Source organism: Streptomyces sp. NPDC006365, from assembly GCF_042870755.1.
Taxonomy (GTDB): domain Bacteria; phylum Actinomycetota; class Actinomycetes; order Streptomycetales; family Streptomycetaceae; genus Streptomyces; species Streptomyces xiangluensis.
On the sequence record NZ_JBIAHS010000007.1, the window covers coordinates 1 to 57,671 of the forward strand.

Annotated in this window: 43 protein-coding genes and 1 pseudogene (1 of these 44 running past the window's edge); 16 read left to right on the plus strand and 28 right to left on the minus strand. The window is 69.7% G+C overall.

What is annotated here, in order from left to right:
• Positions 1-160 precede the first annotated feature (160 nt).
• Complete coding sequence (locus ACFYO0_RS20330; RefSeq protein WP_388677638.1) at positions 161-715, plus strand: methylated-DNA--[protein]-cysteine S-methyltransferase; 555 nt, start codon at positions 161-163, stop codon at positions 713-715.
• A gap of 102 nt (positions 716-817) precedes the next feature.
• A complete protein-coding gene (locus ACFYO0_RS20335; protein ID WP_388677642.1) occupies positions 818-2,143 on the plus strand; it encodes an MFS transporter in 1,326 nt (441 codons plus the stop codon).
• 187 nt (positions 2,144-2,330) lie between these two features.
• On the opposite strand, the gene ACFYO0_RS20340 is transcribed toward ACFYO0_RS20335, so the two are convergent.
• Positions 2,331-2,759 carry a VOC family protein gene (locus ACFYO0_RS20340; RefSeq protein ID WP_388677645.1) on the minus strand — a complete coding sequence of 143 codons (429 nt, stop codon included), beginning with the start codon at positions 2,757-2,759 and terminating at the stop codon, positions 2,331-2,333.
• A gap of 100 nt (positions 2,760-2,859) precedes the next feature.
• Between ACFYO0_RS20340 and ACFYO0_RS20345 the strand changes: the two genes are divergently transcribed.
• Positions 2,860-3,762, plus strand: a complete 903-nt coding sequence (locus tag ACFYO0_RS20345) for a pseudouridine-5'-phosphate glycosidase (RefSeq protein ID WP_388677648.1) — start codon at positions 2,860-2,862, stop codon at positions 3,760-3,762.
• A gap of 38 nt (positions 3,763-3,800) precedes the next feature.
• Entirely contained in the window at positions 3,801-4,769 is a 969-nt protein-coding gene (locus ACFYO0_RS20350) for a carbohydrate kinase family protein (RefSeq protein ID WP_388677651.1), read from the plus strand.
• A 52-nt stretch (positions 4,770-4,821) separates the two neighbouring features.
• On the opposite strand, the gene ACFYO0_RS20355 is transcribed toward ACFYO0_RS20350, so the two are convergent.
• Positions 4,822-5,616: a methyltransferase domain-containing protein gene (locus ACFYO0_RS20355; RefSeq protein WP_388677653.1), complete on the minus strand. Its 795-nt coding sequence runs from the start codon at positions 5,614-5,616 to the stop codon at positions 4,822-4,824.
• A 203-nt stretch (positions 5,617-5,819) separates the two neighbouring features.
• Between ACFYO0_RS20355 and ACFYO0_RS20360 the strand changes: the two genes are divergently transcribed.
• On the plus strand, positions 5,820-6,947 hold the full coding sequence (locus tag ACFYO0_RS20360; RefSeq protein WP_388677656.1) for a magnesium and cobalt transport protein CorA: 1,128 nt from the start codon (positions 5,820-5,822) through the stop codon (positions 6,945-6,947).
• Between the two features lie 76 nt (positions 6,948-7,023).
• On the opposite strand, the gene ACFYO0_RS20365 is transcribed toward ACFYO0_RS20360, so the two are convergent.
• A complete protein-coding gene (locus tag ACFYO0_RS20365) occupies positions 7,024-7,452 on the minus strand; it encodes a CBS domain-containing protein (RefSeq protein ID WP_344392089.1) in 429 nt (142 codons plus the stop codon).
• A 257-nt stretch (positions 7,453-7,709) separates the two neighbouring features.
• Positions 7,710-8,342, minus strand: coding sequence for a uridine kinase (locus ACFYO0_RS20370; protein ID WP_388677660.1), 633 nt, complete (start codon positions 8,340-8,342; stop codon positions 7,710-7,712).
• A gap of 375 nt (positions 8,343-8,717) precedes the next feature.
• Between ACFYO0_RS20370 and ACFYO0_RS20375 the strand changes: the two genes are divergently transcribed.
• Together ACFYO0_RS20375 and ACFYO0_RS20380 are read left to right on the plus strand one after the other, a co-directional pair.
• On the plus strand, positions 8,718-9,197 hold the full coding sequence (locus ACFYO0_RS20375; RefSeq protein WP_388677663.1) for a DUF1772 domain-containing protein: 480 nt from the start codon (positions 8,718-8,720) through the stop codon (positions 9,195-9,197).
• 201 nt (positions 9,198-9,398) lie between these two features.
• Positions 9,399-10,886 carry a glutamate synthase subunit beta gene (locus tag ACFYO0_RS20380; protein WP_388677666.1) on the plus strand — a complete coding sequence of 496 codons (1,488 nt, stop codon included), beginning with the start codon at positions 9,399-9,401 and terminating at the stop codon, positions 10,884-10,886.
• Positions 10,887-10,905: 19 nt separating this feature from the next.
• Here the strand turns inward: ACFYO0_RS20380 and ACFYO0_RS20385 are convergent, their stop codons facing one another.
• A complete protein-coding gene (locus tag ACFYO0_RS20385) occupies positions 10,906-11,406 on the minus strand; it encodes a carboxymuconolactone decarboxylase family protein (RefSeq protein WP_388678562.1) in 501 nt (166 codons plus the stop codon).
• 104 nt (positions 11,407-11,510) lie between these two features.
• Between ACFYO0_RS20385 and ACFYO0_RS20390 the strand changes: the two genes are divergently transcribed.
• On the plus strand, positions 11,511-13,004 hold the full coding sequence (locus tag ACFYO0_RS20390; RefSeq protein ID WP_388677669.1) for a PLP-dependent aminotransferase family protein: 1,494 nt from the start codon (positions 11,511-11,513) through the stop codon (positions 13,002-13,004).
• Positions 13,005-13,205: 201 nt separating this feature from the next.
• Here the strand turns inward: ACFYO0_RS20390 and ACFYO0_RS20395 are convergent, their stop codons facing one another.
• Together ACFYO0_RS20395 and ACFYO0_RS20400 are read right to left on the minus strand one after the other, a co-directional pair.
• A complete protein-coding gene (locus tag ACFYO0_RS20395; RefSeq protein ID WP_386345727.1) occupies positions 13,206-13,469 on the minus strand; it encodes a DUF397 domain-containing protein in 264 nt (87 codons plus the stop codon).
• Positions 13,470-14,330: a helix-turn-helix domain-containing protein gene (locus tag ACFYO0_RS20400; protein ID WP_388677673.1), complete on the minus strand. Its 861-nt coding sequence runs from the start codon at positions 14,328-14,330 to the stop codon at positions 13,470-13,472.
• A 179-nt stretch (positions 14,331-14,509) separates the two neighbouring features.
• Between ACFYO0_RS20400 and ACFYO0_RS20405 the strand changes: the two genes are divergently transcribed.
• Positions 14,510-15,115 carry an ATP-binding protein gene (locus ACFYO0_RS20405; RefSeq protein ID WP_388677675.1) on the plus strand — a complete coding sequence of 202 codons (606 nt, stop codon included), beginning with the start codon at positions 14,510-14,512 and terminating at the stop codon, positions 15,113-15,115.
• A 44-nt stretch (positions 15,116-15,159) separates the two neighbouring features.
• Positions 15,160-15,621: a hypothetical protein gene (locus ACFYO0_RS20410; protein ID WP_388677678.1), complete on the plus strand. Its 462-nt coding sequence runs from the start codon at positions 15,160-15,162 to the stop codon at positions 15,619-15,621.
• 661 nt (positions 15,622-16,282) lie between these two features.
• Here the strand turns inward: ACFYO0_RS20410 and ACFYO0_RS20415 are convergent.
• Entirely contained in the window at positions 16,283-17,644 is a 1,362-nt protein-coding gene (locus ACFYO0_RS20415; RefSeq protein WP_388677681.1) for an amidohydrolase, read from the minus strand.
• A 162-nt stretch (positions 17,645-17,806) separates the two neighbouring features.
• On the opposite strand from ACFYO0_RS20415, the gene ACFYO0_RS20420 reads away from it, so the two are divergent.
• Positions 17,807-18,760, plus strand: coding sequence for an endonuclease/exonuclease/phosphatase family protein (locus ACFYO0_RS20420; protein WP_388677684.1), 954 nt, complete (start codon positions 17,807-17,809; stop codon positions 18,758-18,760).
• Positions 18,761-18,892: 132 nt separating this feature from the next.
• Here ACFYO0_RS20420 and ACFYO0_RS20425 read toward each other — a convergent pair whose 3' ends face one another.
• The 10 genes and pseudogenes from ACFYO0_RS20425 to ACFYO0_RS20470 all read right to left on the minus strand — a co-directional run bounded on the left by ACFYO0_RS20425 (position 18,893) and on the right by ACFYO0_RS20470 (position 37,235).
• Positions 18,893-20,803 (minus strand): FUSC family protein, encoded by a 1,911-nt coding sequence (locus ACFYO0_RS20425; RefSeq protein ID WP_388677687.1) that lies wholly within the window; start codon positions 20,801-20,803, stop codon positions 18,893-18,895.
• Positions 20,804-21,393: 590 nt separating this feature from the next.
• On the minus strand, positions 21,394-22,125 hold the full coding sequence (locus ACFYO0_RS20430) for a hypothetical protein (protein WP_388677690.1): 732 nt from the start codon (positions 22,123-22,125) through the stop codon (positions 21,394-21,396).
• Positions 22,126-22,189: 64 nt separating this feature from the next.
• Positions 22,190-23,287 (minus strand): hypothetical protein, encoded by a 1,098-nt coding sequence (locus ACFYO0_RS20435; RefSeq protein WP_388677693.1) that lies wholly within the window; start codon positions 23,285-23,287, stop codon positions 22,190-22,192.
• Between the two features lie 85 nt (positions 23,288-23,372).
• On the minus strand, positions 23,373-25,598 hold the full coding sequence (locus ACFYO0_RS20440) for a UvrD-helicase domain-containing protein (RefSeq protein ID WP_388677695.1): 2,226 nt from the start codon (positions 25,596-25,598) through the stop codon (positions 23,373-23,375).
• Positions 25,595-32,335 carry a DEAD/DEAH box helicase gene (locus tag ACFYO0_RS20445; protein ID WP_388677698.1) on the minus strand — a complete coding sequence of 2,247 codons (6,741 nt, stop codon included), beginning with the start codon at positions 32,333-32,335 and terminating at the stop codon, positions 25,595-25,597. The genes ACFYO0_RS20440 and ACFYO0_RS20445 overlap by 4 nt, the downstream gene beginning before the upstream one ends.
• A gap of 71 nt (positions 32,336-32,406) precedes the next feature.
• Positions 32,407-33,336 (minus strand): hypothetical protein, encoded by a 930-nt coding sequence (locus tag ACFYO0_RS20450; protein WP_388677700.1) that lies wholly within the window; start codon positions 33,334-33,336, stop codon positions 32,407-32,409.
• Positions 33,337-33,460: 124 nt separating this feature from the next.
• Positions 33,461-34,624, minus strand: a complete 1,164-nt coding sequence (locus ACFYO0_RS20455; protein WP_388677703.1) for a DUF3696 domain-containing protein — start codon at positions 34,622-34,624, stop codon at positions 33,461-33,463.
• Complete coding sequence (locus tag ACFYO0_RS20460; protein ID WP_388677706.1) at positions 34,617-35,804, minus strand: DUF262 domain-containing protein; 1,188 nt, start codon at positions 35,802-35,804, stop codon at positions 34,617-34,619. The genes ACFYO0_RS20455 and ACFYO0_RS20460 overlap by 8 nt, the downstream gene beginning before the upstream one ends.
• A 71-nt stretch (positions 35,805-35,875) precedes the next feature.
• Positions 35,876-36,043, minus strand: a pseudogene (locus ACFYO0_RS20465) (ATP-binding protein); the annotation flags it as partial.
• Positions 36,044-36,302: 259 nt separating this feature from the next.
• A complete protein-coding gene (locus ACFYO0_RS20470; protein ID WP_388677708.1) occupies positions 36,303-37,235 on the minus strand; it encodes an NADP-dependent oxidoreductase in 933 nt (310 codons plus the stop codon).
• A gap of 408 nt (positions 37,236-37,643) precedes the next feature.
• On the opposite strand from ACFYO0_RS20470, the gene ACFYO0_RS20475 reads away from it, so the two are divergent.
• The 3 genes from ACFYO0_RS20475 (at position 37,644) to ACFYO0_RS20485 (ending at position 39,963) form a co-directional block, all read left to right on the plus strand.
• Positions 37,644-38,276 carry a TetR/AcrR family transcriptional regulator gene (locus ACFYO0_RS20475; RefSeq protein ID WP_388677710.1) on the plus strand — a complete coding sequence of 211 codons (633 nt, stop codon included), beginning with the start codon at positions 37,644-37,646 and terminating at the stop codon, positions 38,274-38,276.
• A gap of 602 nt (positions 38,277-38,878) precedes the next feature.
• Positions 38,879-39,781: a helix-turn-helix domain-containing protein gene (locus ACFYO0_RS20480; protein WP_388677713.1), complete on the plus strand. Its 903-nt coding sequence runs from the start codon at positions 38,879-38,881 to the stop codon at positions 39,779-39,781.
• On the plus strand, positions 39,778-39,963 hold the full coding sequence (locus tag ACFYO0_RS20485) for a DUF397 domain-containing protein (protein WP_388677716.1): 186 nt from the start codon (positions 39,778-39,780) through the stop codon (positions 39,961-39,963). The genes ACFYO0_RS20480 and ACFYO0_RS20485 overlap by 4 nt, the downstream gene beginning before the upstream one ends.
• 55 nt (positions 39,964-40,018) lie before the next feature.
• On the opposite strand, the gene ACFYO0_RS20490 is transcribed toward ACFYO0_RS20485, so the two are convergent.
• From ACFYO0_RS20490 to ACFYO0_RS20520, 7 genes are all read right to left on the minus strand, one after another.
• Positions 40,019-45,454 carry an Eco57I restriction-modification methylase domain-containing protein gene (locus ACFYO0_RS20490; RefSeq protein ID WP_388677719.1) on the minus strand — a complete coding sequence of 1,812 codons (5,436 nt, stop codon included), beginning with the start codon at positions 45,452-45,454 and terminating at the stop codon, positions 40,019-40,021.
• Position 45,455: 1 nt separating this feature from the next.
• Positions 45,456-48,506 carry a helicase-related protein gene (locus ACFYO0_RS20495; RefSeq protein WP_388677722.1) on the minus strand — a complete coding sequence of 1,017 codons (3,051 nt, stop codon included), beginning with the start codon at positions 48,504-48,506 and terminating at the stop codon, positions 45,456-45,458.
• 178 nt (positions 48,507-48,684) lie between these two features.
• Positions 48,685-49,887, minus strand: coding sequence for a protein kinase (locus ACFYO0_RS20500; RefSeq protein ID WP_388677724.1), 1,203 nt, complete (start codon positions 49,885-49,887; stop codon positions 48,685-48,687).
• Between the two features lie 50 nt (positions 49,888-49,937).
• A complete protein-coding gene (locus ACFYO0_RS20505) occupies positions 49,938-50,915 on the minus strand; it encodes a hypothetical protein (protein ID WP_388677727.1) in 978 nt (325 codons plus the stop codon).
• Between the two features lie 179 nt (positions 50,916-51,094).
• Positions 51,095-51,859 carry a nucleotidyltransferase domain-containing protein gene (locus ACFYO0_RS20510; protein ID WP_388677730.1) on the minus strand — a complete coding sequence of 255 codons (765 nt, stop codon included), beginning with the start codon at positions 51,857-51,859 and terminating at the stop codon, positions 51,095-51,097.
• 41 nt (positions 51,860-51,900) lie between these two features.
• The gene (locus ACFYO0_RS20515; RefSeq protein WP_388677733.1) at positions 51,901-52,332 is read right to left on the minus strand and encodes a hypothetical protein; all 432 of its coding nucleotides are present in this window, start codon (positions 52,330-52,332) and stop codon (positions 51,901-51,903) included.
• Between the two features lie 194 nt (positions 52,333-52,526).
• The gene (locus ACFYO0_RS20520) at positions 52,527-53,678 is read right to left on the minus strand and encodes a peptidoglycan recognition family protein (protein ID WP_388677736.1); all 1,152 of its coding nucleotides are present in this window, start codon (positions 53,676-53,678) and stop codon (positions 52,527-52,529) included.
• A 367-nt stretch (positions 53,679-54,045) separates the two neighbouring features.
• On the opposite strand from ACFYO0_RS20520, the gene ACFYO0_RS20525 reads away from it, so the two are divergent.
• Complete coding sequence (locus tag ACFYO0_RS20525) at positions 54,046-54,468, plus strand: RidA family protein (protein ID WP_388677739.1); 423 nt, start codon at positions 54,046-54,048, stop codon at positions 54,466-54,468.
• On the opposite strand, the gene ACFYO0_RS20530 is transcribed toward ACFYO0_RS20525, so the two are convergent.
• Both ACFYO0_RS20530 and ACFYO0_RS20535 read right to left on the minus strand, forming a co-directional pair.
• Entirely contained in the window at positions 54,465-55,184 is a 720-nt protein-coding gene (locus tag ACFYO0_RS20530; protein ID WP_388677742.1) for an aspartate/glutamate racemase family protein, read from the minus strand. The two genes, ACFYO0_RS20525 and ACFYO0_RS20530, sit on opposite strands and share 4 nt — an antisense overlap.
• Positions 55,185-55,186: 2 nt before the next feature.
• Entirely contained in the window at positions 55,187-56,668 is a 1,482-nt protein-coding gene (locus ACFYO0_RS20535) for an NCS1 family nucleobase:cation symporter-1 (protein WP_388677745.1), read from the minus strand.
• Positions 56,669-56,903: 235 nt separating this feature from the next.
• On the opposite strand from ACFYO0_RS20535, the gene ACFYO0_RS20540 reads away from it, so the two are divergent.
• Positions 56,904-57,599 (plus strand): GntR family transcriptional regulator, encoded by a 696-nt coding sequence (locus tag ACFYO0_RS20540; protein ID WP_388677747.1) that lies wholly within the window; start codon positions 56,904-56,906, stop codon positions 57,597-57,599.
• Positions 57,600-57,621: 22 nt separating this feature from the next.
• On the opposite strand, the gene pip is transcribed toward ACFYO0_RS20540, so the two are convergent.
• On the minus strand, positions 57,622-57,671 hold the end of the coding sequence (pip, locus tag ACFYO0_RS20545; protein ID WP_388677750.1) for a prolyl aminopeptidase. It continues 916 nt past the right edge of the window; the window shows 50 of its 966 coding nt (coding positions 917-966); its start codon lies off the right edge, out of view; its stop codon occupies positions 57,622-57,624.

Genomic DNA, 57,671 nt, shown 5'->3' on the forward strand with positions numbered 1-57,671 from the left:
GGGGGGGGGGGGGCCCCCCGCCCCCCCCCCCCCCCCGGGGGGGGGCGGGCCCCCCCCCCCCCCCGCCGCCCCCCCCCCCCCCGCCCGCCGGGGGGGCCCCCCCCCCCCCCCCCCCCCCCCGCCACCGGCGTTGTCAGTGGTGCGCCGTACGGTGGAGCGCATGGACAGCCATGGGCAGAACGAGCAGCGGGTGGTGTGGGCCGTCGTCGACAGCGACATCGGTCCATTGCTGCTGGCCGCGACCGACGAGGGCCTGGTCAACGTCGTCTTCCACGCCACGGACGCAGTGCGCGACAAGGCTCTGGACCGGCTGGAGTCCCGGCTCGGCGCCGAGCCTGTCGAGGCACCCGACTCCCCGCTGCTGGCCGAGGCGATAGGCCAGGTTCGGGCGTACTTCGCGGGTGACCGGCACGACTTCGAGCTGCCCCTGGACTGGTCCTTGATCTCCGGGTTCAACCGCCAGGTGCTGCACGAGCTGGCGTCCGGCGTCCCGTACGGGAAGGTCGTGGGGTACGGCGACCTGGCCGGTCGCGTGGGTCAGCCGGGCGCGGCGCAGGCCGTGGGCATGGCCATGGGCGCCAATCCGCTTCCGGTCGTCGTGCCGTGCCACCGGGTCGTCGAGAGCGACGGCGGGATCGGGGGCTTCGGGGGCGGCCTGGAGACGAAGCGGAAGCTGCTGGCGCTGGAAGGGGTGCTGCCGGAGCCGCTGTTCTGAGGGTGTCCCGAGTTCGGAGGACCGGGTTGAAAAAAGGGGGGAGACTGCGCCGGTGACCACATCCTTCACGCGTGCGCACTCGTCCGGCACGGCGGGTTCGCCATGAGCGCCGTCGAGCGGCAGACCGCCGTGCCTGTAGACGCGGAGGGGCTGTCGGCGCTGCAGCGCCGTACGTCCGCTGTTCTCATCGCCAGTCAGATCCTGGGCGGACTGGGCGTCGCCACGGGCATCGCGCTCGCTGTCGTACTGGCCGAGGACATCAGCGGCACGGAGTCGCTGGCGGGACTCGCGCCCACCGCGACGGTCACGGGGACGGCGGTGCTCTCCATGCCGCTGGCCGCGCTGATGACCGCGCGCGGTCGTCGCCCGGGGCTCGTCCTGGCCTATCTCATCGGTGCCTTGGGCGCGGGCCTCTGCGTGATCGCAGCGGCTGTCGGCAACTTCCCGCTGCTGTTGCTCGGCATGGCGGCTTTCGGTGCGGCCTCCTCGGCGAATCTGCAGGCACGCTTCGCGGCCGCTGACCTCGCCGAGCCCCAGCGACGGGCCCGGGCCATCTCGAACGTCGTATGGGCCACCACGATCGGTGCGGTCCTCGGCCCCAACATCGCCGCGCCCGCGGGGCGCAGCGTCTCCGGGCTCGGCATACCGGAGACGGCGGGCCCCTTCCTGTGGGCGTCCGGGGTCTTCCTCCTCTCGGCGCTCCTGGTCGCCGTGCTGCTGCGGCCCGATCCTCTGCTCACCGCCCGCGCGCTCGCACCGGTCGAGGAGCAGTCCGCCGAGGCGCGCTCCATCCGGGCCGGGCTGGCCGCGGTGCGGGCCTCTGCGCGCGCCCGTCTTGCTCTGGTGACGGTGGCCGTCTCGCACACGGCGATGGTCTCGGTCATGTCGATGACGCCTGTCGACCTCGATCACCATGGCGCGAGCATCGATCTGATCGGACTGGTCATCAGCGGCCATATCGCGGGCATGTACGCGTTCTCGCCGATCATGGGGCGGTTGTCGGACCGGTTCGGGCGCTTTTCGGTGATAGGCCTCGCCGTGGGACTGCTGGCCTGCGCGGCGCTGCTCGCGGGCACCGCGGGCGGCAGTCACTGGCAGAGTGCCGCCGGGCTCTTTCTGCTGGGCCTCGGCTGGTCGGCCGGCCTCGTCTCGGGCTCCGCGCTCCTCACGGACTCCGTGCCCCAGCCCGCCCGCGCCGCCGCACAGGGGCTGTCCGACCTGACCATGAACGCCTCGGCGGGCGTCGGCGGCGCGGCAGCGGGCCTCATCGTCGCGCAGGCGGGCTACGGCTGGCTCAACCTCATCGCCGCCTGCCTGCTGCTGCCGCTCGGCGCGCTGGCACTGTTCACCCGGGGCAGGCGCAGGGCGGGATCATCGATATCCGAAGAACAGCGCGAATCCGAATCACCTCTCGACACCGACAGCTGAGTGGACTGTGTCCGCGACCCCGAGGCGGACTCCGCCGTGCGCACAGCCAATGGCATCCGAAGTCACGGAGCCGATGGGGCGACGATAGCCCGTCTGGCGTCCCGGCTCGTACGACGTTCAAAAGGGGCGTCCACGCGACGCGCGGACGCCCCTTTCCCTGCCCGAGAGGTACTCGTGAACCTGAGAGCTACTCGTAGTGCCGTGCCTCGAAGACGTTTCCGTCCGGGTCTCGGAAGTAGAAGCTGCGCTTGGCCATTCCGCGGGCACCGAACGCGTCGTACGAGAAGTCCGAGACAGGGACGGCCCGCTCCTCGAGACGAGCGCGGAGCGCGTCGAAGTCCTCACCGGGGAGCGACAGGCATACGTGGTTGACCGGGTGGCCGGCGCTTTCCGCCGCCCCGGGAACGGCGTCCATACGCGCGGCCAGCGGCAGGGGCGCGAGATCGAAGATGGTTTCCTCATTGAGGCGTACAGAGGGGAACGACACCATCCCCGCGGCGAATTCGGTGACCCTGAGCGGCTCCGTGCCGAGCGTCTTCTCGTAGAAGTCGGCCGAGGCGACGGGGTCGCGCACCCAGAGGACGACGTGGTCGAGACGTATCGAGTTGTCCGTCATGCCCCCAGGCTGCTGCCCCCTTCCCGCCGCTGCAAGGGTTTGGAGGGACAGGCCGCCCGCCAGGGATGATGAGGAGAGCCGACAGACAGGAGGCACGCGCGTGCTGGTGTCCGAAGAGGTACGGGAGGCGCTCGCTGCGCACCGGCCGGTGGTGGCCCTGGAGTCCACGATCATCGCCCATGGGCTGCCGCGCCCACGCAACCTCCAGGTGGCGCTGGAACTGGAGGAGGCCGTACGCCAAGAGGGGGCCGTTCCCGCGACGATCGCCGTCCTGGACGGGCAGCCCCAAGTGGGTCTCGACAAGGAGCAGCTGGAGCGTGTCGCGAACGAGGACGGCATCCGCAAACTCGGCCATCGCGATCTGCCACTCGCCGTCGCCACGGGAGCGAGCGGGGCGACCACGGTGTCCGCGACGGCACTGCTGGCCGCGCGGGCCGGCGTCCGCGTGTTCGCGACGGGGGGCCTCGGTGGCGTGCACCGGGAGTGGACGGTCACGCAGGATGAGTCCGCCGACCTGGGCCTCCTTGCGCGTACCCGGATCACGGTGGTGTGCGCGGGCGTGAAGTCCATCCTGGACGTGCCGGCGACCCTGCAGCGTCTGGAGACACTGGGCGTCGCGGTCGCCGGGTACGCAACAGGGCGCTTTCCCGGCTTCTATCTGTCCGACTCGGGGCATCCGGTGGACTGGACGCTGGAGTCACCCGCCGAGGTCGCGGCCGTCATGCGCGCACAGGACGCGCTCGACGGGCCCGAGTCGGCCCTGATCGTCGCGAATCCCGTGCCCGAGGCGGAGCAGCTCGATCCCGAGCTCCACGCGCGCGTGCTGGCCGACGCACTGCACGCGTGCGAGGCGGAGGGCGTGACAGGCCAGGCGGTCACGCCGTTCTTGCTCGATTATCTGGTCCGGCACACGGACGGGGCGTCGCTGAGCGCCAATCTGGCGGCCGTGCGCGGCAACGTACGGCTTGCGGGACGGATCGCAGCGGCCTGGGCCGGGGCGTGACCGGGGCGGGCGAACCCGTGGTCGGGGCCGGCGGGAGCATGAGGGAGCCGGGCTGGGACGCGACGAGCCCGTATCGTCGTGAACATCGTGACGGAGCCCTTCTTGTCGTCGGCGATGTCGTCACGGACGTCGTCGCCCAGTACCGCGGACCGCTCGCCTCCGGCACCGATACGGCCGCCGCCGTCCGGACCGTGCCGGGCGGCGCGGGCGCCAACGTCGCATGCTGGGCGGCCCATTGGGGCTGTGCGGAGGTGCGGCTCCTGGGCCGGGTGGGCGCCGACGCCGCCGCGTGGCACGAGAGGGAGCTGACCGCCTCAGGGGTGCGTCCTCACCTGGTCGTCGATCCCGCGGCGCCGACGGGGACGGTGATCTGCCTGGTGGACACGGGTGCTTCGGCGGAGCGTACGTTCCTCACGGACAGCGGCTCCCTGCGGCTCGGCCCCGACGACTGGTCCCCGTCACTGCTCGACGGCGTCGCGTGGCTTCACCTGTCGGGCTACCTGTTCTTCTCCGAGTCGTGCCGGGCGCTGGCGGCGGTGGCTCTGGAGTCGGCACGCGCGCGTGGCGTGCCGGTGAGTGTGGACCCCGCGTCGGCGGGGTTCCTCACAGAACTGGGCGTGGACAGGTTCCTCGCGCTCGCCGAGGGGATCGACGTACTGCTGCCGAGCAGGGACGAGGCCTGCCTGCTCACCGGGCTGCCCGATACGGCGGACGCGGCGGCCAAGTTGAGCCGCCACGTCCCGCTGGTGGTGGTCAAGCAAGGCGGCGCAGGAGCTCTGGTGGCCGAGTCGGGCACCGTACGGCATCTCGTCCCGGCGACGCCCGCGGCTCCCGTGGACACGACGGGAGCCGGGGACGCGTTCACCGGCGCCTTCCTGGCCGCCCTGCTCTCGGGCAGCGGGCCAGGGGAAGCGGCAGCACAGGGGTGTCGAGCGGGGGCGCTCGCGGTGGAGCGGGTGGGCGGGAGGCCTCAGAGGGAGATGGAGGGGCCGGGCACGGTCCCGTAACGGGCCGAAGGGGTAGATAGTGGCCACTCCCCCGCCAACTCCCTCTCCGGAATTACGGTTTGCGCCCCCACGCCGAGATCAGCGGCGCCGTGGCCAGGTCCATGGCGCCTGCCGCCACATTCGCCAGGTGGCGGTCGACGTCCTGGGCAGTGACTTGGCCCGCCGCGACGAGCTGGTCGCGGACCTGGCGGACCGTCGCGGATTCCAGGGCGGCGCAGGCGGGCGAGGTGATCGGGAAGTACGCGTCCGCCTCCACCTGTCGCAGTCCGGCCTCGCGAAGCAGCCGCGGAAGCCGACGGCCGTACGCGAGATCGGCGCCGCGCTCGGCGAGCAACTGGCGGAAGGCGTGGCGCAGCCGGCTGGCCAGCTGCTGCTCGGTGCCACGCTCGTCGGGCCAGAGCAGCGGTTGCAGTGAGGGGTCGGCGTCCTCGACGAGAAGCCGACCGCCGGCCCGCAGGGCTCTGATCATCGACTGCAACGCCCGTTCCCGCTGCGGCACATGAGACAGTACGAGCCGGGCGTGCACGAGGTCGAAGCCCTCGCCCGGCGGCTCGTCCACGCCCACGTCGTGCACTCGCACCTCGACCGGCGCCCGGGTGGCCGAGGCCGCCCACGAGGTGTCGATGTCGGTCGCGACCACCCGTCCGGTGGGGCCGACCTTCTTGGCCAGCCAGGACACCACGGATGTGCTGCCCACGCCGACCTCCCAGCAGCGCCAGCCGGATCCGATGCCGAACTGCTCGATGTGGCGGAACGTCGTGGGGTCGAAGAGGGTGGCGAGGGCATTGAAGCGCTGCCCCGCCTCGGTCTGCCGGTTGTCGAGAAGATACCCGTCGGTTCGCGTCATGGGGGAATCATCCCAGTTGTCCGGCTTATCCGTGACGGGTGACGCTCCCGTCGTTCACGTATCAGGACTACCGGAGCACACGCCAGGGCGACTGGATCGGAGTGTTCCGTTCCCCCAGGCTTTCTTCGCCGTCGAAGCAGCCTGGCAGACTGGCCGCGGCAGGCGCAGAGTGCGGCGCGAGGAGATCCACGAGGAGATTCCAGATGTCGATGGCAGGGAATCTGCGGAAGGTCACGGGCCTGGACAGGGTCGGCGGCCTTCGCAAGGTGGCGCGGTTGGCACGGCGGCGTCCCCGTGTGGACCTGAGTCACCCGGCCCGGTCCCCTCTGGGCTCCGCGGTGGTGAACTGCGTGGCATACGAGAACGGGACGAGAGTGCCCGGCGGTCGTGATCTCGTCGAGACGGTGGAGCAGGTCAGCAAGGCCGACGACGGTTTCGTCTGGCTCGGGCTGCACGAGCCGACGGAAGTGGAGTTCGCGGGCATCGCCGAGCTCTTCGACCTGCATCCGCTGGCGGTCGAAGACGCGGTGGACGCGCATCAGCGCCCGAAGCTGGAGCGGTACGGCGAGACGATGTTCGCGGTGCTCAAGACGGTCTGCTACGTCGATCACACCGAACTGACCGCGACCAGCGAGGTGGTGAACACCGGCGAGATCATGGTGTTCGTCGGTCACCACTTCGTGATCACCGTGCGGCACGGCAGGCATGGTTCGCTGGGCCCGCTCCGCGAGGAGCTGGAGGCCGATCCCCAGCAGCTCGCCAAGGGACCGGCCGCGGTGCTGCACGCGATCGCGGACCATGTGGTCGACGACTATCTGAACGTCATCGACTCGGTGCAGGCGGACATCGACCAGGTCGAGACCGATGTGTTCGCGGAGAACGGCGCGCGGGCCGACCCCGGGCGCATCTACCAGCTCAAGCGCGAACTCCTCGAGCTGAAGCGGGCAGTGGCGCCTCTGAGCCGCCCGCTCATGGATCTCGCCACCCGGCCTATACGGGTGGTCGATCCGGAGATACAGGCATACTTCCGGGACGTCTCCGACCATCTGCTGCGGGCGACCGAGCAGATAGCCGCGTTCGACGAGCTGCTCAACTCGATTCTGCAGGCGCACCTCGCGCAGGTCAGCGTCGCGCAGAACGAGGACATGCGGAAGATCACGGCATGGGCGGCGCTGATCGCCGTGCCGACGATGGTCTGCGGTGTGTACGGCATGAACTTCGAACACATGCCGGAACTGCACTGGAGGTTGGGTTACCCCTTGACGCTCGGTGTGATTGCCGCTGCGTGCTTCGTTCTGTACCGGGGGTTCAAGCGCAACGGCTGGCTGTGACACCGGCCCTGACGCTTCTCGTCCGGCACGGCCGGCCGGACGAGAGCGAGTTCCCGGTGGCGGCGGGATCTCGGCGTCAGCGTGTGGCGGTCCTCGCGTAGACGCTCTCGGCCCAGTGCGCGAGCTGTTCGTCCGTCAGATGCGCGGCCAGATCGGCCTCGCTGATCATTCCGACCAGACGCTTGTTCTCGATGACAGGAAGGCGGCGGATCTGGTGCCCCTGCATTTCGCCGAGCACTTCGCTGACATCGGCATTCGCGTCGATCCAGCGCGGTGTGCCCTGGGCCATCTCGCCCGCGGTGACGCGTGCCGGGTCGTGGCCCATGGCCACGCAGCCGACCACGATGTCGCGGTCCGTGAGGATGCCGCAGAGCCGTTCGTTCTCGTCGCTGATGGGCAGCGCGCCCACATTGAGCTCGCGCATCAGCTGGGCGGCGCGGTCCAGGGTCTCGTGGGCGGGAATCCACTGGGCACCGCGGTGCATGATGTCTCCGGCAGTGGTCATGAAGTACCTCCCGATGCCGGCGGGCCGGCGCGGCGCGGGGACGCACCGCTAGTCCCGGCGCCCTACATTCTCGCCGGGCGCGAGGCGATACGCACCCGCAAGGGCCCGAAGTACGGCGACCCTGCCGACGCGCCGCCCGGCATCAGTCCCAGCAGGTCACGATCGATCCGCTCCGGGACAACTCGGATGATCATGGGGACCCCGTCGTTCTCCGCTGGAGGGTCGATATCGAGGTTGCCCAGAGCCACTCGCCGAGGTCAGCCGTTCCATGCCGGGTGTCGTGGGTCGTCCGCGCGCACCAGGACGTCGGCTGTGTCGCCCGGAGCCGCCTCGCTGTCGTAGCGCTCGTACGCGGGAAGCGTCCAGTGCTCGCTTTCGGGGGTGCGTCGGCGCAGGGCGTTCGGAGAGAGGCGTATGTGGACGGTGAAGTCGAAGGGGAACCAGTGCCGCAGTAGCAGCGGGCCGTGCAGCAACAGTAGGGCGCCGGGCGGGAGTTGGACGCGGCGGCTGCGGGTGGCGCGGTCGGTGATCGGGTCCCAGAGGTCGGACAGGACGCGGCCGTCACCGCCGGGGTCCAGCGGGCCGAAGACCTCGCGCCACAGGGCGCCCGTGTCGAACCAGCCGTCGTAGTACGCCTCGACGTCCCGGTGACCGTGCTCGAACCGGAGCGACGCGGGACGCAGGAAGCCCTCCGTGGCGACGACGAGGGCGGGCCGGCCGCGCAGGCGCAGGGCTTCGGCCACGCGTTCGGCGAGATCGCCGGGGTGGGCGGCCGGGGCTCCGTCGAAGGCGATGCGCGGCCAGGGGCTGCCGTCGTCCGGCTTCAGGTCGAGCAACTGCTCGGCGAGGAGGTCGCCGAGCCGTTCCCATGTGATCGCTTCGAGTCGCACAGGGCCATCATGCCGCGCGGGCGATGAGGGCCGAGGAGGAGAGGGGAGGGGAAGGGCGGGGCGGGGGCGGGGGCGGGGGCGGGGCCCCAATGGAAACGAGCGGGCTTCCTATGTCGGGTGCGGATTCGTTGTGGCTTGCGGCTCCCCCACTCTCGGCTTCTCCCCCACTCTCGGCTCGCTCGAGCTGGGGACCCCCATGAGCGGGGAACCCCCAGCGCGGCGGAGCCGCACATTGATACAGCCCCGCACCCCTGACGGACCGAGCGCTTCGCGTATGTCCCCGAGTCCCTCGGCGATGGTGACCCTGGTCGTGCCGGACTTCACTTGTGGTGACAGGGACTGGCAGGCAAGATCTTTCAACATGCGGGAGTTGTCATGATCGATGGACCGTACTTCGTGCTGACGGTGCTGGGTGTGCTCGGCACGGGGCTGGTGGCCGGAGTCTTCTGCGCGTTCTCGACGTTTGTGATGAGAGGGCTTGCCGCGCTGCCGCCGGCGCAGGGCGTGGCCGCGATGAAGTCGATCAATGTGACGGCGTTGACGCCGGCCTTCATGGCCGTGTTCGTCGGGTCGGCCGTACTGTGCGCGGTGCTCGCGGTGGTCACGTTCGTGCTGTGGCCCGACGAGGGCACAGTGGAGTTGCTGCTCGGCAGTGCGCTGTATCTGTTCGGCTGCTTCGGGGTCACGATGGTCGCGAATGTCCCGCGCAACGAGAAGTTGGCCACGATGGATCCCGGGACCCGGGAGGCCGCCGCGTACTGGCGCTCGTATGTGAGCGAGTGGACGACGTGGAACCACGTCCGCATGATCGCGTCCGCCGCCGCGGCGATCTCGTACGTGCTGGCACTCGCCTGAGGCGCTGAGGCAGAGGCGCTGAGGCAGAGGCGCATGCGCCGGCGCACGCACTGAGGCGTACGCGCCGCGGGCGACGTATCGTGGCGGAAAGAGTCTGCCGCAAGGCCCTGCGCACTCCGGCCCTCCGAACCCGGCCCGCCGCCCCGGCCCGGAGGCCGGAAGCCGTACGGGCCCCGTTCGCGTATGTAAGGGAAGACGGCCATGGCCGATCCCAAGGGTTTCCTCAACGCCTCCCGCGAGGACTGGCCGCGCCGCCCCGTCGAGGAGCGGGCCCATGACTGGGAAGAGGTGTACGTCCCCGGCGCGCTGCTGCCCATCATCCGCACGCAGGCCGACCGCTGCATGGACTGCGGAATCCCCTTCTGTCACGAGGCCTGTCCGCTCGGCAATCTGATCCCCGACTGGAACGACCTGGTCTCGCGCGACGACTGGCGCGCGGCGAGCGATCGCCTGCACGCCACGAACAACTTCCCCGAGTTCACCGGCCGGTTGTGCCCCGCGCCCTGCGAGGCGGGCTGTGTGCTGGCGATCAACCAGCCCGCGGTCACCATCAAGAACGTCGAGGTGGCGATCGCCGACCGGGCCTGGGAGGAGGGCTTCGCGCCGCCGCGACCGCCGGACCGGCTCTCGGGGCGTACGGTCGCGGTGATCGGCTCGGGGCCTGCCGGCCTCGCCGCCGCGCAGCAGTTGACGCGGGCCGGGCACACCGTCGCCGTGTACGAGCGGGACGACCGGCTCGGCGGGCTGATGCGGTACGGGATACCCGAGTTCAAGATGGAGAAGCGGCATCTGGAGCGGCGGCTCGAGCAGATGCGGGCGGAGGGAACCAAGTTCCGGACGTCGACCGCCGTCGGCCGGGACATCGATGCCGCCGGGCTACGGACCCGTTACGACGCCGTCGTGCTCACCGTGGGCGCCACGGCCTGGCGTGAACTCCCCGTGCCGGGGCGCGAGTTGGATGGCATACACCAGGCGATGGAGTATCTGCCGTTGGCCAACCGGGTGTGCGAGGGGGACATGGAGGCCTCCCCTCTGTCCGCGGCCGGCAAGCATGTCGTGATCGTCGGCGGCGGCGACACAGGGGCCGACTGCCTGGGCACGGCGATACGCGAGGGCGCCGCGTCCGTGACCCAGCTCGACATCTATACACAGCCGGGCACGGAACGCGACGAGGACACCGAGCCATGGCCGACGTACCCGAAGATCTACCGGCTGTCCGCCGCGCATGAGGAGGCCCGCGAGCTGCGGACGGCGCCCTCGGCGGACGCCGACGCGCGGCTCTTCGCGGCGTCCACACTCCGCTTCACCGGCGATGCGAACGGGCATGTACGCGCGCTGCACCTGGTCGAGGTCGACGCCGAGCGCCGGCCCATCCCGGGCACTGGACGCCGACTCCCCGCCGACCTCGTCCTGCTCGCCCTCGGTTTCTCGGGCCCCGACCGCTCCGACGGCCTGGTCGACCAGCTCGGCCTCGACCTCGACCCCCGTGGCACGATCACCCGCGACGCCGACTTCGCGACCAACGTCCGCGGTGTGTACGCCGCCGGGGACGCCGCGCGCGGCCAGTCCCTGATCGTGTGGGCCATCGCGGAGGGCCGCGCGGTGGCGGCGGCGGTCGACCGTCAACTGACCGGAAGTTCACGGCTTCCGGCGCCGATAGGGCCGTACGACCGGCCGATGACGGTGTGAGACTCCAGTGACAGCGGGGTCAGCGTTCGTCCGTGCCCGCCACCTTGGCCGTCGACAGGGCGATCCGGTTCCAGGTGTTGATCGCGAAGATCAGTGCCAGGACCTGGGCGAGTTCCTGCTCGTCGAACCGGGCGGCGGCCCGCGCGTAGACGTCGTCCGGGACACCGCGGTCGGCCACCAGCGTCACCGCCTCCGTCAGCGCGAGTGCCGCCTGTTCCCGCTCCGTGAAGAAGTGGCCGGCCTCGCGCCACACCGCGACCATGTGCAGCCGGTCCTCGCTCTCACCCGCCTTGCGCGCGTCGGTGGTGTGCATGTGGAGGCAGTACGCGCAGTGGTTGAGGTGCGAGGCCCGGATCTGGATCAGCTCGACGAGGGCCGGGTCGAGCCCCTCGCGGGCGGCGGCGTCGAAGCCGATGAGGGCCCGGAAAGCCTTCCGGGCGGACTTCGCGAAGTCGAGGCGAACGTTCTCGGCCACCGCGGTCCCGTTCGCTGCCTTCGTTGTATTCACCGTGTTCACCATGTCCGTCTCGTTCACCATGTCTGTCTCGTCCGTCGCGTTCGTCGTGTTCGTCGTCATGACCACGAAACTACGGCTCGGAAAGACCTTCTGTAGGGTTCATTTCCATGGCGGAATCGTGGGTCAATTCGGCGGAGCGCATCGGCGCCGACCTGCATCTGGAACTGGAACTGGAACTCTCGGGCAAGGGAGGTCGTCGCGCCGCCCTCATTCGCGCCCTGCGCGAGGCCGTACGAAGCGGCCGTCTCGCCCCGGGCACCCGCCTCCCCCCGTACCGCTCGCTGGCCGCCGATCTCGGCATGGCCCGCAACACGGTCGCCGACGCGTACGCCGAACTCGTCGCCGAGGGCTGGCTGACCGCGCGCCAGGGCTCGGGCACCCGGGTCGCCATGGGGTTATCGCCCACGCCCTTGAGGCAGTGGGGAAGCGCCGAACCCCTGCAGCGCGCTGCGCGCGTGCCCAAAAAGGCACCTCCACGCGTGCGTGGACCGCGACACGACTTGCGGCAGGGCACTCCGGACGTGTCGGCGTTCCCGCGTACGGCCTGGATCGCCTCGTATCGGCGGGCCTTGCAGCAGGCGCCCAACGAAGCGTTCGGGCCGGGAGACCCTGCCGGCCGTCGCGAACTACGGGAGGCGCTCACGGAGTACCTGGCACGCGCGCGTGGCGTCCGCACCGAGCCGAGCCGCATTGTGATCTGCTCCGGTTTCGCACACGCGCTGCGGCTTGTCTTCGGCGGCTCCGGAGGCGGTGTGCTCAAGGGCCCGCTGGCCGTTGAGGCGTACGGGCTGCCCTTCCACCGCGAGTTGCTGGTAGCGGCAGGCGTACGGACGCTCCCGCTGCCCCTCGACGAAGACGGCGCACAGGTCGAGGAGTTGGGCAAGGAGCGGGCTGTACTGCTCACGCCGGCACACCAGTTCCCAACCGGTGGGCCCCTGCATCCCTCGCGCCGCGCCGCCGTGATCGACTGGGCACGCGCGCGTGGCGGGGTGATTCTGGAGGACGACTACGACGGGGAGTTCCGCTACGACCGCAAGCCCGTGGGCGCCGTTCAAGGTCTGGACCCGGAGCGGGTCGTCCACATCGGCTCGGTGAGCAAGAGCCTGTCGCCCGCGCTACGGCTGGGCTGGATGGTCCTTCCGGAGCGATACGTCGATGCCGTACTGGAGGCGAAGGGCGAGCGTGAGGCGTGGGTGAGCGTCCTCGACCAGCTGACGCTCGCGGACTTCATCGTCTCCGGGGCGTACGACCGTCATGTGCGGCGCATGCGGCAGCGGTACCGGACGCGACGGGACCGTCTCGTCGTCGCGCTCGCCGCCCAGGCACCGCACATCGAGGTCACCGGCATCGCGGCCGGACTCCACGCGGTGCTACGACTGCCGCCCGGAAGCGAGCAAGCCGCCGTCAGAGCCGCCCACTGGCAGGGACTGGCCCTGGACGGGCTCGCCGAGTTCCGGCACCCGGAGGCGGCCGTCCCGGCACCGGTTGGACCGGACGGGCCGGGCGGACCGGACGGGCTGGTCGTCGGCTATGCGACGCCTCCGGAGCACGCGTACGGGGCCGCGCTGGAGGCGTTGTGCGCGGCGCTGCCGCCCGGGTAAGTGGCCACACCGGGCAAGTGGCCACACCGGGCAAGTGGCCGAAGGATCGCGTCGGCGACAACCGGCCCACCGCTGTGCGGCGGCCCGCCGCACCCTCGCGGTCGGGCCGCCGTCGATCGGGCAGTTCTACACCTTGATAGGGGACACAAAGGGCAACGAATAATGGACAATTGACAACGGAGTTTGGTGAACAAGGGCCCCTCAGGACAGCAGGAAGTCCGCCTCCCCCGCCTTGGCCCCCTGAATGAACGCCGTCATCTCGCCGGGGGTGTAGATGAGGGCGGGTCCGTCCGGATCCGCCGACTGACGGACCGCGATACGGCCGTCGGCGAGCTTCATCGCCTCCAGGCAGTTGCCGCCGTTGCCCCCGCTCCAGGGCTTGTGCCAGCCTTCGCTGCCCAACTCACGTGCGGGCATGCCGTTGTAGATGCGCCCGTTGTGAACCCGGGACTTGATGCGAGTCATTCACAGCTCCTTGCGGAGATCCAGCAGGATCTCGTTCGTGCGATGTGCTGTGGCGGCCTGCGCCGCCATGCGGTCCATGACCTCGAGATGAGTGGCCACCTCGGCACGCGCGTCCAGGTAGACGGCGCCGGTCAAGTACTCGCTGTAGACCATGTCCGGCAGTTCGGGCACGGCAAATCGGAAGAGCACGAAGGGCCCGTACGTGCCCGCGTGCGGCCCCGAGGAGAACGGGGCGATCTGCAGCGTCACGTTCGGCAGTTTCGTGACCTCGAGCAGCTTGTCGACCTGGGCGCGCATCACCTCGGGGCTGCCGACGGGCCGGCGCAGGGCCGTCTCGTCCATCACGACCCACAAGCGTGGCGCGTCCTCACGCGTGAGCAGCTCCTGGCGTTGCATACGCAGCGCCACATGTCGCTCTATGTCCTCGGGTCTCGTCTGGCCGATGGCGCCGGATTCCATAACGCCATAGGCGTACTCCTCGGTCTGCATCAGTCCGGGCACGAAGTGGGGTTCGTAACTGCGGATGAGGTTGGCCGCGCCCTCCAGGCTGACGTACATGGAGAACCAGCCCGGCAGGATGTCGTGGAACCGCTGCCACCAGCCTGGCTGGTTGGCCTCCTCGGCGAGCGTGACGAAGGCGTCTGCCTCTTCGTCGGAGACGCCGTACGCCTTCAACAGGAGCTGAAGGTACGGGATCTTGAGGGCGACCTCGGCCATCTCCATGCGGCGGACGGTGGCGGCCGTGACGCGCAGTATGCGTGCCGCCTCCTCGCGCTTGAGCCCCGCGCGCTCCCGCAGGTCCAGCAGGCGCCGTCCGAGGACGACCTGCCCGACCGTCGGCGCGGACCGCGGCTCGCTCACGTCCACCTCCACATAGTCCTGAACAGCCCGGGCGGCGCCCGGTGGGTACCCGGCGAGTACCCAACAGACGCCGCGTCACGTGCTGTTGCGATGCAGTGTGCCATGGCCCTCTCCGCATAGAACACTGCACTCTGCAATTTTCAGAGTGACTCTTGCCAAGTGTTCACGGCGGGGAGATAGTGGCAAGCGTGACTCCGCCTTCGTCGTTAAGAGCAGACGCCGCAGACGCCGCCGGGAGCCGGTTCGGTCTCGGCACCGCCGATGCGGCTGCCGAGCGCCGGTTCCGTTTCGAGCTGGCCGCACATCCAGGTTCCGCCTCGCAGGCCAGGCGCCTTACGCGCGCCCGGCTTTCGGGGTGGGCCGTCTGCGAGGACACCTGCGACATGGCGGAGTTGGTCGTCTCCGAGCTGGTCACCAACGCGGTCGTGCACACGGCGAGCCGCCAGGTGGTGTGCGAACTGCACGACGGCGACGATCAGTTGCGAATAGCCGTACGCGACGAGGGGTGTGCGACGGGTGAGCCCCACCCTTCGCCACAGCGCCCCGAGGAGGAGCACGGGAGGGGATTGCTTCTCGTCGCTGCGGTGTGCAGTGCCTGGGGCGCCCAGGATTCCGGACCCGGACTGCTGGTCTGGGCGGACCTGCCGCGCTCGGCGAACAACGGCGCCGAGCCGCGGTCGGACCTGGGCTGGAGTGCGAGGAGCCGGCCGGCCCCAGCCGGCTCCTCGCGAACCGGCTCCGCCTCGACCGGGGCGGACGGCCCTTCGGCAGGGCACTGGTTCTGAATCGTTTCATAGACGTTCGAAAACTTGAGAACGGACGGGGCTGAATGGGTGTGAGGGCTACGTCGGCCGGTGTGCCTAGGGTGCTTCACCTGGACACACTGGTTCGTCTGCGTCATTCGCTACGGGCGCCGTCCGGGGCAGGGGCGCTGCGACGCCTCACCGTCCCGGAGGGTATGCAGGCGCCACTCGGCTGCGACGCGGTGGCGATGCCCGCGCGATTCGGCCCGCCGCTGATGTCCCGGCTACCTCGCGTCGGCTGCGTATACGCCGACGCTTCCCAGTGGTGGTGGCTGCTCCCGGCCGACTCCGACGTCTCCCTGGAGTGGCCTTCACCTGCGCACTACGCGACGGGAGCGGTAATCCCGGGCACGCCCGCACTCCCCCTCCCAGACCTGATCCACAAGCCGGACGGCAAGCTTCCGTACACACCGCCGATCCCGCTGTACCTGGCGCTGTGCCGGGTCACAGGGACGACGCCGGTGTGGTCGAAGGCCATCCGAGCCTGATCATGGCTCGGCGGACAACCGCCGGGCCAGGTGGGGCCCTCCAGGGGCGAGGGGCTGTATCAATTTGCGACTCCGCGCGATGGGGATCCCCCGCTCACGGAGGCCCCCCGCTCGAGCGCAGCCCAGAGGGGGGAGAAGCCGAGAGCGGGGAGCGACCGGCCGCGACGGCCCCGCAGCCGACTCACGCCCCCTCCAGCGGGCTGGGGCGCAGCCCCAGTTTCGGGAAGGCGCGGGGCTGGGAACCCCGCCCACTCATTCTGCGCGGTCCACGACCACCAGGAAGGCATCGGAGGTCAGGTCCATAACGACCTCAGCCTGCTGCCCCTCCAGGCGGCAAGCCTGCGCGAACTCCTCCGCCGGCCAAGAACCCCGAGGCCCACCAGCCGGAAAGCGACCAAGCACCGTTCGCCCGTTCACCTTGCACCTCCATGTAGCGCTGCTCCCGTAGAAGCGCTGTTCTCCTAGAGTTAATAAACGCCAACCATGGGGGAAACGGATCGCTGAGTAACCGTACTGAGATGTAGCTGACACTCGGTTACTGCCTCAGTGTGAGCGATCTCTCAGCTTTCGTGACGTTTCGTGTCAGTCTTCGTACTCCTAGTGATATCGGACCCTTTTCACAGCCGCCCCGTGCTCCCCGCCTCACGCCCGCCCGGCGCCCTCACGCGTCGTAGTCCTGGATCTTCCTGCCATGGCTCCGGTCGATCAGTGACGGCATCCGTTCCCCCAGCTCGTCCACGATCCCCGCCACATCGAGCGTCAGCAGCTCGCGGTCGCGCATGAGGACCCGCCCGTCGACGATCGTCGTGCGTACGTCACTGGAGCGGGCGCTGTGCACAAGGGCGGCGGGAAGATCGTGCACAGGCTGGGTGTGCGGCCCGGAGAGGTCGACGAGGATGATGTCGGCCTTTCGCCCCGGGGCCAGGCTGCCGATGGACTCCCCGAGTCCGACCGCCCGCGCACTCTGCAGCGTCGCGTGATGCAGGGCCTGCCGCGAGGTGAGCCAGCGCGGGTCACCCTCCGTAGACTTCTGCACCAGCGCGGTGAGGGCCATTGCGTCCCATACATCCAGGGAACTGTTCGAGGCCGCCCCGTCCGTGCCGAGCCCGACGGGAATGCCGAGTTCCCGCAGGGCACGTACCGGCGTGGTGGTGGGCCAGGCGAACTTGAGGTAGCCGCGCGGCGCGCTGGCCACGGCCACGCGTCCCGTGGCACCGGCGAGGACGGGCAGGTCGCGCTCCACGATGCCCGTGCCGTGGGCGATGAGCAGATCGACGTCGAGGAGCCCGGCGCCCTGAAGGATCTCGATCGGCGTGCGGCCGTGGCGGGCCAGGCTGGTGTCGGTCTGGTCGCGGTTCTCGGCGGCGTGGACGTGCACCAACAGGTCGTGCTCGCGGGCGAGTTGAGCGGTGGCGGCGAGGTCGGCGTCGTCCACGGTGTACGGGGCGTGCGGGGCGAGCGAGGTGGTGATGCGGCCGTCGGCTCCGCCTCGCCGTCGTAGCGCGAAGTCCAGTGACCGCTCGCGCCCTTCGGCCCCCTGCGAGGAGAAGTAGGCCTCTCCGAGATTGGCGCGCATCCCGCAGTCGGCCACCACGGCGGCGACGGTGTCCATGGAGAAGTAGTGGTCGGCGAAGCAGGTGACACCGCCCCGGATCATCTCGGCGCAGGCGAGCCGGGCGCCCAACTCCACGTCCTTGTCGGTGAGATTGGACTCGATGGGCCAGATGACGTCGTTGAACCACTCCTCGAGGGGGAGGTCCTCGGCGATGCCGCGCAGCGCGACCATCGGTGCGTGCGTATGGCAGTTGACCAGGCCGGGCATCGCGATCTGGCCGCGCGCGTCGATGCGTTCGACCGCGGGGGTGTCAGCCAAGTCGTCGGTCGTCACGGTCTCGATGAGCCCGTCCCGTACGACGATGGTGGCGTCCTCGACGAAGTCGATCTGCTCATGATCGTCGTGCACGAGGGCGGTGCATCCGGTGATGATGAGATCGGCGGCGTTCTCCGCGTCGGGCGATGTCATCACGCCACGGTACGACGGCGTCGTACGACCGGGTGACGTGAACCGTGCATCCGGTCCTCGCCCTGTCGCCGCAAGGGTTCGGCGCGCACTCTGGCGTCACCGAAGCCCCGTCATCGAACCCCGTCACGTCTCGACCGGCAGTGCTCCCCGGAAGGAGCCCGCATGCTTCTCGGCACCTGGAATCTGGAGAATCTGTATCGGCCCGGCGGCCGGTTCGGACCGAGGAACGAGGCCGCGTACAAGGCGAAGCTCACCGCTCTGTCCTCGATGATCACGGACCTGGACCCCACACTGCTCGGTGTGCAGGAGGTCGGCGACCCGGCGGCGCTGCGGGATCTGGCCGACATGCTGGAGGGCGACTGGCACATCGCGCTCTCGGAACACCCGGACGGCCGCGGCATCAGGGTCGGCTGCCTCAGCCGCCCCGCACTGCGGGTGCGGGCCGACACGAACGCCTTCCCCACTCCGCTGCGGCCCGTGCAGGGTGACGACGACGGTGAGCCGGTGGATCGTGCGGGCCGCGGTTTCCTGGCGGTGGAGGTTGCCATGGGGGCGATGACCCTGACGGTGGCGGTGTGCCACTTGAAGTCGAAGCTGCTGACGTATCCGGGCGGACGGTTCCAGCCGCGGGACGAGGGAGAGCGGGCGCGCTATGGCGCGTACGCCCTCTACCGGCGGGCCGCCGAGGCCACGACGCTACGCGCGCTCACCGACGAGTTCCTCGACGGCAAGGGCAAGGAGCGGAACGTGGCCGTCGTCGGCGACCTGAACGACGAGGTCGCGGCCGCCACGACCCAGATCCTCCAGGGCCCGCCGGGTTCCGAGATCAAGACCCCCGGCTTCGAACGCCCCGACAAGGGCGACGCGTCCCGCCTGTGGAACATCGCCCCTCTCATCGACCAGAAGCAACGATTCTCCCGAGTGCACGCCGGCCGCCCTGAGCTGATCGACCACATACTGGTCAGCCGCCTCCTCCTCGACCATGTGACCGGTGCGGGGACCGGGGCTCCGGCCCAGGAGGTGACCACGCTGGCGTCGGTGGGCGATGATCCGAGTGCGCGCCGGGACGAGGCGGGGTCGGATCATGCTCCGGTGTGGGCGCGAATACGGGTGTGAGGCTACGGGTGTGAAGGCTTCCTCGCGCTTCCTCGCGCTTCCTCGCGTTCCTCGGATCACGCGGCGTTCCGTACTGGATCAGCAGACAGTCGGTCAGGCCCGTACGAGCTGAGTCGGGTCCGTACGAACTGATCAGGCGCTCAGGTTCAGAGCGTTCCCCGACCGGTCGTCCTCCGAAGTGAGCCCGGCCCGCTCCCGCCGCTCGACGAGTTCGTCGAGCAGGGTGGCGAGGCGTTCGGTGTGCCGAGGGGTGAGCTGTCCCGTGTCGTCGAGGTGGACGGCGCTTGCGGTGGTCGTGTCCACGAGGCGTTCGAGCGTGGCCGCCACCTCGTCGGTGCCTTCCGTGTGCCGTGCCAGGGTGGGGAGTTCGGCCGAGGCGCGGTCGATCGCGGCACGGGCCTCGGCCAGCGTCCGGTAGGCCTCGCGGCGCAGCGCCCAGCGCGCCGCCCGGTCGTCGGCCCCGCTCAGCACCTGCGCCAGGTACGCGTGCGCCGCGTCGGTCGCACGCCCAAGGCGGGCCCGTACGTTCCCGCCGCGCTGCCCCGGCGCCGGCAGATGCCCGACGAGCAGCACGATCGCGCAGGCCAGCAGCGTCTCGCCGATCCGGCTCCAGGAGGCCTGCGGTTCGCCGCCGACCATGACGAGCGAGAGCACCAGCACGGTGATGACGGCGGTCTGGGCGGCGAAGTGCCGAATGGCGACCGGGATCAGGGCCCCGCTGACGGCCACGAGCACCACGAGCCCTTCCGGCGCGGGCAGCACCGCGGCGAATCCGGCGAACACGACGGCGCCGAGCACAGTCCCCGCGGCCCGGCACAGCACACGTGAGACGAGCGGCCCGAGATCGGGCTTGACGAGGAAGACGGCGGTGGCCGGGAGCCAGTACCAGTGCACATGGTGCAGCGCCTGCGCGACGGCGGCACTCGCGCCGAAGCTCAGCGCCACCCGGAGCCCGTACTCGCGGCCTCCGGCGCCGGTGACCGTGCGCAGGAGGGCCTTGGCACGGACGGGACGTAGATGCAGACCATGGCGCGCGGTCTGCTGGGCACCGAGGTCGATGGGGCCGCTGGAACCCTTGGGTGCACTCTTCCTGCCGCCCCGGTCGAAGGCCTCCGCCGCATGCAGCAGAGCGTCGTCGAGGGCCCGCAGCCCCGGTACGGAACGGGCGGGTGCGGGCAGCGGCCCACAGGCCTCCCCCGTCCGTACGGCCACGGCGAGCCGTCGCGGCCCGTCCGCGGCGCGCGCGGGCAGGGCGTCCCCGGACCAGGCGAGCGCGGTCGCGGCCTCGGCGAGGGGCAGCGCGGCGGCGTACTGCGCCCGCAACCGCCGCTCGGCTGCGGAACTGGCGTACCGCCGCAGCCTCGGCCCCGCGAGGGCGTCCTGCGCGTGATCGAGCGCGGCGGTCAGCGCGGCACGCCGGGCCATGGCCTGCTCACCGCCCACGGCAGCAAGCAGCGCGGCGACGGCCTCGTACACGGAGGCAACGGCTTCCCGCTCCCCGTCGAAGCGGAAGTCACTGACCAGGGCCTGGGGCGTCGGCAGCACAAGCCGCAGCACAAGGAGCCAGAGTGCGCCCGCGAGGAAGAACAGGGCGCGCTGCCACCCTGCTTCGGGCAACGGCATCCCGGCCCCCACGGCAGCCGCGACCAGCAACTGCGTCCCGGCTCCGGAAGCCACCGGCCCCACGGCACTGACAGCCCCGCCCACCAGCCCGAGCCCGGCCAGCACCAAGGTCAGCGGCACCGCTCCGGCCTGCTCCCCCAGATACGCCCCGAGGAACAGCCCTGCGGCCCCGGCGAGCGCCGGCACCCCGAGCCGCTTGATGGAGGCCCGTCGACTCCCGGGCCGGTCATTGGTCCCGGCGAGCATGGCACCGAGGGCGGCCACGACTCCGATGGAGGGCCGATCGACGAGAACGGCCACGAGCAGCAACGGCCCGGCGGCCAACGCCCCTCGTACGACCGCGCTCCACGGCACGGGCCCTCGCTGGGCGCGCAGGGCATGGGCGAGCCAGGGAGGCAGAGCAAGGGCGGGGCGGGACACGGGGCTCCTGTCAGTACGAGGGCGGGGGTGTGCCTTCGGGCGACGTCGGCCGGGCGGTGGTGTGTGGTGCCCACGGTAGGTCGCGAACCTGGAGCAAATGCAACTCTCGCATTTCAGCGAGGTGACGGATGGCGGGCAGGCCGCGTTCTTTATGAACGCAATCCCGCTCCACGGCTGTTGGAGCGGGCGCCGGCCCCGGGGTGCAGGCGATGTGCGCGAACCGGAGGGTAGGGGCTGTGCGCGCGGAAAGGAGCGGACCCGGGGGCGTAGCCGGCCCCCGAGCCCTGTGATGCCGCCCACGTCGCACGCCGGCACGCTTGAGGACCCAGGTCAGTGTGAAGTCGCCGCGTCCTGCCTTTGGACCACCGCACATCGAGCTGTGCGGGCCGGACTTGAACCGGCATTTCGACGTCCGGGGCCTGAGCCCGGTCGATCCGGCGATCGGCGGCGAATGCTGAGTCTGGAGCAATAGTCTGAGATTGATCGCGGTTCCTCATCGGGAACCGCGCAGTCACGACAAGCCTCAGCTTCAGCTTTGCGCTCCTCGCGCACCCCGGCCGAGGTGACTGGTGGCCGGGGAGTTTCTGAGGCTACCCGAACAGGTAGCCGAACACGGCGTCACCGACCCGCTGGTCGACGACGTCGACGCCGTTCGCCTCTTCCCGGGCGAACTTGACGGCCTGCTGCAACTTCTCGACCCTGTCCAGCAGTTCGTTCACACGCCGGGCGGGAAGGGCACCCGAGAACTTGACGGTCGTCCAGTACCCGACCGGTATGTCCTCGTAGTACACCTCGACCTGCGCCGGATGCTTCTCGGTGGCTTCGGCCTTCACATGGTTCCGAGGCACCTTCTTCGTACGAAGCGTCCGGACCGGCTCGGTCTTCCAGGCGTCCGTGGACGGATCCTGCACCCACGACTCGGAGGCGTCGAGCACCGGCAGCTTCCGCACAAAGGTGTTGAGATCGGTGAGCTGCTTCTCCAGAAACAGCAGATAGGACACCGGCACCTCGGCGACGAGCACCCGCCCGTCAACGGTGATGTCCGCCCTGGCCGTGCAGTTGGCCCAGTCCTTGGTGGCGGTCACATCGAACAGCCGCGTAAGGGTAGCCGCAGTGTCCCGCAGCACGTCTTCGGCCTGCACCTGCACCCGAGTCGACTCGGGCGGCAACTGCTCACCCTCCTCGTCCTTCGGCTGATACGTACGCGAGATACCGGCCAGCAGGGCAGGCTTCTGCAGCCCATGGTGAGCGGCCGTCAGGTCCTGGTGCGACTTGGCCTTGACGCCCTTCTCGACTGCGATGATCTGATTGAGTTTCGCCACGTGGGAGACGGTAGCAGTGGCAACTGGCGTTTTCCGAAGGGTTATTCGATCCGCGCCGCCCAGGTCAACGGCCTGGCTCGCGCATCTGGTCGGCGATGAAGGTGAGGTGCTGTATGTGGCCCTTCTCCACCCACACCGAGGGGTTCCCGGGGTTCGTACTGACAACAGGATCTGCCTGATTCTGCAACCATCGCTCTCCGTCGCTGCGGGACGTACGGAACTCGGGATCGCCGGCGATCCGCGCGGCGAGCGTCTTCATGAGGCTCTCCTCACCACGACCCCACTGGGCACCCTTGCCGATCAGGAAGTGTTCGGCCGTGGTGTAGCGCGGCGTCTCGTAGAAGATCCTTCCGCCGGGCGGCGCGTCGCCGCTGCGAGGGTGGACGGTCGAGTAGTCGCCGTATGTGATCTCCGGGGCCTGGGGCTCTATTCGGTCCCGTACCAATTGCCACACCTGCCACTCGGCGCGCGGCCACTCCGTCAGATCGTGATCCTTCAGCTCCTTCGCGCCCCAGGGGAAGGAGCCGCCCAGCAGTGTGACGGTCCGCCACTCGGCCAGTGTGCCGACTTCGCGCCAGCCGCGGAGTGCACGGGCAACGGCGGCGTCGGCGTTTCCGATGTCGTACAGGTCGAGGAAAAGATCCAGTTCCGGGTCTCGGCCACGCAGTCGGCCGATCAGTTCCCGGCACCGATCGCGCAGGTCCGCATCGGGCCCGGCATGCAGCGCGACCCGCACGCCGAGTCCGTCGCCCCATTCCCTGGCAGTCTCGGCAGCGGCAGTCTGCTGGGCCGGGTCACGTTCGGGCCCTGTGACCGGCCGTAACGCAGTGCCCAGGAGGGTGGCACAGACCTCCTGCCACACGTGCTCGACCACGAGGTCGAGCTCACCCTCCGCGTTCCGGGCGTCGAGCCAGCCCGGATGCAGGCCGGGTCCGTTACGGAGGGCCCGCGCCTTTCCCCTCAGGTATTCCACGAGTTCCGCCGTCCTGTCCGGCGGTGGGATGGTCCAGAGTGGCTGCACACGATGCTTGTCAGGAAGCTCGACGTGTTTGAATCCGGCCAGCGCCGCGTGTTTCGCAGGCAGTCCCGGAACGTACGAAGGTATTGCCATACCCGCCCCCAGTGTCCGTTCCTGACGAAACGGTGACACCCGGGCGGACATGCTTGAAAGAGCGCCTATTCGGTCATGACCGTTCGAGGCTCAAGACTGTCCGAACCCTCGTGTGCTCTCCCGAACTCCCGTGACATCAGGCCCTGTTAGACGCCCCCAAAGGCGTCAGGAACCGGCTCGGCTCCCCATGCCAGAAGATCGCCAGGGCATCGCGGGCCCGGGTCGCCGCGACGAAGAGGAGAGAGCGCGCGCGTTGCAGCTCGCGGCGGTGGCGGAGGGGGTCCGTGCGTTGCCAGGCGTCGACGGCGGAGCGTGGGACCAAGCCTTCCGAGACGCCGGCGATGATCATGCGCTGGTATTCGAGGCCCTTGAAGCGGTACATCGTTCCGATGTGGACGCCCTCGTTGCGTGGGAGTCCGTCGCGGGTCATCACGGTGGAGGTGATGCCGTGGCGGGCGAGGCGTTGCTCGACGTCCGAGGCCATGTCGTTGGTGGGGACACATACGGCGACGGACTCGCGGGGGATGTCGTGCCAGGCCTTCACCTGGTCAACGATGGCGTCGAGCGTCTCGTCCCAGCTGTCGGCGCGGTGCAGTGCGGGACGGCGACCGTGGAGGACCGAGCGGTAGCCCTTGAGGCTGTCGGTTCCGCCGTCGAGGTCGTCGTAGTCGGCTTCGGCTGCCTCTTCCATGACCTTCGTGGCGTCGCGGAGGATCTCCCAGGTCGTGCGGTAGCTGAGGGTGAGGCGGGAGGAACGGCCGCGGATGTTGATGCCGAGGCTGCCGAGGGTGACCTGGTTGTCGTAGATCCGCTGGTGGGTGTCGCCGACGAGGAAGATGTCGTTCGGCCCGGCCGGAACCATCGCGCGCAGCATCTTCCAGTGGGCGGCGCTCAGGTCCTGGGCCTCGTCCACGACGACATGGCGGTAGCGGTAGCGGAGGAAGGCTCCGGAGCCGGACTCGACGTGTACGTTCGCCAGTCCTCCCCGTTCGTCGGTCTGCTGCTGCCTGCGGTCGATCTTGGCCTTGCGGTCGATCTCCAGGCGGGCGGCCCGCTCAGCGACCTGGCGGTGGGTCTCCAGGCCCTTGAGTTCCAGGCGCTGGGTGAAGCGTTCGGCGAGCTGCCAGACCTGTGCCCGTTCGGCGCGGCTGAGGGTGCGTCCGCGGCCGGCTCTGCGCACCACGAAGTAGTCGGAGCGGGAGCGGACGGCCTGCCCGAGGATCACCTGGTTCCACTCGTCGCTGAGGAACTCCGCGTCCCAGCGGTTCTCCCCCGACTCCACCAGCAACTGCCGCCATTCCCTGAGCGCCTGGGAGTCGTCGATACGCCGCTTGGCGTTGCCCGGGTCGGCTTCGCGCACCACGCGGGTGGCGAGCTGGTCGACGTGCACGATGTCGACACGGGCCGCGGTCTCGGGGCCGCCGAGGGCCAGCAGCCGGGCCCGCAGGTCGGCGGCGAGGTTCTTGTTGAAGGTGGTGAGCAGCACCGGCTTGGTGTGGCCTGGCCCGAGCCGGTCGACGAGGTGTTTGACGCGGTGGAGCGCCACGATGGTTTTGCCGGTGCCCGGGCCGCCGCTCACCCGGGCCGGACCGGAGTACTCACGGCGCACCAGCTTCTCCTGCGTAGGGTGCAGGAAGACCTTCCAGCGGCCGAAGTCGCGTTCCTCGATGATGCTCTGGAGCGACTCGTCGTCGGTGATGACGACGGCCTGGGAGCGCCCCGCGGCCGACTGCCAGTCATCGGCGTCGAACTCGTCTTCCTTCGTGACCGCGACCAGCGCGGTGACCTGCTCCTTGACGTCCTCGTACGAGTAACCGTCGCGCAGCCGCAGCAGTACTTCGCCCGTGTGCCGGGGCGCGTACTTCGCGAGCGCCCTGACCTCGTCGTCCGAGGTGAGCTTGAGGACGATCGGGATGAGCGGCTCGGCGACACCCAGCTCGGCGAGCCGCTCGGCGCCGTACCGCGCGAACAGCGGCTCCTCGGCGGGCAGTTGGGGCTCAGGTGCGTCCCGTACGTCCTCCTCCACAGCCTGGAGGTCCACGTACTCGATGGCGCCGGTGACCTGGTTGATGCCGTACGCGAGCCGGTCCGCGTGCTGCTTCACACGGTCGCGGTGCTGGACCGAGACGAGCAGCCAGTCGTCGGCGGCGAGCCGGAGCAGGAGCGCACGGTGGTCCTGGTCGACGCGGGCGGAGAACAGGCGGCCGTCGTCCCTCAACTCCCGGAGGTGGAAGACCCCCGCCCCCGGGTTCTTCCGGAAGTCGCGCTGGAACCGGTACACCGCCTCGACGGTCGTACGGTCCAGCGCGGCGATCTCCTTGTCCGCCTTGTCGAGCAGCCGTAGCGTGGCGCCCCCGGTCATCCGGCGTGCCCCCCATTCTCGGAGTTCTCGTCTCCGTCAGTTCCGGCGGTTCCGGAGAGGAGCAGCGCGGCCAGCTCCCCAGCGTCCCATTCGACCGCGGTACGCGCCCGCCAGCCCGCCGCCGCGTACGCCTTGTCACGCTCCTCGGCGTCGTGGTCCGGCGTACCGTCCTCGCCCCGCCGATGGGCGAGCACGACCGCAACTCGCCTGGCCGGCCAGGCGAGTTCGGCGGGCCAGAGCTGGGCGCCTAGTTCGTAACCGGCCACCGGAGCAGGCACCCCCCGCTCCGTCAATGCCACGCACAACTCCCTGAGGCCGGGCTCCTCCAGCAGGTACTCGATGACCTCGGCCCAGGCTGGATCCCGTACAACCCCGGACTCGGCGCTCTCTGCAACGACGGCCTCCGGCTCCGCCACTGGCCCCCTCCGGCGCTGCGAGGTCAGCCACCCCGCTCCCCCGGTGACCGCCAACTCCCCCGCGTCAAACGCGTCAAGCCCGCTCCCTGCGAGCTGCGCCCCGTCTCCCTCCCCCTCGTTGAGGAACTGGAGCAGATTCGTCCAGTACAGCCACGCCTGCCACCGCCGCCGGTGCGCGGTCTCGTCCGCGACCGCCTCCGAGCTGTCGTCCAGCACGGTCACCGCCGACCACACAGCCCCCGCCTGCCCCCGGCGCAGATCGAGGGCGATGGTCAGCGGACAGCCGCTGCTGTCCTTGGTCGCCATGACCTGCACGGCACCCTTGCCCCCGGCCAGCCGCTCCCCGCGCAGGGCCTCGGTGATGCGCTCGGCGATGGCCGGGCCGTCGGCAAGGGCCCGGCTGGTGGCGGCTACGGCGGCGAAGCCGGACAGTGCGCTCTGGGTGCGGCGGCGCCACAACTCCGGTTCGGGACGGGTGAGATACCCGATCAGCGTGTCCACCGGGTTGGCCCATACGAAGCGCGGCAGATCCCGCGTATCCCCGCTGTGCAGCCGCCGGTGGATGTCGAGCGCGGTCTTCTGCGCGGTGTTCTGGTACGGCATCCACACCGGGTCGGCAGGCGGTTTGCGCTTGCCGGTCCAGGCCTCGACGTCGTCCCAGGTCAGCTGGAACACCTGCCAGCCCTCGGCGCGCAGCCGGGTGCGCTTGGCCGCGTCGATGGCGATGTTGTTGTGCTCACCGCTCGCGTGGTAGCGGTAGCCGTCCAGGTAGACGGCTACCCGCGGCTGTTCGGCGTCCAGGCGCGTGAACACCACGTCAGGCCGGGTGAAGCCGAGCGAGGTCTGCGTCTCCATCTGCCAGCGGGTCACGGACCCGTCCGGTGCGGTCAGCCGCAGCTCCGTGCTCCGCTCGCCGTCCGGTGTGAGCGCGGTCCGTACGCTCGCCTCGTCGACGTCGTCGCGGCCCGCCCACTCCAGCAGCCCGCGCCGGAACAGCGCCTCCAGCTCGCTCTCCACCTGGTGGACGAGGGTGATGTCACCGGTGGTGGCCACGGGCTTGGCCGACCAGCCCTCGCCCTGGCTGCCGAAGAGTTCGCCGAGCATGTCGAGGGCCTGCTCCCGCGACACCTGCTCGTACTCGCTGTCGGCGACGTGGCGCAGCAGGCAACGGTGACAGGCGGGCCGTCCCTCCTCCACGCAGGCGCACGTCTCGATGAGCTGCCGGGCACGGGCCAGCACGTCCCGCAGCCCGTCGGGTCCGGCGAGCTGGTGCAGATAGCCGGTGCCTCCGGGGAGGGTGTCGTAAAGGACGAGGTAGTGGCGGCGTACGTCGGGGTCGCCGCTGCCAGGGTCGGGCATGGAGTCGGTGACCACGGCCAGGTGGTCGGGGTCGCCGCCGTAGCTGCGGGCGATCCCGGCGAGCAGCGCGGCCTTGAAGGAGACGAGCCGTTCCTGGGTGTGCGCGGTGACGGCGGGGATGAGGATGCGCAGGGCCTCGGTGCGCAGTTCGTGCGCGAGCAGCAGCCGGACCCCGGTCTGCCGGGCACGGGTGTCGGGCACGCTCTCGCGCAGCTTGGGACACCAGGGCCGGTGGTATTTCGTGGCCTTGGCCGGCAGCAGGGCGTCGTCGGAGACGGGCCCGCCGTCCGGGTCGGCGTAGCCGCAGGAGTCGCACACCCAGAACGGGTTGAGCCGCACCCTCCGCCCGGCGAAGGCGTCGTCGGCGACGGTGTCCACGCGCGAGGCGCCGACGTTGATGTGCCGGATCACGGCCTGCCGGGTGAACTCCCAGCCGAAGGTGGCACTGCCATGCCGCCAGGCCTCGACGAGACTGTCGTGCGGGATGTCCACGGCCGGTACGACGGTGTAGTGCCGCCGTTCCCGCTCGTCGGTGTCGTCCCGTACCCGGGCGTCATCGCGCTGGTCGCGGGAGTGGACGCGGTGCGGCACGAGGACCTTGTGCAGACAGCCCACGTCCCCGATGGCGGCGGAGTGGCAGCGCGGGCACGCCGAGGAGTCCTGCTGGGCCCGATGGGTGCGTACGTGGCCGCAGTCGGGGCAGATCCGCCACCAGATCCAGGCAGGGCGCTTGCCGCTGCCGATGTCGAGTCCGGTGATCCGGTGCTTGTAGCCCTGGATGTAGTAGTGGTTGCCGGGCGCGAAGTCCTCCAGCGCGAACCGTGCGGTGCGGTCGTACCGGAGCACCTTGCTGCGGTACACCTTGCGCCCAGCCGGGCCGTCCGGGGCCTCCTCGGTCCAGGTGAGGGTGGCCTCCAGTTCGGTGGTGGAGTCGACGAGGCTGTAGTTGGGCAGCAGGCCCAGGTCGACGAGTGCTCCGTGCGCGGTGCTTGAGCTGATGTCACGGGCCCGTCGGCTGACGGCCCGTCGCTCGGCGCGCAGTTCGCGTCCCTGCCGCTCGTGCTCGGGGTCACCGGCGACGAGCAGGTCGGTCGCCGCGTCGATGGCCTTGATACGGCGCTGGAGTTCCCCTCGCCGCTCGGCCCACTGTTCGCGCGCCTTGTCGAGGGCGTTCTTGAGCCCTTCGGTCGCGAACTCCCGTACGGCGTCGGCGGCTTGAGGGCTCACGCCGGTGCCGCGTTGTTCGTCGTACGAGGGGAAGAGGCGGAGGAACACGTCCGCGAGCCGTCGCCCGTCGGCCATGGCGGCTTCCTGAAACTCCGTCAGCCAGCCGGAGGTGTCGAACAGTTCGGTCGCCCGGCGCGGCAGCGGACGCAGCGGGACCCGGTCGCTGTCCGCCGACAGCAGCTTCCCGGCCGCGACCACGTCGAGAAGGTGGGCGAGGTACTGACGCCTCAGGATCTCCACGGCCGACAGGTGGCAGCCGGGCGGCTGGATGTCCCCGGCGATCATCTGGCGCGGGTCTTCCAGGTAGTAGCGGTCGCGCGGCCCCCGGTCGACCATCGTCAGCAGGTAGGCGTTGCCGGTGGAGCGCCCGGCGCGGCCGACCCGCTGCACGTAGTTGGCCGGGCCCTTGGGCAGGGAGGCGAGGACGACGGTCGACAAGTCGCCGATGTCGATGCCGAGTTCGAGCGTGGGTGTGCAGGACAGTACCTGCGGGTTGGTGTAGTGGACGTCGGTGCCGTCGCGGAACGCCTTCTCCACGGCTTCCCGCTTGCGGCGGTCCAAGGTGCCCGTGTGCTCGGCCGTGTTGATGGTGAAGACGCCGGCGTCGCGGTACATGCGCCGGTAGAAGTCGTCGGTGAAGTCCCGCTGGCGGACGGTCCCTTCGCCGTACTGGCTCGCCTGGAGGTGCCCCCGGCAGCGGTAGCGCGGGCACGGCTGTCCGTGCCACTGGCCGACAAGATCGGGGTGGACGGTCTGTTGCCAGAAGCAGTCGGGGCAGCGCACCCCCGCGTCACCGACGTCCTCGTCGGCGAGCCCCCGTACGTGCACATGGCCGGGCTGGAGCCCGTACACCCGGGTCGCCCCGTCGCCCGCGGTGCGCACGGACAGCACGTCCGCGTCGGCGAGGGCGGGCAGCAGCCGGACCAGGAAGTCGGTGGCCGCGTCCCGGTTGCGCAGGCCGAGGGCGCGGACGGTCCAGTCCTGGTACCAGCCGAGCCGTCCGGTCAGTACGTCGAAGTCGTCGCTTCCCTTTTTCGGCCCGCCCAGCAGGAAGGCGGGTGCGGAGACGCCCGGCGGGAAGGCGGGCATGCCCTCCTCGCGTCCGCCCCAGATCTGCCAGCGGCGCACACCCGCCTGGTCGATCCAGTCGTCCAGCCACCGGTGCCGGATCGCACCCCGCGTCCGAAGCCGCTCCAGCAGGCCCCGCACAAACCCCACGAACCGCTCAGGACCCGGCACCGACCCGTCGTCCAGCGCGATGTCCCCGGGTGTGCGGTGCAGCAGTTCGCGCACCATCTCGGCCACGCCGTCCGGGTCGGCCAGCGGCACATCGGCGGCCACGGTCCGGGTGAGTTCCAGCGTGCGCCCCTGCCGGGACCGCAGCCCGAACTCCATGATCGCGGCGAACGCCAGCCGCTCGGCGATGAGTTCCCATGTCGCCTTCGAACCGTGACTGCGTCCGGACAGCAGCGTGTCGACGCCCCGGAACACGTGCAGGTCCGGTGGTACGACCGCGACCCGCACCAGCCGGCTGTCGACGACCTCCTTGATGATGTCCGCCGCCAGATCGCTCAGCGCGACGGACGAGTCCTCCTCGACGCGGCTGGCGAGGAGGGAGCGGAAGGAGAAGGTGTACGAGCGGCTGGCGACGTATCCGGCGCGGTGCGCGGCGTCCTGGACGGAGTCGTTGAAGAGGAGGGTCTTGTTCTCCTTCAAGTTCCTGTCGAGTTCACCGCCCGTGAACAGCTGGGTGATGGAGGCCGCCGCGAGCGCCGCGAGCCCCGTACCGAGGTAGCGGATGGAGTTGAAGGTGCGGCAGGCCGGGCACTGGTCCCGCTCGGCCGTGCGCTCGCCCGCGAGGTCGACCTCGACGAACGCCGCATTGTGCAGCGTCTTCGCGATCCGTGGACCCATGCCGTCGTGGGCGGGCTCGAAGTCGCTCTCGGGCGACACGGGGCGCAGTCGCCCGCTGTCGCCGTCCAGCACCATGACCGTGGGTCCGCTGCGCGGCGTGTCCCGCGCGAACGCGACCTCGTGGGCGCGCGCCGCAGTGGTCGCGATCATGTTCCGTACGCGCCGCTTGTCCCGTCCGACGGACGCCCGGCGGATCTTGGTGGCGTTCAGGTCGAGCTCGGCGGCGTCCGTCTCCGGGGAGAGCGCCGCCCAGCCGGAGCGCCCGCACTCGCGGCAGAACACGGCGGGCAGGAACACCTCGGCCGGCCGGGGCGCGCTGTCGTCGGCGGGAGCGGGCGCCGCGTCCCCCGCCTCTCCGCTGTCCGCCTCGTCCGACGAGTCGTCCGCGGCCTTGCTCACCAGCCGCCCGCCGGAGGCGACCCGTTCGTCGTCCCAGCGGAACTCGGCCCGCGCGGGTGTGATTCCCCGCAGTACGCGGGACACGGACCGTACCCAGTGGTGCATCTCGATGGACAGCAGTGGCCGCTTCGGGTCGTCCGGATCGCGGGCCGTCGACAGCAGCGCCACATAGCGGGCAAGCGCTTTGGCGGCGATGTCCGGCTTCTGCTGGACGGCCACGCCCCAGTGGTACGCGTACCGGGGCAGCACCTCCATGACCTCGGGCAGCGTACGGGGCTTGCCGTCGAGGATCTCCAGAACGGCCGCGGTGAGCCGGTGCCGCCGAAGCTTGGCCCCCAACTCGGCCGGAGACAGCCCCGATTGACCCGTGAACGCCGCCACAAGCCGTTCCATGGCCCCCGAGTCCCGCGTGGGATCACCGAGTTCGGCCACCTCGTGCGGGGAGGGGAAGGGCAGCGAGAAGTCGCTCTCCCCCACGAACTCGTCCACACTCCGCCGCGACTCCCCCACCACGGCCTCGGGCGGGAAGGGCACCCCGAAGACCTGCTCGGCGACCTCCAGCATGGTGGAGGTCTCGCCCCCCGACTCCCCCAGGGTCGCCGAGGTCGCCACCGGGCACACCGGCCCGAGTGGCCGCTCGTCCCGCGCGAGCCCGGTCACCGCGCCGAGCCTGCGCAGCAGCATCGCCACGTCCGTGCCCTGGGCGCCGTCGTACGTGTGGAACTCGTCCAGCACGATGTAGGCGAGTGAGGAGCCCTGCCACAGCTTCTGGTCCTCGGGGCGCTGCAGCAGCAGGTCGAGCATCTTGTAGTTGGTGATCAGGATGTCCGGCCGTGTGGCCCGGATCTCCTCCCGGTCCACGGCGACCTTGCGTACGGAGTCCTTGAACTCCCGCGAGGGCGTGTCCCCGATGTAGAGGCCGGCGCGTACGCCCTCAAGCCGCGTGTCCTTCGCGTTGTCAAGGTGGTCGTTGATGCGCTGGGCCTGGTCGGTGGCCAGCGCGTTCATGGGATACAGCAGAACGGCCTTCACCCCGTCCCGCCCGGCCGCGCGCTCCCGCCGGCAGTGGTCGAGCAGCGGCACGAGGAACGACTCGGTCTTGCCGGACCCGGTCCCGGTGGTGACGAGCGTCGGCTCCGCGGGACCGTTCAGCGTGGACAGCCGCTCCCAGGCCAGGGCCTGGTGCCGGTGGGGCCGAAAGCCCTTGGGCCACCACTCGAGATGCTTCTGCCAGCCGTCACCGACGGCGGTCCTGAAGGGGGTACGGATCCGCAGATACGGTCCGCGGAAGATCCCGTCACCGGGGTCCCCGAGGAACTGCTCCAGCGCCCGCCGCGTCGACTCGTCCGCCAGCGCGTAGGTCGTCGCCAGGTACTGGCTCAGGCTGGCGCGTACCTGGTCGGCGGCGAGAGTCGGTCGCACGCGCGGTCCCCCTTCGGCGCTGGATCATGATGTGCGTCCCACCGTAAGGGACGGCAGGGTTGCCGTGACCCTCAGATGCCGCGCTTCCTGCCCAGGTACGCGACCCGCACGGCCTTGTCCTCGGGCACGAGCCGGAAGTGCACTCGCCCTTCGTCCGGCGTGAACCGGGAGTGGGTGTCGAAGAACTCCAGCTGCCCGTCGAGATCGGTGAACTGGCAGTGCCGCCTGCGCCCCTGGTGCTCCCCCGTCACCCACGACCGCCACCGCGGTCCCTCCGGCCGCGCCTGCGGATCCCACTCGGCAACGGCCTCCTCCAACTCGACGAGCCGCTTGCGCACGGGCCCCACCCACACCTGGGGCAGTCCCCGCAGGTCGGCCTCGACCCGCGGCAGGAACTGCAGGTGCGGGAAGAGTTCCGCGCGCCGTTCCCACAGCTGCGCCCCCGTGTGTGCGGCGGTGTCGCGCGACGTCCGCATCCACGCCAGGTGATCGTGGAGGTGCCGTTCGGCCGAGACATGCCGGACCTCGACGTCACCGACCCGGGTGTCGGTGCTGCCGTCCTCCGCCTCGACGAGCTGCTCGCACTCCAACGGCAGCATGGCGGCGTCCCAACAGGCGTGCACCGGCAGCGAGATGCCCAGGCCGTCCATCAGATGGGCCCCGCCGAGGCCCGCCACGGTGACACCGTCGTGTCGGTACTCGACGTCAAGCGGATCCTCGCCGTCCGGGAACACCGTCTTGAACGGCGCCTTGCTCTGCATCAGCCGCAGCCGCAGCCACGGGTCGCGGTTCTTCGGGTTGCCGATCCACTTCCCGATCGGGTAGCCGTCCGCGATCTGGAGTTGCTTGAGCGGCACCTCACAGACCAGCACCGTGCCGCCCCGGTCCACCTTCGAGACCGCCACCGCGGTCCTGGCGAACTGGTTCATGGCCCGGTCGGCGCGTAACGGCTCGCAGTCGGTTCCGCATGACCTCTCGTTCAGGAACAGCAGCAGCGGCACGAGTCCCCCTACTCGGTGATGGGGTTGGCTGGGTGTGAACGGAGCGGACGGCTCGGACGGCTCGGACGGCTCGGACGGCTTGGACGGAGCGGACGGCTCGGACGGCTCGGACGGCTCGGACGGCTCAGTCGAGAAGCTGGTCGAGCGTGTGGTCAAGCTCGTCGAAGAAGCCCTCCGGCCACTGGTCGAGCAGGCCGTCCGCGTCGATCTTCGGGGTGATCACCTGGGCGCCCGCACCGTCGTTGCGGAAGTAGTGGACGACCGCCTGATCGGCCGGGAGAACGCCCCGCTTCACCGCGAGCCGCATGCCGTTGAGCACGTGGTCGCTGTGCGTCTCGACGACGAGCTGTGCGCCCTGTGCCGCTGACGCGGCGGCCAGTTGGGCCATGGCCGTCTGCCCGCGCGGGTGCAGGTGTGCTTCCGGGTTTTCCAGGAGTACGAGGCTGCCGGGCCGCGCGCTGAGACAGGCGACGACGATGGGGAGGGCGTAGGTGAGGCCGAAGCCGACGTTCGTGGGGCGCCGCTGCGTCGGCTTCGGCGCGTTGCCGAACCCGTACGACAGCCTTACCGAGTCCGTGGCCTCGATGACCTCGGTCTTGATGTGCACGCCCGGACACAACTCCCGCATCCAGGCGGCAACTTGGTCCAAGAGCCGACTGGAGGCGGCTCGCCGGTGCCGTAGCGGGCCCTCGGGTACTTCGTCGCCGGCATGGTGGCGGAGGAAGTTGACGGTGTGTTCGCCCCGGATGCCGAGGAAGCCGCGCCTGACGGCCATGTGGTGGTCGCGGGGGTAGCGCTCCGTGGGAGTGATGCGGTCGGCGTGCAGGTACTGGAAGCCGTCCGTGAAGTAGCGGGGTGCCACTGCCGTCTCATCCCGCGGGGCGTTCGGGCCCTCCTCCGTCAGCGGCACTTCGACGAGCTTCAACGGCAGCAAGTTCTGCTCGGGCGCGTAACCAGCCGTCCACTCGTAGCGGTAGGGCTCCTCGCTGACGGCCAGCGTGATCCTCGGCTCGTCCCCGGCGAAGTCCTCGTGCAGGACATCCTGTCCTGTACCGAGCCCGACGAACTCGCCGTTCAGAAGGAGCCCGGCTTCCTCGCCCCTGTTCACGGGACCAGAGATACTTATGTCGATATTGCCCGACGTCCACGACTGACGTAACAGCGCCAGGGCTTGCAACACCGTGCTCTTGCCCGAGGAGTTCAGCCCGGTCAGGAGGGTGAGTGGGCCGAGTGGGATGTCCGCGTGCTGGAACGCCTTGAAGTTGGTCAGCGTCAGCCGGTCAATCACCGCTCAGTACCCCCTGGAAGAGTCGCGCCACCACCTCGAAACGCGTCCGTACGTTCCCGGGGTCGCCGGGGGCGACGGTCAGGGCGCGTTCGAAGGCGAAGTCCCCGGTGAGACGGGCCGAAAGACCGTCACGGACTTCGTCACGCGACGTTACCAGTACGTCACGCTGCCGGTCATCCAAGGTAGCGATGTTGACGGCCACTGCGTCGAACAGGGCTTTGTTGAGGGGGAGTTTGCGCCGGTGGCCGAGTGACCTGCGAAATGCCTGGCCTCCGAAGACGGTCCGCGCACACCGCATGGCCTCCCTGAACTCCCTTGCCTCCCAATGCCGTTGCTTGTCCGTCAGCGCGTTGAGGCGGTGCATGGCGTCGGTCAGGAACAGCTCGAAGTCCTGGTCCCGGTACGCGGCGGGCGGTGTGAGCCGGAAGGCCAGGAAGCGGAGGACCAGCTCGCGGTCGTGCATCCGCTCGTTCGACACATCAAATCCGGTGGCCTCGCCGAAGGCAGGATTCTCCGCGAGGTCGGCGAGCAGCGAACGGGCGGGACCGGGGATCATCGCGTGCCGGATCTCCTGCGGCGTGAGCGGCGACCCGCCCGTCGTGAGCCGGGAGAACACGTTGAACTTCACCGCATCGGGGGTGCCGTGCCGGACGATGTGGACCACGACCTGCGTTTCGAGGACCCGGACCTGCATCCTCCCGCGCAGGTGTGTGAGGCCCTCGTACTGCGGCAGGTACTCCAGACCTCGCAGGGTCAGGGGTGGCAGCTCGGCGAAGCCGGGGATCATGAGCCGGGCGATTGCGGTGAGCCGCTGGCTGCCGTCGACGACGGACCAGGTGTCGTCCTCCTGCTGTGCCATGTGGAAGGGGGCGACGGGGAGGCCCAGCAGAAGCGACTCGATGAATCTGCTCTGTTGTACGTCGCTCCACATGCCGGCCCGGCGGTGGAAGTCCGGCGCGAGATCCAACGCCTTCGCACGGAGCCGGGACATCAGCACGTCGACCGTGGTGCTCTCGGTCTCGATGCTGATGCTCTTCCAGTCGAGGGGCTTCGCCAGCCGGTCCGGCTCGTCGGGCGGCAGCTCCAGCTCCACGCCGGTGGGCCGCCCGTTCGCTCCGATCTCGACAGGCCTCTCGAAGAGCGCCCCGCGGGGGTCGGCGTCATTCTCCAGCCCTGCCATGTCCGCTGCATCTCCTCTTCGGCTTCGCCGCTCTGCACAACGCGGCGTCGCAAGGTCCGCCTTCCGGCACCTTACGAGAAGTGGTTCACCTGATGCTTGAACAGGGACAGCCAGCGGGGCAGGTCGATCTCGGCTCGTACGGTCTTGCCGGGGGGTTCGCGGTCCAGGATTTCCCAGCGGTCGGCGAGGGTCTCGACGAGGAGGAGACCGCGGCCGGAGTCGGCGAGGAGGGCCGGAGGCTCGCCCTGGCGCTGCCGCCATGGCCGGCACTCTTCGGACGGCTCGGCCTCCCCGGCCTGCTTGCGCCGGCCTTCGCCGTCGGGGCCCTGTCCGTGTTGCCGACTCCGGGCCACGCAGACGCTCGCCGGCAGCCGAGGGGGCCTGTTGGCCAGTTGGGCACATCGGCGACAGGCGTCCACTCGCACCGCCGAATCGGGCTTCGCCGTGGTCGCGGCGAAGCCCGGTCGACTCGTCCGAGTCATCGAGCTTTCGGTTGGGTCAGAGTGTCAGCACGATTTTCCCCTGGGTGCGGCCTGACTCGATGAGCTGGTGGGCCTTGGCGGCGTCAGCCAGCGGCAGGGTGTCCTCGATGTACGGGCGCAGCTGTCCGGTATCGACCAGCTTGGTGATTTCCTGGAGCCCTATGTGATCCGGCTCCACGGTGACGCCGGCGAATCGTCTCCCGGCCGCGGCGGTGGCCTGCTGGAGTGCGGTATCGGCACGGTCCACCAGGGTGACCAGGAGGCCGCCGGGGCGCAGGGCGTGCAGTGATCGCGGGCCGTAGCCGCCGCCTACCGTGTCCAGGACAAGGTCGGCGTCGGTGACGGCGTCGGTGAAGTCGACGGTCCGGTAGTCGATGACTTCGTCCGCGCCGAGGCCGCGGACGAAGTCGTGCTTGGCCGCGCTGGCGGTGGCGATGACGTGGGCGCCGCGGGCTTTGGCGATCTGGACGGCCAGGTGGCCGACGCCACCGCCGCCGCCGTGGATGAGGACTCGTTGCCCGGCTCGCACCTGTGCGGTGTCGACGATGCTCTGCCAGGCGGTGAGTCCAGCAAGTGGCAGGGCCGCTGCGTGGGCGTGATCGACGGCTGCGGGCTTGCGGGCCAGCTGGCGGGAGGGCACGGCGACGTACTCGGCGTAGGCGTTGCCTGCCCGTGGGAAGAAGGGCATGCCGTAGACCTCGTCACCGACCTGGAATCGAGTGACGCCGGGGACGACCTCTTCGACGATGCCGGAGATGTCCCAGCCGAGGACGAACGGGGGCTCGCCGAGCAGGGGGACTGCCCCGGAGCGGACCATCGCGTCGACTGGATTGACGGCGGCCGCGTGGACCCGGACCAGCACCTCGGAGGGCAACGGCTGTGGCCGGTCTGTCTCGGTGAGTTCGAGGACTTCGGGGCCGCCGAAGGAACGCTGGGTTATCGCGCGCATGTTCGTACTCCTGACAGACGGATGTGGTGGATATCGACAGTTGAGGGGGTCCCTCGGCGTGCGCGGCGGCCACCAACTGGACGGCCACCTCGTCCACGTCGAGAGGGCTCTCGGACCCAGGGGCCTTTGCGGTACCCGGGTAGCCGGCGCCGGCTACCCGGTGGCGCTCGGCGAGCCCGTCGAGGTCGGTCCGCAGTCACCTTCGGCGCTGCCGCCGGCGCCATGGGCGAGGAGCAGTCCAGGGCCGGATCCGCAGACGATACGGGCGAAGACGGGCTTGGGCAGGGCGGGTGTGGCCGGAACGAGCACGGCATGACAGATCTTCTCCCTGGCTTCGGCGAATCAGCTTTAGCGATCGCTACAGCAAGGAACGTAGCACAGCTTTAGCGATCGCTATAGACTCGTTCCATGGGTACCGCACGCGCGCAACGACGCGCCTTCGACCGGGACGAGGCACTGGAGGTCGCGCTGAGGGAGTTCTGGCTGCACGGCTACGAGACAACCTCTGTCGCCTCGCTCACCCGGGCGATGGGTATCAATCCGCCAAGCCTGTACGCCGCCTTCGGTGACAAGCGGCAGCTGTTCAGCGAGGTCGTCCAGCGCTATGCGCACACCCACGGCAGCTACGTGACCCGCGCCCTGGCGGAATCCACCGCGCGCGGCGTCGTCGAAACGCTGCTCCGGCTGGCCGCGGCCGAATACACCGACACCAGCCACCCGCCGGGCTGCCTGGTCATCCACGGCGCGACCAACTGCACACCGGCAGCCGAGGACGTCAAGGTCGAACTACGCGCTTTCCGCGAGGAGACCAAGCGTGCTCTCGAAGAAAGGATCAACGCCGACATCGGAGCAGGCCGCCTGCATGAAGGCACCGACGCCGGCGCGCTGGCCACGTTCTACGCGGCCGTTCTCCAGGGTATGTCCACCCAGGCGTGCGACGGGGTCGACCGCGAAGGCCTCGAGCGCGTAGCCGAAACCGCCCTCAACGCCTGGCCCGATGAGCGGGCGTTCCGGGGCTCCCCGGAGCCGGGCGTGGAGTGATCCGCGAGGTGGCGTCGATGTCTGCGCCGGCCGGCCGCACACCACTGCCCACCAAGTGGAGCGAGAACCCGTCTCCGTGGCCCCCGGGCCACTGGAGGCCCCCCGATGTTGGCAGGCAACCGGTTCAGCTGCATGTGAGTCGATTACTGCTGAGCGCCAGGGCATCAGTCAGCCTTGAGCGGAGCCCACTCCTCGCCCCATGACACTGCGACCGCCCCCGTTCGACCGCGGCAGCGCCCGAGCACATGCTCGCGCCCGAGCCAAGTTCGCCACGGACAAAGCCGAGAGTGATCAAGCCTGTACGGGCGCGCGCCTGGGTCAACTGCCTGAATATTGCGGGCACATCACGAAACGCGGGGCGAGGCGGGCGCCTAATGGGTGGCACTGAAGCGGGGTGAACACACATACGGGGACGGGGTGTTGGCGGTCGGCCGGTCGTGTCAGGTGCCCAATGTGGCGGCCGGAAGGGCACTTCACCAGGTCCGCCCCGCGTACGCTGCGCGAGCGTACGCGGTTACGGACTGGACGGTACTCGTCACGTGCCGTAACGATGGGCAGGTTGGGTGTGTGGGTCGGGGCGCGTGCGCGGGAGGTGGCCAAGGGTGGCCGATGACACGGTCGGTACGGATGTCTGCGGGGCGGACGCGGGCGGTACGCCGGCGGAGGCGACGGCCGGGATTCCGGCCACCTTCCGCGGCGAGCCGGAGTTCTCCGACAGCCTGCGGACGTTCGGCGCCGTACTCCAGGCCCTGCGCGAGCATGCGGGCCTGAGCAGGCAGGAGTTCGCCGAACTGGTGCGGTTCTCCAAGCACACGGTGGCGTCCGTGGAGTTGGGGCGCCGGATGCCGGACCCGACGTTGGTGGAGCGGTCCGAGGATGCGACAGGGAACACGGGAGCGCTGCGGAAGTCGGTACGGCATCTGGCGCGGCAGCCGGGGTTGGCAGCTTGGTTCCGGCAGTGGGCTCGCCTGGAGGCCACGGCGATCACTCTTTATACGTACGAGTGCCGCATGATCCCGGGGTTGCTACAGACGGAGGCGTACGCGCGAGCGTTGTCCGCCGACCAGTTGCCGCCGCTGGACGACGCGCAGATCGCGGAACGGTGGGCTGCCCGGACGGAGCGCCAGCGGCTACTGAGGGAGCGGCCGAACACCACCTTCGGCTTCATCCTGGAAGAGCAGCTATTTGTACGACGGACAGGCGGGGCGGAGGTCACGCGGGAACTCATCGATCATGTGCTGGAGATCGGCCAGTTGCGGAACGTCGAGATCCAGATCATGCCTCTGGTGCAGGAATCACACGCTGGTCTACACGGCCCTGTGCAACTGCTGGAAACCCCCGAGAACAAGTGGTTCGCTTACACCGAGGCCCCGGAGAGCGGTCAGTTGATCTCGGACTCGAAAGTGGTCAGCGTGCTCCAGAGGCGGTATGCCAGGATGCGTTCACAGGCTCTCACCATCCAGGACTCCGTGAGCCTGTTGCAGCGGATGCGAGGAGACCTATGAGCACGTCCGACCTGGCCTGGTTCAAGAGCAGCTACAGCAGCAGCGCTTCCGGCGACTGCGTAGAGGTAGCTACCTGCCCCGACACCGTCCACGTCCGGGACTCCAAGGACGAGCAGGGCCCGCAACTCGCCCTCTCCCCCACCACCTGGACCGACTTCGTCTCGTACGCCGCCCAGGCCTGACCGTTCACAACGCCGTGCCCTGCACCGGGTCAACTCCGGTGCGGGACACGGTCGTTCAACAGGCGCTGTTCAGCCGGGCCTCGAAGTAGGCGTGTGCGGCACGCATCTCCTTCTCGCGGTCGGCCTTGTAGAAGGGCTCGGCGTAGCCCTCGGGCGGCTCGGTGCGCTCCTTCTTTTGGAAGGCCAGGAACTGCTCGTAGTTCTCCTTGGTCTGGCCGTACCCGTGGGTGTTGTGATTCCTCGCGATCTTGCGCCCCTTCCCATCGAACCACGTCTCAGCCTCGTAGTCCGACAGGACCGGATAGCGCGACTTGTAGATCGCTACGAGCTGGTCAGCGGTGACGCCGAGCCACACGGCGACCAGCGCGTCCAACTCGACGAGCGCCGCCCGGCGCTCGCACTCGGTTCGGAGTGGAGTGGCATACTCCCAGGCGGACTTGAGGTGTCCGGCCAGCGGGGCGACCCTTGGCCACTGCACTGCCCAGCCCTCGTAGCCGGGCCATGTCATGTCGTACAGCTCCTCCCAGAGGGGGGCGTACGCCTCGGTGAGGCAGTTGAGGCGGAGGGTGCGGAGGAGGAGGGCACCAGCGAGGGGGTGGTCGGGGTGGGCGTACGGCATCTTGCTGGCTTCGGAAATCCGCAGGTGCGACCGACCGCTGATGCGCAGAAGATAGTCCAGCGGCAGAGCGGCCCAGAAACCCGCATTGAGAGTGGTAGTGCGGTTGTCCGGCAAAGCCACAGACTGTACGGCATCGACGTGCGCTGGCCCTGGCGGGATCAGCGCAGCGAACAGGCTCCGCTCCGTGTCGAACGGAATCATGCACCGCCACGTCAGCCGGTAGAACTCCGTGTACGGCCGGAAGAGCCACAACCGCCGCCGCAGAAGCTCCCGTTGCTCGTCCTTCGGAAGCTCCAGCTCCTCCTCGGACAGCACATTGCCGCGGTTCGCCCACTCGTCGGCTGAGGGCTTCCAGCCGACGTCCAGGCGACCGTGGTCCAGCCAGCGGTCCTGCCCTCTCACGTAACGCTCTGGCGAACAGGACTCGGGCCGCACGTAGTTCGTGCGCGGGACGGCACGGGCGGGCAGCGCCGTCAGATCCCAGCCCGACCAGTCCCGGTTCGTCCGGCACGGCATCTTGGGCTGCTTGTTGAACGGAGTGCCGCCCGCGAAGTGTGGTCCTTGGAGCACGAGGTCCCGCAAATCGTTGCAGAGAGACGTCTCCCAGCGGATGAGCCCGTCCTTCTTGGCATTGGTCTCGTTGTACCCCTGGCTGACCGGCCGCTCCCCCAGCCTGTCTTCCACCGCCGACATGGCCTCGATGGCGCCCTGCTCGTAAGTGGTCACCGGGTAGAGCAGCGCTGCCTGCGAAGGCGGTACCTCCGTCTCGCCAGACAGCTTGTGCCATTGGGCGAGCAGCTCGGCGTCCACATCCACTAGGCGTGCACGATGCGGTCGCCGTTCCCACTGTCCCTCGTGCTTGATGCCGGGCAGATCACCCTGACCGTCGTGGTCAAAGGAATCCCGCAGTGCCACGGGGTCGAACAGCCAGCTGACGTGCGTGAACTGCACAGGTCTGTCCGAACCGTAGATGTTGACCCCGAATTGCCGGGTCCCCTCCACGTCCTCGAACAGCTGAAGCCGGTTGGAGAAGTGTGCGTGTACCCGCAGGTGTCGGTAGGACGCCGCCCTGAGCCGTCCCTCGTTCACCCCGCTGAAGTGCGAGTCCAGATGGATTAGCCCCGCAATCCCGTCCACACCGGAGTTCTCCCACGCCTGACACATGAACGCCCGGTACAAGTCCGGCCGTGTACCCGCCAACAAGGGATACGCCACCGGCGACCCCAGGAACCTCGACATCGCGCTCACCGCAGCAAGCTCACCCAGGTAGTACCGCAGCGCCTCCGAGTCCCCCAACAGCTCGTCCTTCCGCTCCTGCCGTACCGTCGCCGCAGGCTTCTCCGTGAGCATGAACCATGGATCCCGCTCGGCGAGGACCTGGTTCTCCAGCCACTCGGGCCGTACCCAGGGCGGATTCCCCACCTGCAAATCGAACCCACCGCTCTCCCCGCGGAACACATGCGCGAAGTGCAGCTCCCAGTGGAAGAACCCGTGCCCGTCTTCGGCCTGTATGTCCTTCTCCGTGGAGCCGGCGACATCCCAGACCGTTTCGAGCCACGGGAAGCGGAAGCGCAGCTTGCCGGCGGCGTCCATGCCCATCTGGCCGTCCACGTGCCCCTCGAACGCCGTGAGTTCAGCCAGCGCCTCGTCCACCGGAAGCTTGTCGATGCCGTCCAGGAACGAACCCTCCGGCACGTCCTTCGTGCCGAGCACGCACTCGACGAAGTCCAGCCAGTCGTCCAGCGTCTTCAGCGGGATGGACCGCCGCCACCGGTCCTCCTTGATCCGGGACACGCGACCGGTCGCCCCACGCTTCCTCCTGCCCTCCAGGCCCTTGTCCGGATCCCCGGCCGCGAACGCCCCCTGCTCCCCGTCCGGATCGTCGAAGATCCCCGCCGCCTCCCAGACGAGATCCCCCGGAGCGGGTCCCGCAGGCTCGGGCGGCGGCGCGGCCTCCGGCTCGCTCACCTCCGCCTCGGGTGGCGTGCCCGGCCGTTGACGCAGGTCGCCCTCCGTGACAAGGGCGCCCCCGGTCTCGTACACATACGCCGAACCGTCCAGCTCGGCCACCTTGTCGAGCGGCCAGAACCACAGCGCGCACCACGCGTCCATGACCGTCTTGAGCCGCCAGTACGGCGTACCGCCGGCCGTCAGATCGTCCAGGATCCGCTGCCGCTCGACGGCCTCGCCCGAGTGCTCCAGCCAGTCCGCGCCCCACACGTCGATCCGTCGCGACACCTTCCGCTCGGACAGTTCGAGCCGCTTGGCGACCAGGCTCCACAGGAACTCGACCCGCCGGGCGACCCCCTGCAGCCGCCGCTGATCAGTCTTCTTCTTCGGCGCCTTCTGGATGCCCTTGCGCCAGGCCCCGAGCGTCGCGGCCTCAGCCTCCGCGAGCTTCTTGGCCTCCGGTTCGGCGGCGACCGCGCCCCACCCGGCGGCCGGCAGCAGGAAGTGGTGGACGGCGCCCTCGGGCAACTCGCCCTCCCGGAAGGGAAGTTCACGCGGCGGCAGCGGGTCCTTCTTCGCCAGCCAGGCGCCGGCGGGCAGATCCTCGGCCGCGTACACCTTCCGTCCGGCCCCGATGAGCGAGTTGCCGCGCCGCAGGTGCAGGCCGAACCACGGCGCCTGCATGCCGGGGTGCATGGTGTTGAGCCACAGCGACACCTCGGCCAACTCCACGGCCGTGGCGTTCAGGTCGACGCCGTACGCGTTGTGCAGTGCGATGTACGCCTTCACCTTCTGCAGCTCGATCTGCCGCTGCTCGGGGTCGACGCGCTGCTTCAACTCCCGTTCCCGGCGCCGCAGATACTCCTCCGCCACCTGGTCGATGGCCTCGTTGAGGAACGCGCCGGAGCCCAGCGCGGGCTCGCAGATCTTCCACTCCAGCAGCTCGCGCGCCGGGGTGTCGTCGGTGAGGCGGTGCCGGAGCGCCAGCTCGACCGTCACCTCGGTCAGGGAGGGCGGCGTGTAGTACGACGCGGACGTCTGGCGGTCGCGGCCCGCGAGCCGGTACACGAACGAGCCCCTGGGGTGCGTGACCCGCCCGAGCAGGCCCGTGTCCTTGTCCTCGCGCTGGACGAAGACCTCGTCCGGATAGTCCTGCACCCTGGACGCCGGGATCATCCAGCTGCCCCCGGACGGATCGCCGCCCTTGGCCACCTCGTACAGGTCCTCGTCGGCGATGAAGCCCGTGTAGGACATCAACCCCTCGTAGACCGCGCCGAGTTGGTTGATGCCGAGCTGCGCGTACGAGATGAAGCCACCGCGCTCGCGGCCCTTGCCCTTGGTGAGCATCAGGCGGCGCAGCACGCGGTGCAGGGTCTCGTTACGCAGGCGGGTGTCCAGGTACGGGGGCTCCTCGGAGCCTTCACCTTCGTACCCGGGGTTCTCCAGGCGCCCCTGCCCGATGAGCCGTACCGCGCCCTCCTTGAACAGCTCCGACCGCAGCGGCTCGAAGCGCAGCCCGGTGTCGGCGCTGAGCGCGGCGGACCGGCGCAGGCGGCCGGCCTCGTGTACGCGGTCGGTGTGCTCCTGCCGCGTGATGGCGCCCTCGGCGAGGAGCCGGTCGGCCTCGTTCTCGGCGTCCTTCGCCTGCCGGTCGGCGGCTTCGGCGGCCAGGTCCTCGGGTTCGCTGCCGTACTGGCGGTGGCCCTTCTCGACCATCTTGAAGAGCAGGTCGAGGGACTCGTACAGGTGGAAGCCCTGGCGGGACTTCTCGCCGATCAGGTCGCGGACGACGAGGTCGCCGAGGCGCTGGAGGCCATACCCCTGGGCGTACTCGGGATACGCGGACGGCAGGATGCCGAGCGCCGGCTGGGACTCGGCGTAGAGGAGGAAGAGGATCCGGTAGAGGTAGCGCAGCGACTCGCGGCTCAGCTGTTTGGCGAGGCGGGCCGGGTCGTCCAACCGGTCCGGGGTGACGCCCTGTTCGCGCAACCGGGCCAGCACCTCGTTGGCGATCCACTCGACGGACAGGCGCAGGCCTTCGCGGAGTTCGGTGGAGACACCCACCGCGTGCTTGCCGGACTTGTCGACGAAGTCGGCGAGCGGCGCCGTACCGCCCTCCTCGGGGACGCGCATCGAGTCGGCGCCGAACAGGGCGGCGATGGTGTCGAGTTCGCCACCGCTGCGGTCGTCACGGCGGTGCAGCGCGGTGTCGAGGCTGACGGCGAGGTAGCGGCCCTCGTGCCAGGCCATGCGGTCGGCGAGGACGATGACGCCGCCGGCCAGGAGGAGGACGTAGCGCGGGGGTTCGTCGCACTCGAAGAGGAAGTCGGTGAGCGCCTTGCCGTCGGTGAGGCGGGCGGAGGCCTCCAGGGCGACGGGGTGCAGGAGGCGGCCCGGGCCGTCGGGATCGAGGGCCGCGTCGGGGCGGGCGGTCCAGCCGCAGGAGACGGCGGTGATCAGCCCTGGTTCGTGGTGGGCTGCCTGGACGGCGTACTCGTGCCCGGAGCGGTGGACCGCGACCGTCTGCTCGTGCGCCGCGGTGAAGCCCAGCGCGCGGAGCGTGTCGAGGTGGAGGCCTGTGAGGCGCTTGGACCAGTCGGCCGGGGCGGGTTCGTCGGGGTTCGCGGCGGCCTCGGCGTCCTGCTCGAAGGCGGCGCGGCTCGCGAAGTACGGGCCGTGCAGGGCACGCAGGCCCTCGCGGGGCGTGCGGGCGCGTGGCGGGACGGTGTCCGCGTCTACTGCGTTCTCGCCCATGCTCTTGGCGTCGGCAACGGCTTCGGTATGGCGGCGGCGCTCCGCCTCCTCGAACGCCGTCCAGCGGGCGAGCAGTCCGTCCTTGGCCTTGAGGTCCTTGGGCAGGACCTCGGCCAGGTAGTGCGCCGACAGGTAGTCGCCGTGGTTGACCAGGGAGTCGTAGGTCACGTCAGCTCTCCGCGGTGATCGCCGTCGCCGGAGTGGTCTCCGGGGTGGCGGGCTTGTCGAGGACGGCCAGTACGCGCAGCAAGGGGCGGCCCGTCGTCTGCAACTGGTCGAGGAGGTGCGCCTGTTCGTCCGCGGTGTCCTCGATCTGCCGCTGCCGGCGGCTGGACAGGCCGGGCAGCAGGGACTCCTGACGCCATTCGGCCAGCTGCTTGCGGTACTCCGCGAGCGGCTCGCTGATCAACTCGTCCCAGGCGTCCTTCGTACGTTCCAGATGGTCGCGTGCCGCCGAAACGGCGGCCGGGACAAGGGACTTGAGGCGGTGCGGGTCGCGCGGGCCGCCGGTGACGGGGAGCGCGGGGCCGACGCGGGCGGCGTCCAGGGCGGCGGAGAGCGGGCCCACGACCGGCGTACTGGGCAGCCCCGTGACGGCCATCCACTTCACGACGGTGGGACGGCCGAGCGCGTTGGAGTAGATGCCCTGGATCAGGAACGTGGGGTGACGGACGTACGGGGACGCGATGACCGGCGCCTCCTGGCGGCCGAACTGCACGAGCACCTTGTCCGTCAGCCACTCCACCACCGGGTGGATGTCGGTGAGGAAGGAGACGTTCGGCCACTGCGTGTCCGAACTCTCGCGGGCATCGCTGAGCTTGCGCTCGGCGAGCGTGCGGTCGAACGTGACCAGCATGCGCTCGGCCACGCCCTGCTCCCTGAGATAGGAGGGTGGCAGCGCCTTGAGCCGGTGCAGCAGATCGGGCGCCTTGGCCGGCGACAGGGACAGGAACTCGCCGCCCTTGGGCACCTTGGGATCCTTGCCGCGAGCCAGCCCGATCACGTCCTCGGCCCGCTCCTCGTACAGCTCGGCGAGGGCCGCGTCCACGAAGGCGGAGGTGTCGCCCTCGAAGAGGCTCGGCACCTGGGCGCGCGGCGGCAGCTCGTGCTCGGTGATCGAGTCGACCTGACCGAAGAGATCGGCGAGCATGCCGTCGTCGTCTGTGGCCGGCGCCGAGTCGAGGAAGTCCTCTACGGTCCCGCCCTCGACGAGTTCACGGATGAGCCGTCGTTCCTCTTCCTCGGCGCGGTAGTAGCCGGTCTCCGCCTCGGCCGTGCCGTTCAGCTTGTGAGCCTCCTCCTCCCGCTGGAGAAGCTTCTCGGCGACCGTGCGGTCGTCCTTTGCGGCGGGGTTGACGGAGGTGAGGATCAGGGCGCGGAACTGGGGCTCGTACTTCTGCCCGTACCGGTCGATACGGCCGTTGCGCTGCTCGATACGGATCAGCGACCACGGGATGTCGTAGTGGATCAGGTGGTGGCACTGCCGGTGCAGGTTGACGCCTTCGGAGGCGACGTCACCGGTGAAGAGGAGACGTACCGGATTCTCGGCGAGACCGAACGCCTCAAGGACCTTCTGCTGCTCGTCGTCGCTGAGCCCGCCGTGCATGAGGCGGACGGCCTTCGCGTTCTCTGTGGACTCCTTCGCGGGGAACCCGAGCCTCGGGGGAACGACCCTGGCCAGCCACTTGAGGGTCTTTACGCGCTCGGAGAAGACGACGGCACGTGTGGTGCTGCGCGGGCCGACACCGATCTCCTTGAGCTGCTCGACGAGGGCGTCCAGTTTGGCGGAGTCGCCGGGTGCGCCGCCGTCGCCGATGGAGTCGGTGAGCGCGCGCAGCCTGACCAGGGCGTCCTGCTCACGCTCGACGGCGGGGTCGGGCCGCTGCCCCGACTCTTCGGCCTTACGGGCCTTCTCGGCGAGGTTCTTGGCGCGGGTGGCGACCGTCTCTCCGAGGGCCACGTGCGAGGACAGGAAGGTCTTGAGCAGGTTGAACGGGAAGAGCCGGTCCGTGCTGACGGACTGCCGGTCCTGGTCGGCCGTTCCGAACTCCGTGCTGCTGGGCTTGACCGGCAGCCAGTGCTCGGTCAGCTCCGCGAAGACCTTCTCCTCGGCGGCGGTGGCGGTGCAGCGCAGGGAGACGGTGGGGCCGCGATCGGCCCATTCATCGCCCATCTGATCCCGGACTTCAGGGCTGATCTTCGTCCGCCGGATGAAGAGATGCCCGAGGTCCTTCTCCGGGTCGTAGTGGTTCGGGTCGGCGATGGCGGCCGGGTCGAGGAGCGAGATCAGGTCGGCGAAGGACTGCTTGTCGCCGTTGTGCGGGGTGGCGCTGGCGAGCAGGAGGGCATCGGTGCGCGGGCCGAGGATCTCGGCGAGGGCGCGGCGCTGGCTGCCGGGGTTGATGAGGTTGTGGGACTCGTCGATGACGACGGCGTCCCACTGGATGCGCTCCAGGTGGTGGCGGTACTGCCCGATGTTCTTGAGCGTGTCGACGGAGATGATCACGCGCTTGTAGTGCGTGAACGGGTTGCGTCCCGCCGGGATTTCCCGCTGGATGCGCTGAATACCGAGGGAGTCCAGGCGGACGAGGGGGATGGAGAAGCGGGTCCACAACTCGCGCTGGAACTGCTCCAGAATGCTCTGCGGCGTGACGACGAGGATCCGCTCGCCCCGGCCACGGCGGATCAGCTCGGCCAGGATGAGCCCGATCTCCAGCGTCTTTCCGAGTCCGACCACGTCCGCGATCAGGATGCGGGGGCGCAGGTTGCGCATGGAGAGCGCGAGTTCGGCCGGGCGCTGCTGGTAGGCAAGCGGGTCCAGCAGGAAACGGTCCGCGAGCGCGAGCCCGCGCTCGGACTGCGGGAGCGGGGTCTTGCGCAGGACGGCTTCGAGGAACAGGCGGCTGCGGCGGAAGTAGGAGGAGGTGTCGGGGACCAGGCGGGTGCTCTCCGGTTCGAGGAGGTCGACGGTGTCGATACCGGTGAAGAAGACGGCTTCCTCGTCCCGCACGAACTCCGAGACACCGATGGCTTCGATACGGTCGCCGTCGTGGACGCCGACCCGCTTGGCGTTCTTGACGAGCCACTCCTCGTCGCGGACGAGGATCTGGGCGCCGGGGGGATACCTGGTCTCTTCCCGGGGCTCGGTTCCGGGCTCGGGGTGGGGCTCGGTTCCGGCCTCGGGGTGGGTGTCGGTGTGGGCGGCCCCCTGGTCTGCCACGCCTTTTTCCTCCGTGAAGTGCGCGTTGCGGTGCATGCTCCGGTGAGTCTTTCACGGGGGTGGGTGGGGGCGGAGGGGTCGTTTGGCCCTCGTTCGGATGCGGTGGGGAGCGGACCGGGGTCAGGCCGGGCCGTATCTCAGGTGGCCACAGATCCGTTGACAGAAGCTCCGGGAGCGGTCAGAGACGGGCGTCGCGTGCGTAGGCGGCCCGCATGCGCTCGGCGATCTGGAGGGGTGCGGAGAGGCGGGACATGGGGTCAGCCGAGCGTGAGGAGAGCCGCGCTCCGGGCTGGGCGACCAGCACGGGCTCGGGCTCGGGCTGGTGCTCGGCCCCGGACTTGGCCCCCGGCTCCTGGTCGTACGGCTCGTCGGATTCCCATTCTCCGGGCTCCGGCTGCCGCTGGTCCGAGGGCTGCTCGGCGTCCTCCTCGTGTGCGGCCGGGTCGACAAGCGTCGGGGCGTAGCCCGCGTCGGGGGACGGCGGGGCTTCCTGCGGCTCCTGCTGCGGCGTGGCAGGAGTCCGGTCCGTGAGCCTGCGCTTGGCCTGGGCCGCCGTCATCCCGCAGCCGTGGATGACGCTCACGAGCCGCCGGGTGACCTCGTCCAGCTCAGGCCGCTCGGTGGAGTCGTACGCGAGCATGCCCTCGAGCACAGGCAGCAGCTCGGGCGGCAGGCCGGACAGGTCGGGCGCGGTCTTCGGATCCTCGATCCGGAGCGCGACCGCCTGCCAGGTGGGGCCGGTGTACGGGTAGTGGCCGGTGGCGGCGTAGAGCAGCACGGCCCCCAGAGCGTAGACGTCGGCCGCCTGCTGTAGGTCGTGTTCGCCCCGAGCCTGCTCGGGAGGCATGCACAGCACGGAACCGACCACGAATCCGGTGGCCGTCAACATGGAACGGCGCTCCGCGAGGACCGCGAGACCGAAGTCGATCAGCTTGGGCCCGTATTCGGCGAGGAGGATGTTCTGCGGTTTCAGGTCGCGGTGCAGCAGCCCGGCCTCGTGCACGGTGCCCAGACCCTCGGCGAGCAGCGCGCCCAGGCTGGCGGTCTCGGCGAGGGGCAGCGGCCCCTGCTCGGTGATGAAGGTCCGCAGATCGGGACCGGCGACGTACTCGACCGCGAGCCATGGCTGATCGGCGTGCGCGTCCGCAGCGACGAAGGCGGCGACGAACGGGCCGTAGACCGTCTTGAGGCTGTCCACCTCCAGCACGAACCGCGCCCGGGTGTCCTCGTCGAGTACCGATGACTTGATCACCTTCACCGCGACCTGAGAGCCCGCGGCCGACTCGCCGAGATAGACCTGCCCCATCCCGCCGGCACCGATCCGGCCCCGCAGGGTGTACCCGCCGATCTCCACCGGGTCGTCGTCCTGCAGTGGTTCCACGGGCTGTCGGCCTCCCCCTTGGTCAAGTGTGCGCTGCTCGTCGTGCCTCGTCAGGCAGTGTAATGAGCGTTGTCCTCTTCCATCCGTCCCGACCAGATACCGCTCATGAGCTCCCGCCGCTCCTTCGGTGCGGGCAACCGCCGGAAACCGCCCGGGCTCTGCCGGTGTATGCAGTCGATGCCGTAGCGGTGCAGCAGCTTTATGTCCTCGTGCTCCGGCGCTTCCGGGAACAGCCCTGCGAGATACCGGGCCGGGGAGGGACTGTAGGGCGCGTAATCGAGGAGCTGTGCCAGAGCCTGCCTCACGTGAGCGTGCCTCGGGGTGCTCTTGGCTTCGATCACCTCCGCCCCATCGGCAGCTTCCACGTATATGTCGCTGACACCGGCAGGACAGAAGAACCGCTCGGCCTTCTGACCGCGATCAGCGAGGAACTGCCTGTACGTGCGGACGAGTTCGGCCTCGTAACGGTCGACGACGATGAGTCGCCGAGTGCGCTGATATCCCGTCCGGCGCGTGCGCAGTTCCTCCGCGGCCGCGACCCGAATCACGTCCCGGTCCCGGCCATCGAGGCGTTGCCGGACGACGGGCTGGGATGCCGCGTCCCAATCCGTACCCGGCGTGATCATGAAGTCCTCCAGTACCGCGCGTGCCTTGTCACCTCGCAGGACCATCTGGCCAGGGAAGTTGTGAGTGGGCTTGTATCCAATGCTCGCGTTCAGCTCCGTGTACGGGATGTCCGACGAAACCAGGTCCGCGAGGCTGTAGACGGTGTGCCAGCTCTGCTCACCGGGCGCCGGAGGCCACAGGCGATCGGCGAACGCGCGATTGCGGAAGATCGCCCCCACCTCTCCTATGGCCCGCACGCGGTTCTGGCCAGTGAACAGGACCACGTCGCCTGTGGTCACATCGGCGAACTTGCCGTCATGAGCGGGGGTCGCGCCCCAGAACCGGGCGCGCGCCTCCGGGTGAAGGGCCAGGAGACTCTCACGCTCCTCGGAGGCCAGGAGCCCGTCGTAGCGCCGTGCCATGAAGTCCACCGGTTGTTCGACCGTGTCTGCCCAGTGACGCCGTGTCCCAGCGCTCCCATAGGACGGGGAAATGAGAACCAGCACTCCGATGCCTCCGTGCGGTCAACTGTCTGTCGTGTGCCGAAGGTTCACGCCCCCCGGCCGCCTCCATCCACCGTCCCGAGAACGCATGGTCGAGGCTATCGAGAAAGGTTCACTGCCTGACTGAAGAGGGTCTCGGCCTCCGCTGTCGCCCGGGCCAATGCGTCCGGATCCGGGGTCAACTTCCCCACCAGCGCGTCGACTTCCCGCAACCCCGCCCTCTCCAGCACCCCCTTCTCATTTGTGACCCACTCCCCCCGCGCCGCCAGCACCGCATGCGCCGTCTGCGTCGCCGCGACGGCGATCGCGCCCGCGACCTGGGTGAGGGCGCCCTTCGGGGCGTGGCCTGCCTTCGCATAGGCGAGGGTGGCGGTGGCCGTGCCGTACCAGCGGTCGGGGGCGGTCTTGCGCAGGGCCTGCGGATAGGCGGAGGGGCGCCGCAGTTCGCCCCGTAGCACCTTGTTGATCGCGAGCTCGGCGACGAGCAGGTACGTGGGGATTCCCGCGAGGTGGAACATCAGAGGCTCGACGTGGAAGCGGCCCTCCTCGGCCTCCGCGTACACGTGCTCGACGACGTCCAGGTCCCGATAGTGGACGTCCACACGTCGGCCCTCGATCGTCAGCCACGCCCCACCGTTGAAGACTCCGCCGCCCCACCCGCCGATCTCCGAGACCTCACCCTCCCAGCCGATGGCTCGCAGGTCCTCGGGGTCGAAGGCACCGCGGTAGTACACCGCCAAATCCCAGTCGCTGTCCGGGCGGTGGGTGCCCTGGGCTCGGGAGCCGCCAAGGGTCACCGCATGGACCGTGGGGAGGGCGGCGAGGCGGTCGGCGACGTGGTCGAGGAAGGCGGAGTCGTTCACTGGACGTCACTCCTCGGAGGTCACGAGAGGTACTACGGGTCCTACGGGTGGCGTCGCGGGGGTTCGCCGACCGTGTGCGCCTGGATCACCATGCCGTGGTGCACGCCACCGCTGATCGTATTGTGCGTGTTGTGGACAGTTCCGCTGTGCTGCCGGGCCGCCGACTCTGGCGCCAACTCGTCGAGCAGCGCCCGGAGCTCGGCAGCCGCTGCCGGGTCCTCTCGCAACGTGCGCCTCAGGCGGCTGCGCCATGAGGCCTGTACGTCGGCCGCGGCGTCCTCGTCCTCGGTGTCCCGCGCGGCCACCAGCTCCGCTCGCGACTCCTCCAGCTCCCCCTCGACGACCTCCTCGTTGCTCCCTCGGGAGAAGAAGGCGGCGACGCGGTCCCGGACGTTCCCCCAGCCGTCGGTCACCATCTGCTGGACGAGCGCCGTCGCTCCGGCCGCCGCCAGTGCCGTCAACTCCGCGTCCATGGGGCCCCCTTCATCGCCGTACGCAATGCGCGTGATGCGGAGCCTCCACCGTAATCCCTCCGACTGACAGCCCTCGCGGACTGGCAGCTCTCCGTCAGCCGGCAGGGGATGCCCGGCACGTTCGGCCTGGCATCCCCTGGCGGCTGGTCGGGCTGGACTTCAGGGCCGCCCGTCCCCCGGAGTCCCGGGAGGGGTCAGCGACCGGCGGCCACCGCGTCGCGCAGGGCGGCCAGTTCGTCGTACATCACCTGGCCGGGGCACTCGGTCTGCATCCAGTCGCGGTGACCGCTGATTTCCGGTACGTCCCTGGTGGTGCCGTTGATCGGGTTGGTGTACGTGACCTGGGCCTTGGGGTCGACTCCGTGGAAGCGGACGAGGACACGGGTCAGGCGGGTGAGCGCCTCGCGGGCGGCTTCGGTCGGGCCCTGGGTGGTCAGGGTGCCGAGGAGGGCGATGCCGAGGTTGCCGGAGTTGAAACCGGCGGCGTGGAAGGCGGTGACGAGGTTGCCGTCGCCGTCGTGGGCCGGGATGCCGTCGTCGCCCGAGAAACGGCCCTCGTAGATGGTGCCCTTCTCGTCGATGAGGAAGTGGTAGCCGATGTCGCCCCAGTCGTTGGTAACCGCGTGGAGCTCGTAGATCGCGCGCACCGTGGCGGCCGGGTCCGGGTCGGCGTTGACGGAGGCCGTGTGGTGGACCGTGAGGGTCTGGAACGGGTAGTACGCGGTCGGCGTGTTCTCCGTACCGTCCGGCTTGAAGCGCAGCGATTCGTCCGCGCCCCAGGCCGCGCGCGTCAGGTAGGCGATGCCGCGCACCCGGGTCGTGTCCTGCGGAACGGCCACCTTGCGCGCCGGGCCCTGCTTGGTGTCGATGGCCAGGGACCGCAGTTCGGTGGCGCCGTCCGGGGCCTTCACCTCGTAACCGGAGGCCTGGCCTGCGGAGACGAGCAGGACACCGCCGTTGCTGTCCGAGCAGCCGCTGCCGCTCAGGTCTTTCCAGGCGCCCTGGCTGCCGTCGGCGTCGGTCAGCCGGATGCCACCGCCGGCGGCTTCGCGCGTGCCTGCCCAGGTCACGCCCACGTAGGCGATGGGAAAGGCGGCCTCGACGTGGGCTTCGCCGGTGGCCGCCTTGGTGCGGGTCTTGGGGAAGTTCTCCGATGTCGTACCGGGTTCGACGGCGGTGGTGTCGGCGTTGGTCGTGCCGGTGTCCGCGTCGGTGGACTCGGAGTTGGTGGTCGCCATCACGGCGGGGGTGATCGCCGCGCCTGCCGCGACCGCACCGGCGGCGCCGATGAGCCCACGCCGGGTGACGCGGGACTTGGGGCGATGGGAAGTGGGGGGAACAGTCATCGGGGGGATCCTTACAGGGTTCCGTGGTCGTTCCTGACGGCTACAGGGGCATACGGGCCCCGCGCGCCAGCCGTGCTTGAAGACGCAAGGGATCATACGGTTCCCGGATGACGTTTCGGCCGCCACCCTCCGGGAAATTGGCCGGAGTTGACCTACTCCGCGGTAGGTCCGGCTCGTCTCGCGAGACGGGGTGAGGCAGGGCGGGACGGGGCCGCTGTTCGCCCCACCCTGTCTCCCGCCCGAATACTCGGATGCGCGACCGCCACCGCCACCCGCACGATCGGCAGGCCATCTCTCGTCAAGTCGCCGGAAGCCAAACCACCGGAAGTCACCGCTTGGCGAGACCCCGCCGAACCCGGGAGACCCCATGCTCAAGCGCGTCACCGTCCCCACCCTCTTCCCGCCCCCGGCCTACTCCCATGCCTCCGTGGTCGAAGCGGGCACGCGCCTCGCGTTCCTCGCCGGAGCCGTCCCCCTCGACGCGGGCGGAAAGCTCGTCGGCGAAGGGGACCCCGTATGCCAGGCCGAGCGGGTCATCGCCAATCTGCGCGAGCAACTGCACGCCGTCGGCAGCGACTTGGCGCATGTCGCGTACACCGACGTGTACGTCGTGACGAACGACCCCACCGTGCTCACGGAGGTCTGGGACGTCGTCGAGGCCTCCGGGCTGAGCGCCGGCCCGCATGCGTCGACTCTCCTCGGGGTCTCCTGCCTCGGCTACCCGGGCCAGCTCGTCGAGATCACGGCGACGGCCGTCGTACCCGAGCCAGAGTCCGGCGTCACCCGCTAGGGAACGTCTGTCGGCCCCCAACTCCGCCTCTTCGGCAGCGGTTTCGCGTAGCTCCCGGCGCGGCTCGTCGTCAGGCCCAGGCTTACCAGGGACTCGGCCAGTTTCACGGCTGCGGCGACTCCGTCGACGACCGGCAGGCCCAGCTTGTCGCCGACCACCCGTTGGAGCCCCGTCATTCCGGCACAGCCGAGTACCAGTACCTCCGCGCCGGCGTCGCGGGCCCGTTCGGCGGCGGTCACGAAGGCCTCCTGTGTGCGGAGGGAGTCGCCGAGGTCGAGAACGCCGAGGCCCGTGCTCACGACAGCGGCGCAGTTCTGGGCGACCCCGGCCGCGTACAGGCTGTCCTCGATCTGCCCGCGCGAGCGCTCCAGCGTGGTGACGACGCCGTACCGGCGGCCGAGCAGGCAGGCGAGATGGGCCGCGGCCTCGGTGATGTCGACGACGGGTACGTCCACGAGCTCCCGTACGCCCTCACGCCCGTGCTCCCCGAACCCCGCCATGACGACGGCGTCGTACGGCTCGTCGTACGTCCGCAGAGTGTCGAGGACGGCAGCCGCCGAGAGGTAGCTGTCGAGCCAGCCCTCCACGGACTCGGGCCCCCACGCGGGGGTCAGACCGGTCACGGTGGTGCCCGGGCCTGCGGCGGCCCGGGCACCTCGTACGATTTCCGCGGTCATCTCCTGCGTCGTATTGCAGTTGGTGACGACGATCCGCACGTTCAGCCCTCCACAATGGCGGGCTCGGAGGCAGCGGCTTCGCCGGCGGCGCGCTCGGGGCGGCAGAGCAGGGCATACAGCCCGGCGGCCATCGCCGTCCCGATGAACCACGAGTACGGAGCGATCGCGCCGAAGTCCTTCACCAGCGCGAGCACCGCCGACACCGCCGCCGCGGGCAGGAACGCCCACAGGGCCTTGGGGTTGACGCCCTTGCGGTAGTAGTACCGGGACCCGGGTGTGGCGTTGAAGAGCGCTTCGACGTCGATACGGCCGCGCTTGACCCAGAAGTAGTCGAGCATGATCACACCGAACAGCGGGCCCAGGAAGGCGCCGAGGCCGCCGAGGAAGTACTGGACGACCGTGGGGTTGGAGAAGAGGTTCCACGGGGTCACGACCAGCGCGGCCACCGTGCTGATCATGCCGCCGACCTTGAAGGTGATCTTCTGCGGCCAGACGTTCGCCAGGTCGTACGCCGGCGAGACGAAGTTGGCGACGATGTTGACGCCCATGGTGGCGATGGCGAAGGTGAGCGCGGCCAGCACCAGCACCCAGGTGTTGCCGACCTTGGCGACGAGTTCCGCCGGGTCGGTGATGGCCTCGCCGAACACCTCGAGCGAACCGGCCGTGACGATGACCGACACGACGACGAAGGCCGTCGAGTTGATGGGCAGGCCCCAGAAGTTGCCGCGTTTGACCGTCTTGTAGTCCGGCGCAAAGCGCGAGAAGTCGCAGAAGTTGAGCATGAGCGTGCCGTACGTGGCGAGGATGAGCCCGATCGCACCGAACCACTGCCGCCACTGCTCACCCGTGGAGACCGGATGCGGGGTGTCGGTGAGTGAGATGGTCCAGCCGGCCTTGGCGAGGATCCACACGGCGAGCGCGATCATCACGACCCAGATCGCCGGACCACAGAAGTCCTGGAACTTGCGCACCGACTCCATGCCCTGGCTGATGATCAGCGCCTGGAGGATCCAGAGGGCGAGGAAGGAGATCCAGCCGAGCGCGTGCAGGCCCAGGAAGTCACTGTGGGTCCAGGACTCCAGTCCGGGCCAGGCCGCGAGCAGCATGACGTTGACGGCGACGGAGGCCAGGTAGGTCTGGATTCCGTACCACATGATCGCGATGACGGCCCTGATCAGGGCCGGGATGTTGGCACCCCAGACGCCGAAACTGATGCGGCTGACGACCGGGAAGGGCACACCGTGGCGCTGCCCGATCTTCCCCATCCAGTTCATGCCGATGTAGATGATCACGAAGCCGACGAGCAGAGACGTGAAGACCTGCCACACGTTCATACCGAGGACCAGCAAGCCCGCCGCGAACGTGTAGTTGCCGAGGTTGTGGACGTCGGACATCCACATGGCGAAGAGGTCGAAGACCTTCCAGTTGCGCTTCTTCGCGGGCGCGAGGTCTTCGTTGGTGAGCCTGGGATCGGGGACGAACTCGGTGGCGCTCTGGGCGGCGGCCGGATCGGCGAGGGACACAGGACCTCCAGGGGGAGGGACGGAGGACGGAGAGCCGGGGGGTGGGGAGCGGAGGGGGATGGGGACCGGGACGAGCGTGAGCGGAGGGGTGATCGCTCGCGTTCGTGAGCGGAGGGTGATCGCTCGCGTTTTGGTATACCAAACTTGCGTTATGGTCCCGCCGCCAATGGCACTCGGCAATGTCCGTACGGTTACAGCTCGGTAAAACAGCCCCCGGTTCGACGAAGATGGAGCCATGACGACGGTGGAACCGCTGGGGGCAGTGCGTGAGCGAGTCCTCGCCACGCTGCGGCAGGAGATCATCACCGGGCGGCTGCGGCCCCGCGACCGGCTGGTCGAGCGCGAGCTGGCCGACCGCTTCGGAGTCTCCCGCGTCCCGGTCCGCGAGGCGATCCGCGCCCTTGTCGCCGAGGGCTTCGTCCACTTCGAGACCCCGCGCCGCACCGTCGTACGCCCGCTGACCCCGACGGACGTCAAGGAACTCTTCGAACTCCGCGAGGCCCTGGAGGTGTACGCCACCGGGCTCGCGGCCCAGCGCGCGACCCGGGCCGACCTCGCCGAACTGGAGGAACTCCTCGACCGCGCGGCCACCGCGACCCGGGCCGAGGACGCGGAGGTGATCCCCGAGATCAACACCCGCTTCCACGACCGCATCCTGTCGATGGCCGACAACGGCCTGCTCATCTCGGTCATGGAACCGGTCGCCGGCCGCGTACGCTGGCTCACTCACCAGAATGAGGAGTGGCCCCAACTCCTCGTGGAACACCGCGAGTTGTACGCCGCCATCGCCTCCGGCGACCCGGAACGCGCCCGCGCCCACGCCCTCGCACACGTCCAGGCCAACTACCGGTCGACGGTGCGGCAACTCTTCGGCGACGCCGAGGCCGGCTCTGGAGGCCATGTAGAGGGACATGCGGGAGGACATGGGTGAACGGGGCGGGGGGGCGGTGGCCTCAGCGGGCCGCCGCGTACCGGTCCGTCGCCGCGACCAGCGCGTCTACGA

Coding starts and splice junctions, on each gene's coding strand:
- ACFYO0_RS20520 (WP_388677736.1), bottom strand. CDS start 53,678: ATGACTGTTCCCCCCACTTCCCATCGCCCCAAGTCCCGCGTCACCCGG.
- ACFYO0_RS20415 (WP_388677681.1), bottom strand. CDS start 17,644: ATGACATCGCCCGACGCGGAGAACGCCGCCGATCTCATCATCACCGGA.
- ACFYO0_RS20420 (WP_388677684.1), top strand. CDS start 17,807: ATGCTTCTCGGCACCTGGAATCTGGAGAATCTGTATCGGCCCGGCGGC.
- ACFYO0_RS20440 (WP_388677695.1), bottom strand. CDS start 25,598: ATGACCGGGGGCGCCACGCTACGGCTGCTCGACAAGGCGGACAAGGAG.
- ACFYO0_RS20470 (WP_388677708.1), bottom strand. CDS start 37,235: ATGCGCGCGATAACCCAGCGTTCCTTCGGCGGCCCCGAAGTCCTCGAA.
- ACFYO0_RS20385 (WP_388678562.1), bottom strand. CDS start 11,406: ATGGTGAACACGGTGAATACAACGAAGGCAGCGAACGGGACCGCGGTG.
- ACFYO0_RS20395 (WP_386345727.1), bottom strand. CDS start 13,469: ATGACTCGCATCAAGTCCCGGGTTCACAACGGGCGCATCTACAACGGC.
- ACFYO0_RS20350 (WP_388677651.1), top strand. CDS start 3,801: ATGAGGGAGCCGGGCTGGGACGCGACGAGCCCGTATCGTCGTGAACAT.
- ACFYO0_RS20525 (WP_388677739.1), top strand. CDS start 54,046: ATGCTCAAGCGCGTCACCGTCCCCACCCTCTTCCCGCCCCCGGCCTAC.
- ACFYO0_RS20475 (WP_388677710.1), top strand. CDS start 37,644: ATGGGTACCGCACGCGCGCAACGACGCGCCTTCGACCGGGACGAGGCA.
- ACFYO0_RS20485 (WP_388677716.1), top strand. CDS start 39,778: ATGAGCACGTCCGACCTGGCCTGGTTCAAGAGCAGCTACAGCAGCAGC.
- ACFYO0_RS20460 (WP_388677706.1), bottom strand. CDS start 35,804: ATGGCAGGGCTGGAGAATGACGCCGACCCCCGCGGGGCGCTCTTCGAG.
- ACFYO0_RS20365 (WP_344392089.1), bottom strand. CDS start 7,452: ATGACCACTGCCGGAGACATCATGCACCGCGGTGCCCAGTGGATTCCC.
- ACFYO0_RS20390 (WP_388677669.1), top strand. CDS start 11,511: ATGGCGGAATCGTGGGTCAATTCGGCGGAGCGCATCGGCGCCGACCTG.
- ACFYO0_RS20360 (WP_388677656.1), top strand. CDS start 5,820: ATGTCGATGGCAGGGAATCTGCGGAAGGTCACGGGCCTGGACAGGGTC.
- ACFYO0_RS20515 (WP_388677733.1), bottom strand. CDS start 52,332: ATGGACGCGGAGTTGACGGCACTGGCGGCGGCCGGAGCGACGGCGCTC.
- ACFYO0_RS20540 (WP_388677747.1), top strand. CDS start 56,904: ATGACGACGGTGGAACCGCTGGGGGCAGTGCGTGAGCGAGTCCTCGCC.
- ACFYO0_RS20340 (WP_388677645.1), bottom strand. CDS start 2,759: ATGACGGACAACTCGATACGTCTCGACCACGTCGTCCTCTGGGTGCGC.
- ACFYO0_RS20505 (WP_388677727.1), bottom strand. CDS start 50,915: ATGGCACGGCGCTACGACGGGCTCCTGGCCTCCGAGGAGCGTGAGAGT.
- ACFYO0_RS20435 (WP_388677693.1), bottom strand. CDS start 23,287: ATGTCCGCCCGGGTGTCACCGTTTCGTCAGGAACGGACACTGGGGGCG.
- ACFYO0_RS20380 (WP_388677666.1), top strand. CDS start 9,399: ATGGCCGATCCCAAGGGTTTCCTCAACGCCTCCCGCGAGGACTGGCCG.
- ACFYO0_RS20375 (WP_388677663.1), top strand. CDS start 8,718: ATGATCGATGGACCGTACTTCGTGCTGACGGTGCTGGGTGTGCTCGGC.
- ACFYO0_RS20410 (WP_388677678.1), top strand. CDS start 15,160: ATGGGTGTGAGGGCTACGTCGGCCGGTGTGCCTAGGGTGCTTCACCTG.
- ACFYO0_RS20330 (WP_388677638.1), top strand. CDS start 161: ATGGACAGCCATGGGCAGAACGAGCAGCGGGTGGTGTGGGCCGTCGTC.
- ACFYO0_RS20355 (WP_388677653.1), bottom strand. CDS start 5,616: ATGACGCGAACCGACGGGTATCTTCTCGACAACCGGCAGACCGAGGCG.
- ACFYO0_RS20335 (WP_388677642.1), top strand. CDS start 818: ATGAGCGCCGTCGAGCGGCAGACCGCCGTGCCTGTAGACGCGGAGGGG.